This is a genomic window from Bradyrhizobium sp. USDA 4449 (assembly GCF_054056275.1).
In genome coordinates, this window is the sequence record NZ_JBSRYD010000001.1 from 737172 (window position 1) to 793323 (window position 56152).

52 protein-coding genes, 1 tRNA gene and 2 pseudogenes (2 of these 55 only partly in view) are annotated in these 56152 nt (G+C 64.7%); 30 read left to right on the forward strand and 25 right to left on the reverse strand.

Features of this window, described 5'->3' with window-relative positions; genetic code table 11:
• The 5 genes from ACVIIW_RS03450 to chpT form a co-directional block, all read right to left on the reverse strand.
• Positions 1-20, reverse strand: partial view of a protein-glutamate methylesterase/protein-glutamine glutaminase gene (locus ACVIIW_RS03450; RefSeq protein ID WP_456699456.1) — the start only. 1189 nt of this gene lie to the left of the window's left edge; 20 of the gene's 1209 nt are visible here — the first part of the coding sequence; it begins with the start codon at positions 18-20; the stop codon falls past the left edge of the window.
• 74 nt (positions 21-94) lie between these two features.
• On the reverse strand, positions 95-460 hold the full coding sequence (locus ACVIIW_RS03455; RefSeq protein WP_007600538.1) for a response regulator: 366 nt from the start codon (positions 458-460) through the stop codon (positions 95-97).
• 67 nt (positions 461-527) lie between these two features.
• Positions 528-998 (reverse strand): chemotaxis protein CheW, encoded by a 471-nt coding sequence (locus ACVIIW_RS03460; RefSeq protein WP_456699457.1) that lies wholly within the window; start codon positions 996-998, stop codon positions 528-530.
• Between the two features lie 84 nt (positions 999-1082).
• The gene (locus ACVIIW_RS03465) at positions 1083-3929 is read right to left on the reverse strand and encodes a hybrid sensor histidine kinase/response regulator (RefSeq protein ID WP_456699458.1); all 2847 of its coding nucleotides are present in this window, start codon (positions 3927-3929) and stop codon (positions 1083-1085) included.
• A gap of 195 nt (positions 3930-4124) precedes the next feature.
• Positions 4125-4778 (reverse strand): histidine phosphotransferase ChpT, encoded by a 654-nt coding sequence (chpT, locus tag ACVIIW_RS03470; RefSeq protein WP_456699459.1) that lies wholly within the window; start codon positions 4776-4778, stop codon positions 4125-4127.
• Positions 4779-4952: 174 nt separating this feature from the next.
• Here chpT and ACVIIW_RS03475 point away from each other — a divergent pair, with 174 nt between their 5' ends.
• Entirely contained in the window at positions 4953-5780 is an 828-nt protein-coding gene (locus ACVIIW_RS03475; protein WP_456699460.1) for a 3'(2'),5'-bisphosphate nucleotidase CysQ family protein, read from the forward strand.
• Here ACVIIW_RS03475 and ACVIIW_RS03480 read toward each other — a convergent pair.
• The gene (locus ACVIIW_RS03480) at positions 5774-6259 is read right to left on the reverse strand and encodes a YHS domain-containing (seleno)protein (RefSeq protein WP_456699461.1); all 486 of its coding nucleotides are present in this window, start codon (positions 6257-6259) and stop codon (positions 5774-5776) included. The two genes, ACVIIW_RS03475 and ACVIIW_RS03480, sit on opposite strands and share 7 nt — an antisense overlap.
• Positions 6260-6400: 141 nt before the next feature.
• On the opposite strand from ACVIIW_RS03480, the gene ACVIIW_RS03485 reads away from it, so the two are divergent.
• The 5 genes from ACVIIW_RS03485 (at position 6401) to ACVIIW_RS03505 (ending at position 10353) form a co-directional block, all read left to right on the forward strand.
• Positions 6401-7009 carry a DUF1134 domain-containing protein gene (locus ACVIIW_RS03485; RefSeq protein WP_092231860.1) on the forward strand — a complete coding sequence of 203 codons (609 nt, stop codon included), beginning with the start codon at positions 6401-6403 and terminating at the stop codon, positions 7007-7009.
• A gap of 119 nt (positions 7010-7128) precedes the next feature.
• Positions 7129-8427, forward strand: a complete 1299-nt coding sequence (locus ACVIIW_RS03490) for a hypothetical protein (RefSeq protein ID WP_456699462.1) — start codon at positions 7129-7131, stop codon at positions 8425-8427.
• Between the two features lie 160 nt (positions 8428-8587).
• A tRNA-Val gene (locus ACVIIW_RS03495) sits at positions 8588-8662 on the forward strand.
• 48 nt (positions 8663-8710) lie between these two features.
• Positions 8711-9211, forward strand: a complete 501-nt coding sequence (locus tag ACVIIW_RS03500; protein WP_456699463.1) for a hypothetical protein — start codon at positions 8711-8713, stop codon at positions 9209-9211.
• Between the two features lie 431 nt (positions 9212-9642).
• Positions 9643-10353 (forward strand): TetR family transcriptional regulator C-terminal domain-containing protein, encoded by a 711-nt coding sequence (locus tag ACVIIW_RS03505; RefSeq protein WP_456699464.1) that lies wholly within the window; start codon positions 9643-9645, stop codon positions 10351-10353.
• A gap of 563 nt (positions 10354-10916) precedes the next feature.
• Here the strand turns inward: ACVIIW_RS03505 and greA are convergent.
• The 5 genes from greA to ACVIIW_RS03530 all read right to left on the reverse strand — a co-directional run bounded on the left by greA (position 10917) and on the right by ACVIIW_RS03530 (position 15193).
• Positions 10917-11399: a transcription elongation factor GreA gene (gene greA / locus ACVIIW_RS03510; RefSeq protein WP_456699465.1), complete on the reverse strand. Its 483-nt coding sequence runs from the start codon at positions 11397-11399 to the stop codon at positions 10917-10919.
• Positions 11400-11474: 75 nt separating this feature from the next.
• Positions 11475-11957, reverse strand: a complete 483-nt coding sequence (locus ACVIIW_RS03515; RefSeq protein WP_456699466.1) for a hypothetical protein — start codon at positions 11955-11957, stop codon at positions 11475-11477.
• A gap of 152 nt (positions 11958-12109) precedes the next feature.
• Complete coding sequence (locus ACVIIW_RS03520; RefSeq protein WP_456699467.1) at positions 12110-12442, reverse strand: hypothetical protein; 333 nt, start codon at positions 12440-12442, stop codon at positions 12110-12112.
• Between the two features lie 645 nt (positions 12443-13087).
• On the reverse strand, positions 13088-13606 hold the full coding sequence (locus tag ACVIIW_RS03525; RefSeq protein WP_456699468.1) for a hypothetical protein: 519 nt from the start codon (positions 13604-13606) through the stop codon (positions 13088-13090).
• Positions 13607-13645: 39 nt separating this feature from the next.
• Positions 13646-15193, reverse strand: a complete 1548-nt coding sequence (locus tag ACVIIW_RS03530; protein ID WP_456699469.1) for an acetolactate synthase large subunit — start codon at positions 15191-15193, stop codon at positions 13646-13648.
• 345 nt (positions 15194-15538) lie between these two features.
• On the opposite strand from ACVIIW_RS03530, the gene ACVIIW_RS03535 reads away from it, so the two are divergent.
• Together ACVIIW_RS03535 and ACVIIW_RS03540 are read left to right on the forward strand one after the other, a co-directional pair.
• A complete protein-coding gene (locus ACVIIW_RS03535) occupies positions 15539-16114 on the forward strand; it encodes a L,D-transpeptidase (RefSeq protein ID WP_456699470.1) in 576 nt (191 codons plus the stop codon).
• A gap of 83 nt (positions 16115-16197) precedes the next feature.
• Entirely contained in the window at positions 16198-17013 is an 816-nt protein-coding gene (locus ACVIIW_RS03540) for a DUF2927 domain-containing protein (RefSeq protein WP_456705077.1), read from the forward strand.
• A gap of 135 nt (positions 17014-17148) precedes the next feature.
• Here ACVIIW_RS03540 and ACVIIW_RS03545 read toward each other — a convergent pair whose 3' ends face one another.
• Positions 17149-18282: a threonine synthase gene (locus ACVIIW_RS03545; RefSeq protein WP_456699471.1), complete on the reverse strand. Its 1134-nt coding sequence runs from the start codon at positions 18280-18282 to the stop codon at positions 17149-17151.
• A 295-nt stretch (positions 18283-18577) separates the two neighbouring features.
• Here ACVIIW_RS03545 and ACVIIW_RS03550 point away from each other — a divergent pair, with 295 nt between their 5' ends.
• The 3 genes from ACVIIW_RS03550 (at position 18578) to upp (ending at position 21878) form a co-directional block, all read left to right on the forward strand.
• Positions 18578-19834 carry a GTP cyclohydrolase II gene (locus ACVIIW_RS03550; RefSeq protein ID WP_456699472.1) on the forward strand — a complete coding sequence of 419 codons (1257 nt, stop codon included), beginning with the start codon at positions 18578-18580 and terminating at the stop codon, positions 19832-19834.
• Positions 19835-19841: 7 nt separating this feature from the next.
• Positions 19842-21080 (forward strand): URC4/urg3 family protein, encoded by a 1239-nt coding sequence (locus ACVIIW_RS03555; protein WP_456699473.1) that lies wholly within the window; start codon positions 19842-19844, stop codon positions 21078-21080.
• Between the two features lie 168 nt (positions 21081-21248).
• On the forward strand, positions 21249-21878 hold the full coding sequence (upp, locus tag ACVIIW_RS03560; protein ID WP_027533710.1) for a uracil phosphoribosyltransferase: 630 nt from the start codon (positions 21249-21251) through the stop codon (positions 21876-21878).
• Between the two features lie 123 nt (positions 21879-22001).
• On the opposite strand, the pseudogene ACVIIW_RS03565 reads toward upp, so the two are convergent.
• Together ACVIIW_RS03565 and ACVIIW_RS03570 are read right to left on the reverse strand one after the other, a co-directional pair.
• Positions 22002-22685, reverse strand: a pseudogene (locus ACVIIW_RS03565) (M48 family metallopeptidase); the annotation flags it as partial.
• Positions 22643-23764: a DUF898 family protein gene (locus ACVIIW_RS03570; RefSeq protein ID WP_456699474.1), complete on the reverse strand. Its 1122-nt coding sequence runs from the start codon at positions 23762-23764 to the stop codon at positions 22643-22645. The gene ACVIIW_RS03570 and the pseudogene ACVIIW_RS03565, both read right to left, overlap by 43 nt.
• A 289-nt stretch (positions 23765-24053) precedes the next feature.
• Between ACVIIW_RS03570 and ACVIIW_RS03575 the strand changes: the two genes are divergently transcribed.
• Both ACVIIW_RS03575 and ACVIIW_RS03580 read left to right on the forward strand, forming a co-directional pair.
• Complete coding sequence (locus tag ACVIIW_RS03575; protein ID WP_456699475.1) at positions 24054-25319, forward strand: cytochrome P450; 1266 nt, start codon at positions 24054-24056, stop codon at positions 25317-25319.
• Positions 25320-25413: 94 nt separating this feature from the next.
• A complete protein-coding gene (locus tag ACVIIW_RS03580; RefSeq protein ID WP_456699476.1) occupies positions 25414-26688 on the forward strand; it encodes a cytochrome P450 in 1275 nt (424 codons plus the stop codon).
• A gap of 170 nt (positions 26689-26858) precedes the next feature.
• On the opposite strand, the gene ACVIIW_RS03585 is transcribed toward ACVIIW_RS03580, so the two are convergent.
• Positions 26859-27779 (reverse strand): LysR substrate-binding domain-containing protein, encoded by a 921-nt coding sequence (locus tag ACVIIW_RS03585; RefSeq protein WP_456699477.1) that lies wholly within the window; start codon positions 27777-27779, stop codon positions 26859-26861.
• A 125-nt stretch (positions 27780-27904) separates the two neighbouring features.
• Here ACVIIW_RS03585 and ACVIIW_RS03590 point away from each other — a divergent pair, with 125 nt between their 5' ends.
• The 4 genes from ACVIIW_RS03590 (at position 27905) to mdlC (ending at position 32808) form a co-directional block, all read left to right on the forward strand.
• On the forward strand, positions 27905-29086 hold the full coding sequence (locus tag ACVIIW_RS03590) for an acyl-CoA dehydrogenase family protein (RefSeq protein ID WP_456699478.1): 1182 nt from the start codon (positions 27905-27907) through the stop codon (positions 29084-29086).
• Between the two features lie 8 nt (positions 29087-29094).
• Positions 29095-30192, forward strand: coding sequence for a CaiB/BaiF CoA transferase family protein (locus ACVIIW_RS03595; protein ID WP_456699479.1), 1098 nt, complete (start codon positions 29095-29097; stop codon positions 30190-30192).
• A gap of 15 nt (positions 30193-30207) precedes the next feature.
• Positions 30208-31053 carry an FAS1-like dehydratase domain-containing protein gene (locus ACVIIW_RS03600; protein WP_456699480.1) on the forward strand — a complete coding sequence of 282 codons (846 nt, stop codon included), beginning with the start codon at positions 30208-30210 and terminating at the stop codon, positions 31051-31053.
• Positions 31054-31185: 132 nt separating this feature from the next.
• Complete coding sequence (gene mdlC, locus ACVIIW_RS03605; protein WP_456699481.1) at positions 31186-32808, forward strand: benzoylformate decarboxylase; 1623 nt, start codon at positions 31186-31188, stop codon at positions 32806-32808.
• An 81-nt stretch (positions 32809-32889) separates the two neighbouring features.
• Here the strand turns inward: mdlC and ACVIIW_RS03610 are convergent.
• Positions 32890-33683, reverse strand: a pseudogene (locus ACVIIW_RS03610) (SDR family oxidoreductase).
• A 51-nt stretch (positions 33684-33734) separates the two neighbouring features.
• Positions 33735-34430 carry a PAQR family membrane homeostasis protein TrhA gene (gene trhA / locus ACVIIW_RS03615; RefSeq protein ID WP_456699482.1) on the reverse strand — a complete coding sequence of 232 codons (696 nt, stop codon included), beginning with the start codon at positions 34428-34430 and terminating at the stop codon, positions 33735-33737.
• 181 nt (positions 34431-34611) lie between these two features.
• Between trhA and ACVIIW_RS03620 the strand changes: the two genes are divergently transcribed.
• Both ACVIIW_RS03620 and ACVIIW_RS03625 read left to right on the forward strand, forming a co-directional pair.
• Entirely contained in the window at positions 34612-36081 is a 1470-nt protein-coding gene (locus ACVIIW_RS03620) for a YcjX family protein (protein WP_456699483.1), read from the forward strand.
• On the forward strand, positions 36078-37106 hold the full coding sequence (locus tag ACVIIW_RS03625; protein WP_456699484.1) for a YcjF family protein: 1029 nt from the start codon (positions 36078-36080) through the stop codon (positions 37104-37106). The genes ACVIIW_RS03620 and ACVIIW_RS03625 overlap by 4 nt, the downstream gene beginning before the upstream one ends.
• Positions 37107-37108: 2 nt before the next feature.
• On the opposite strand, the gene ACVIIW_RS03630 is transcribed toward ACVIIW_RS03625, so the two are convergent.
• Positions 37109-38674 carry a glycosyltransferase family 39 protein gene (locus ACVIIW_RS03630; protein WP_456705078.1) on the reverse strand — a complete coding sequence of 522 codons (1566 nt, stop codon included), beginning with the start codon at positions 38672-38674 and terminating at the stop codon, positions 37109-37111.
• Positions 38675-38900: 226 nt separating this feature from the next.
• Here ACVIIW_RS03630 and ACVIIW_RS03635 point away from each other — a divergent pair, with 226 nt between their 5' ends.
• From ACVIIW_RS03635 to ACVIIW_RS03650, 4 genes are all read left to right on the forward strand, one after another.
• Complete coding sequence (locus ACVIIW_RS03635; protein ID WP_456699485.1) at positions 38901-40637, forward strand: adenylate/guanylate cyclase domain-containing protein; 1737 nt, start codon at positions 38901-38903, stop codon at positions 40635-40637.
• A gap of 136 nt (positions 40638-40773) precedes the next feature.
• Positions 40774-41973 (forward strand): SorA family sulfite dehydrogenase catalytic subunit, encoded by a 1200-nt coding sequence (gene sorA / locus ACVIIW_RS03640; protein WP_456699486.1) that lies wholly within the window; start codon positions 40774-40776, stop codon positions 41971-41973.
• An 11-nt stretch (positions 41974-41984) separates the two neighbouring features.
• A complete protein-coding gene (gene sorB / locus ACVIIW_RS03645; RefSeq protein WP_456699487.1) occupies positions 41985-42293 on the forward strand; it encodes a SorB family sulfite dehydrogenase c-type cytochrome subunit in 309 nt (102 codons plus the stop codon).
• Positions 42294-42489: 196 nt separating this feature from the next.
• Positions 42490-42690: a cold-shock protein gene (locus ACVIIW_RS03650; RefSeq protein WP_008134691.1), complete on the forward strand. Its 201-nt coding sequence runs from the start codon at positions 42490-42492 to the stop codon at positions 42688-42690.
• Between the two features lie 168 nt (positions 42691-42858).
• Here the strand turns inward: ACVIIW_RS03650 and ACVIIW_RS03655 are convergent, their stop codons facing one another.
• A complete protein-coding gene (locus ACVIIW_RS03655; RefSeq protein ID WP_018643717.1) occupies positions 42859-43320 on the reverse strand; it encodes an Lrp/AsnC ligand binding domain-containing protein in 462 nt (153 codons plus the stop codon).
• 114 nt (positions 43321-43434) lie between these two features.
• Between ACVIIW_RS03655 and putA the strand changes: the two genes are divergently transcribed.
• The 3 genes from putA to ACVIIW_RS03670 all read left to right on the forward strand — a co-directional run bounded on the left by putA (position 43435) and on the right by ACVIIW_RS03670 (position 48556).
• Positions 43435-46434 carry a bifunctional proline dehydrogenase/L-glutamate gamma-semialdehyde dehydrogenase PutA gene (gene putA, locus ACVIIW_RS03660; protein ID WP_456699488.1) on the forward strand — a complete coding sequence of 1000 codons (3000 nt, stop codon included), beginning with the start codon at positions 43435-43437 and terminating at the stop codon, positions 46432-46434.
• A 113-nt stretch (positions 46435-46547) separates the two neighbouring features.
• Positions 46548-47753: a CaiB/BaiF CoA transferase family protein gene (locus ACVIIW_RS03665; protein WP_456699489.1), complete on the forward strand. Its 1206-nt coding sequence runs from the start codon at positions 46548-46550 to the stop codon at positions 47751-47753.
• Positions 47754-47908: 155 nt separating this feature from the next.
• On the forward strand, positions 47909-48556 hold the full coding sequence (locus ACVIIW_RS03670; protein WP_456699490.1) for a glutathione S-transferase family protein: 648 nt from the start codon (positions 47909-47911) through the stop codon (positions 48554-48556).
• A 9-nt stretch (positions 48557-48565) separates the two neighbouring features.
• On the opposite strand, the gene ACVIIW_RS03675 is transcribed toward ACVIIW_RS03670, so the two are convergent.
• The 3 genes from ACVIIW_RS03675 to ACVIIW_RS03685 all read right to left on the reverse strand — a co-directional run bounded on the left by ACVIIW_RS03675 (position 48566) and on the right by ACVIIW_RS03685 (position 51416).
• Positions 48566-48730 carry a hypothetical protein gene (locus ACVIIW_RS03675; protein WP_456699491.1) on the reverse strand — a complete coding sequence of 55 codons (165 nt, stop codon included), beginning with the start codon at positions 48728-48730 and terminating at the stop codon, positions 48566-48568.
• Positions 48731-48758: 28 nt separating this feature from the next.
• Entirely contained in the window at positions 48759-50306 is a 1548-nt protein-coding gene (locus tag ACVIIW_RS03680; RefSeq protein ID WP_456699492.1) for a hypothetical protein, read from the reverse strand.
• 93 nt (positions 50307-50399) lie between these two features.
• Complete coding sequence (locus tag ACVIIW_RS03685) at positions 50400-51416, reverse strand: hypothetical protein (protein ID WP_456705079.1); 1017 nt, start codon at positions 51414-51416, stop codon at positions 50400-50402.
• A gap of 280 nt (positions 51417-51696) precedes the next feature.
• Between ACVIIW_RS03685 and ACVIIW_RS03690 the strand changes: the two genes are divergently transcribed.
• Positions 51697-52068, forward strand: a complete 372-nt coding sequence (locus ACVIIW_RS03690; RefSeq protein WP_456699493.1) for a cyclic nucleotide-binding domain-containing protein — start codon at positions 51697-51699, stop codon at positions 52066-52068.
• Complete coding sequence (locus ACVIIW_RS03695) at positions 52065-52877, forward strand: MBL fold metallo-hydrolase (protein ID WP_456699494.1); 813 nt, start codon at positions 52065-52067, stop codon at positions 52875-52877. The genes ACVIIW_RS03690 and ACVIIW_RS03695 overlap by 4 nt, the downstream gene beginning before the upstream one ends.
• A 63-nt stretch (positions 52878-52940) precedes the next feature.
• Here ACVIIW_RS03695 and ACVIIW_RS03700 read toward each other — a convergent pair whose 3' ends face one another.
• The 3 genes from ACVIIW_RS03700 to ACVIIW_RS03710 all read right to left on the reverse strand — a co-directional run bounded on the left by ACVIIW_RS03700 (position 52941) and on the right by ACVIIW_RS03710 (position 55069).
• The gene (locus tag ACVIIW_RS03700) at positions 52941-53438 is read right to left on the reverse strand and encodes a TPM domain-containing protein (protein WP_456699495.1); all 498 of its coding nucleotides are present in this window, start codon (positions 53436-53438) and stop codon (positions 52941-52943) included.
• Positions 53439-53440: 2 nt separating this feature from the next.
• A complete protein-coding gene (locus ACVIIW_RS03705) occupies positions 53441-54328 on the reverse strand; it encodes a TPM domain-containing protein (RefSeq protein WP_456699496.1) in 888 nt (295 codons plus the stop codon).
• 132 nt (positions 54329-54460) lie between these two features.
• Positions 54461-55069, reverse strand: coding sequence for a LemA family protein (locus ACVIIW_RS03710; RefSeq protein WP_456699497.1), 609 nt, complete (start codon positions 55067-55069; stop codon positions 54461-54463).
• 169 nt (positions 55070-55238) lie between these two features.
• On the opposite strand from ACVIIW_RS03710, the gene ACVIIW_RS03715 reads away from it, so the two are divergent.
• A complete protein-coding gene (locus ACVIIW_RS03715; RefSeq protein ID WP_456699498.1) occupies positions 55239-56090 on the forward strand; it encodes an enoyl-CoA hydratase in 852 nt (283 codons plus the stop codon).
• A gap of 4 nt (positions 56091-56094) precedes the next feature.
• Positions 56095-56152: the beginning of an acyl-CoA dehydrogenase family protein gene (locus ACVIIW_RS03720; RefSeq protein ID WP_456699499.1), read on the forward strand. 1091 nt of this gene lie beyond the right edge of the window; 58 of the gene's 1149 nt are visible here — the first part of the coding sequence; the start codon lies at positions 56095-56097; the stop codon falls past the right edge of the window.

Consider the following 56152-nt stretch of genomic DNA (forward strand, 5'->3'; position numbering starts at 1 on the left):
CCTGCGAACGCAACACTCATTACTCACCAACTCAGACTGAAACGGTTCAGTTGAAGACAATCGCCGAAGGAGCCGTCCAGCCTCCGGCGTTCGCTCAGATAAGGCCGACTTCCTGGAACTTCGCCGTGACGATGTCCTTGTCGAACGGTTTCATGATGTACTCGTTGGCACCCGCATGCAGCGCGCGCGCGATATGCGCGACGTCGTTTTCGGTGGTGCAGAACACCACCTTGGGCTGGTCGCCGCCGGGCATCCGACGCAGATGGCCGAGGAACTCATAGCCGTCCATGACCGGCATGTTCCAGTCGAGCAGTACGGCATCGGGCAACCCGCGCTTGCAGGCCTCCAGCGCCTTCTCACCATCCTCGGCTTCGAGAATCTGGAAGTCGAGGCCTTCCAGGATCCGGCGCGCAACCTTGCGGATGACGCTGGAATCATCAACGACGAGACACGTTCGCATGTGAACCTCCTGTCCCCTTGGCGGGGGCATTTCCAATTGCTTGGCGGTCGGCGGCAACGCCGCCGTATCAGGCCGCCATCATCTCGGGCGCGAGCTCGAGCACGCGATCGACGTCGAGGACGACCATGAGCTGTCCGTCGAGCCGGTGAACGCCGCCGGCGAGCTTGGCCATGCGGGGGTCGAGGTTGACCGGGTTCTCTTCCTTGCCATCCTCGGGCAGGCGCAGCACCTCGCCGATCTGATCGATCAGGAGGCCATAGGATTCGCCGCGCAGGTCGACACCGACCGCCATCGGCGTCTTGCCGTCCTCGTCCCTGGGCAGGCCGAGACGGGCGCGCATGTCGATGACGGTGACGATGCGGCCGCGCAGGTTCAGAACCCCTGCGATCTCGTGCGAGGACAGGGGAACGCGGGTGACGCGCTCCGGCATGAACACGTCCTGGACGCGCGAGATCGGCAGGCCGAACAGCTGGCCGCCGATCATCGCGGTGACGTATTCGACCATGGCGCCTTCGCCGATCTGGGTCTTCTTGCTCATACCGTCTCCCCTGGTCCCTCGCCGCTCTCTGGTTTGAGCATGATCTCTTCGGAAAACCGCTTCACGCTTGTCCGGATCATGCTGTTACGCCGCGGCCCGGCTCAGCTCGGAGGCACCGGCGGCGCCCGCGGTCTGCTCCTTCAGCGCCGCGATCAGACCGGGACGGTCGAACTTGGCGACATAGTCGTGGAAGCCGGCCTGACGGCCGCGCTCGATCGCCGCCGGCGACACCAGGGCGGACAGGCCGATGATCGGCATCGCACCCAGATTGCTGTCGGAGCGGATCGTTTCCGCGAACTCGAACCCGTTCATGTCGGGCATCTCGATGTCGGTCAGCACCACGTCGAAGCTCTGCGCACGCAGGGCGGCCAGGCCCTCCTGCGCGGTCGGCGCGGTGCGGACACGGTAGCCGGCGGCCTTGAGCACCGGCGCCAGCATGTTGCGGAAGAAGGCGCTGTCGTCGACCAGCAGCACCGACTGCGAATGCATCGACGGCTTCATCTCCTTGCGGGTGAACCAGTCGGCGAACGCCATGGGCAGGAAGTGGCCGACATCGATCACCTCGGTGGCCTGGCCCTTGATCACGGCCGAGCCGAGGATGCCGCTGGCCGAGCCGCCGACCTCGATGTTGAGGCGTTCCTCGACGATGTCGATGATCTCGTCGACGACGAGGCCCATGGAGCGGCCGTCATCGGCGAACACCAGGATCGGCTGGGCGCCCTGGCTCGCGATGGTGACGCCGTCCATGGAGACGAGCGGCATCAGCTGCTCGCGGTACTGCACCATGTAGCGGCCGTTGCTGAACTCGATCTTGTCGGCGGGGAGCTCTTCGAGGCGGGTGACGAGCCCGAGCGGGACCGCCTTGGGCTGGTTGGAGCCGGCGCGGAACACCAGCAGCGAAGTGGTCTGCTCGCCCGAGCCGATATGGTGCGCGCCATTGTCATCGCCCATGTCGTGGGCCGAGGAACCGGCGGCGCCGAGCGCTTTGGCAATGCCGTTGGGGTCGATGATCATGATGACCGCGCCATCGCCCAGGATGGTGTTGCCCGAGAACATGTCGATGTGACGCAGCTTCGTCGACATCGGCTTGACCACGATTTCCTCGGTGTGGAACACGCCGTCGACGACGATGCCGAAGGTCTGGCTGCCGACCTGGGTGACCACGATGAAGCCGTTCTCGGGATCGGACGCCGCGCCGTCGTCGATCTTCAAGAGCTTCTTCAGGTGGATCAGCGGCAACAGCTTGTTGCGCAGCCGCAGCACCGCGGTGTCCTTGATGCGCTCGATGCGGTGCTCGCTGTTGGCGCGGGCGCGCACCAGCTCGACCACCGAGAGCTGCGGGATCGCAAAGCGGTCACCGGCGGCCTCCACGATCAGGGCCGAGACGATCGCCAGCGTCAGCGGGATCTTGATGGTGACGGACGAGCCCTCGCCGGCGACCGACTTGATGTCGATGGTGCCGCCGATCTGGTCGATGTTGGTGCGGACCACGTCCATGCCGACGCCGCGCCCCGATACCGAGGTGATGGCGGCCGCGGTGGAGAAGCCGGGCGCGAAGATGAACTTGTGGATCTGGGCTTCCGACATCTTCTCGAGCTCGGCCTCGGTGGCCAGACCGGAGGAGATCGCCTTGGCCTTGATCTTCTCGGTGTTGAGGCCGCGGCCGTTGTCGGCGATGCAGATGATGATGTGGCCGCCTTCGTGATAGGCGGAGAGGCGGATGGTGCCCTGCTCGCCCTTGCCGTTGGCGGTGCGCTCGGCGGGGGTCTCCAGGCCGTGATCGGCGGAGTTGCGCACCATGTGGGTGAGCGGGTCCTTGATCAGGTCGAGCACCTGGCGGTCGAGCTCGGTGTCGGCGCCGTGCATCTCCAGCTCGATCTGCTTGCCGAGTTCGGATGAGAGATCGCGCACGATGCGGGGCAGCTTCTGCCAGGCATTGCCGATCGGCTGCATGCGCGTCTTCATGACGCCTTCCTGCAGCTCGGCGGTGACGTTGGAGAGGCGCTGCAACGGCACCTTGAACTCGGTGTCCTCGTTGCGCCTCGAGATCTCCAGCAGCTGGTTGCGGGTCAAGACCAGCTCGGAGACCATGGTCATCAGATGCTCCAGCGTATCCACGTTGACGCGGATCGACTGGTTGGCGATGCGCTCGCCTTCGGAAGCCACCTCGTCGGCCATCGACTTCTTCGGCGCGGCCTTCTCCCTGACCGGCTTTGCAATTTCCCTGCTGGTTTCCTTTTCCCTGGCAGCCGGGGCTGCAGCAGCGGGCTCGGCCTTCGCTTCAGCCCCGGCAACCGGCGCAGGCGCTTCGATCGCAGTCTCGCGGAAGGCGCGCTCGAGCTCGTCGAGCGAGACTTCGCCCGGACGCAAGGGGCGCTCCAGCGTCTGCTCGATCAGCGTGCCCGTGGTCATCTCCTTGGCCGGCGCAGCGCTTGGTGCTTCCGGCACCAGCGGCGGCGCGTCGGCAACGGCAACGGAAGCCGCGGCGCCCGCGGCCGGCATCGGCTGCGCCGAGCCTGACGCGATCGGCGAAGCCGACGCCGACATGGCGGCCATGCCCTGCTCCACCATCGCTTCCAGCTTGTCGATGAGATCGCGGTCGTTGCCTTCGGGCTCGGCTTCGGTGGCCTCGAGACCTGCGAGGATCTCCTTGATGCGATCGATCGAGGACAGGATCAGCGTCACCGCCGTACCCGTCACCGGCATGCCGTCGCGGAATTTGCTCATCAGGGTCTCGCCGGCATGCGCCAGCGCTTCAAGCCGCGGCAGACCCAAGAAGCCGCACGTACCCTTGATGGTGTGGACCAGGCGGAAGATGTTATCCAGGATCTTGGCGTTGTTCGGCTCCTGCTCGAACTTCACCAGCTGATTGTCGACGGTGTCCAGGCTCTCGCTGGTCTCCGTCAGAAACTCCCGCAACAGATCATCCATGAAAACAGGCCTTCATACAGGGAGGGCGCGCACGAGGCGTGATGCGCCATTCAGAATGGGGCCAGCTTCACCGCAAAGCGTTTAATATTGGTTGAGTATGTGCAAAAGAACGGAACCAACAAGGAGATAAGGCGCTCCGGACAAGCCGAAGCGCCTTGTAAAGATTCGATTAAGGCTTGGAAGCGGTGCGCGCGTTTACGAAGCGGTAACGATGATGGCTTCGCCCTCCAGCCTGAGCGTCACGGTGAGTCCGCAGGCCTGCGCCAGCAGCCGCGTGTAATAAGGCTGGATCGCGTGCGCGTCCGCCGCCGGTCCGCGTTCACCACTCAGAAGCTCGGAGATGTTCTGCGGCAGGCGTGCGTTGTGTCCGGTTGCGGTGATGCGGAAGCTCATCGTCTCGCCTTCGCCGATCGGATCGACCGTCAGCATGCCACCGCGCGGGATCGTGTGCTGCGACACGACCAGCATATTGAGCAGCAGCTTGACGCGGTTCTTCGGCATCAACAGCCGCGGCAGATTCCATGTGATCGTGCACTTGCCGTCCTCGATGTGGCCGCGCGCCATGGTCTGGGCGTCGCCGAGGTCGATCTGCGCGCCGGAGGAGCCGGCGGCGCCGAAGGCAAGGCGGCAGAACTGCAGACGGGCGGAAGCCGTCTTGGCACTCTTGCGGATCAGCTCGAGCGCGAATTCCCGGTCTTCGGGCTTGGGGTCGTCATCGAGCACCTCGAGCCCATTGACGATGGCGCCGACCGGGCTGATGAGATCATGACAGACCCGCGAGCACAGCAGCGCCGCGAGTTCGAGCATATCGGGAGTGGAAGCGGTACCTGAAGACGGAGCGTCAGACATAAAGGGTTCCTGGAATTGCACGGCGCGGACGCGGCGAATCACGCATGCTTGACGGATGTTGCGGGTTCTATCATTCGCCAGCCCGTGCCAGCTAGCTTGCGATAGGCTGGAAGCGGCCGTAAGGAGCACGGACGAACCACGTGACGGGAGGCGAGACTTGCCAATCAATGGGGCATGCCGGTGAGGATCATCGACGGCGAGGCTGCATCCCCGCTCATGGAGCCCCTGAGCGCACTTGTGGTCCAGGCCGGCGAGGCGATCCTGGCCGTCAACCGCGCGGCGATGCGGGTCGACGGCAAGCAGGACGGCTCGCCCGTGACCGAGGCCGACCTCGCCGCCGACCGCATCATTGCCGAGGGCCTGGCCAGGCTTGCGGGCGACGTGCCGACGCTGTCGGAAGAGCGGTGCCAGCTCGCCTCGCCGCCATTTCGCGGCAGCTTCTTCCTGATCGATCCGCTCGACGGAACCAAGGAGTTTGTCGCCGGCCGTGACGAATTCACCGTCAACCTGGCCCTCGTGACCCAGGGCGTGCCATTGCTCGGCATCGTCAGCGCGCCCGCGCTCGGACTGCTCTGGCGCGGCATCGTCGGCCGCGGTGCCGAGCGCGTGCCGTTCGACGGAACGACTATCGGCGCTGCCGAGCCGATCCAGACCCGCAAGCTGCCCCGGCATGGCGAGCCCTGGGTTGCGGCGGTGAGCCGCTCGCACGGCGACCCCACCAGCGAAGCGTTCATCGATAGCAGGCCCAACGCCGTCAGAAAGACCTGCGGCTCGGCCGTCAAGTTCGGCCGGATCGCGGAGGGCAGCGCCGACATCTACCCCCGCTTCGGGCCGACCTGCGAATGGGACGTCGGGGCGGGCTGTGCGGTCGTGACCGCGGCCGGCGGCAAGGTGACCGACGGCAAGGGGGGCGCGCTCCGGTTCGGCGAGCGCGGCGATACCGGCTTCATCATCCCGGCGTTCATCGCCTGGGGCGATGCCGGCGCGGACATGCGTTACTGACTGAGCTTGTCCTGGAGCGCCGGCCAGCGCTTGCCGACTTCATACAGGAAGCGCTCCGGATCCTTGGCGAACGCATCGCGGTTGTCTTCGCGGCTGAACAGATAGAGCCGCTGCGCCGAAATCACGAAGAAGCGGGGATTGCCGGCAATGGTCACGCCCCGCGCGATATCGGCCGGATCATAGCCTCCGAACTGCGGCCCATAGATTTCGGGGTGGGCCAGGAATTCCGCCCGGTCGCCGTCGTTCCGGAAGCGCCAGACAGCGCCCCATAGGTTGGCCTCGAACTCCGCCGTTCCCAACTCGGCCGCGCCATCGACGAAATAGGCCACGGGATCGAAGCCTTCGATGGCAACGCCCGAGTAGCGATTGACGACAATCCGCTCGGTGGTGGCCGCGTGGGCCGGCGATCCGGCGCAGATCAGCCAAACGACCGCCAGCAGGCAGACCAGACGGCCGATCAAGGCGATTCCGGGGCGCAAAGGGCTATCTTCCTGCCGTTGTGCCGTCATAGTTGCTGCGGATAACATCCCAGTCGAGGGGACATCCGGCGCAACCTAGAGCCGTGCCTGTTGGCATCAGGTTAAGGGAAGCGGACCGGAATCGATACCAGGGGTTCTTTTATGACTTTCGCATCACGCCTTGCCGCAGTGGCGCTCGTCGCGCTGGCCGGCTGGATCGTGCCGGCCTCCGCCCAGACAGCCGCGCCGCCGCCCGACCTGCCGCCGCCACAGCGGACCCCGTCGCCCAATACGTATGGGCCGGACGAACTCGTCACCGCCGGCCACCACTTCTTCGGCAACGTCTCCCGCGGGCTTGCCTCGATCATCGAGAAGGCGGTCAGCCAATGGGGCCTGCCCAACGGCTACATCCTCGGCGAGGAAGGCTCCGGCGCGTTCGTCGCCGGCCTGCGCTATGGCGAAGGCACGCTCTACACCAAGAACGCCGGCGATCTGCGCGTCTATTGGCAAGGTCCATCGCTCGGCTTCGATTGGGGCGGCGACGGCGCGCGCACCATGACGCTGGTCTATAATTTGCCCGCCACCAACGCGATCTACCAGCGCTTCGCCGGCATCGACGGCTCGGCCTACATCATCGGCGGCTTCGGCATGACGGCGCTCACCGCCAACAACATCGTGCTGGTGCCGATCCGCTCCGGCCTCGGCTTACGCCTCGGCGCCAATATCGGCTACCTGAAATACACGCCGCGCGCGACCTGGAACCCGTTCTAGGGTTCTCTCCTCCGATCCAGTTGAGGATTCACGTTAACAACAGGGCGGGGCTGGCTTTTTGCCGGCACGCCATGCATTGTCTTTGGTAAATTTTTCCTTAGCTCGCGGAGTTCTGCCCCATGGTCGAACCGATCATGTACCTGGCGATCGGTTTTCTGCTGTCGATGCTGTGCGGGCTGGCCATCGTGCCGCTGGTGCATAACCGCGCGGTCCGCCTGACCACGCGCCGGCTCGAGGCCGCAACGCCGCTGTCGATGGCGGAGATTCAGGCCGACAAGGACCAGCTCCGCGCCGAATTCGCCATGTCGGCGCGCCGGCTGGAGATGAGCGTCGACCAGCTCAAGAACAAGACCACGAGCCAGCTTGCCGAGCTCGGCAAGAAGAGCGACGCCATCAACCGCATGAAGATCGAGCTCGGCGAGAAGAACGCCACGATCTTCGCGCTCGAGGCCCGCGAGAAGGCGGTCAAGGAGCAGCTCCGCGCCACCGAAGAGGAATTCAACACCAAGACAGAAGCGCTGCGCGCCGCCGAGATCGCGCTGGCCGACAAGCAGGCCGAGCTCGCAAAAATCAATTCCGAACTGTCCGACCGCTCGATGATGGCGGAGAGCCGTCAGGTCGAGCTGGTCGCGGTGCGCGCCCAGATCGAGGAGCTGAAGAATCGCGTCGGCGATGCCGAGAAAGAGTTCACCGCGACGCAGGCCCGCCTGACGCAGGAGCGCACCGAATCCGAGACCGCTTCGCGCGAGCTCGGCGATGCCCGCGGCCGCGTCGAGAATCTGAGCCAACGCGTCACCGAGCTCGATCGCCAGCTGATCGTGCAGGTCAAGGAAGCCGAGATGCTCTCGGGGCGCGTCGCCGACCTCGAAGGGCGTCTTGCCACGCAAGGCAAGCTGCTCGCCGAGCGCGACTATGAGAACAACCAGCTCCGCCAGAGCAACGAAGGCTCCGAGCGCATCATCAAGGAGCTGCGCGTCGAGATCGCGGCCTTGAGCGGCGGCAAGTCGTCGGCCGCAATGGAAACGCTGCGCACCGAGAAGGCCGCGCTGGAAGAGCAGCTTCGCACCGCGCGCGACGAGCGCGCCAAGCTTCAGCGCGACATCAACGCGATCCAGCAGCAGGCCGAGAGCTCCTGGGCAACCGAGCGCATGGAGAACGCGTTGCTGCGCGAGCGCATCAACGACATCGCCGCCGAGGTGGCAAAGCTCGCGATGCAGCTCGAGGGCCCGAACTCGCCGATCGAGGCGATGCTGGCGGCCGAAGCCGGCCAGCCGCCGAAGCAGGGCCCGCGGCCGGCCAACGGCGTTGCCACCAATGGCGCCGCCGCAGCCGCCCTGCCCGAAGGCGGCGGAACGCTGGCCGAGCGCATCCGCGCCCTCCAAGCCCACGCCTCCCGCGCCCGCCAGCAGGGCGCGTAAGCGGGCCGAAATCAGGCCTCGCCGCGAATTCGATGGATTGAAGCAAGGTTTTCAGCGCCTCAACCCACCTGAAAACTTGACACCTCGGGCTCCCACTTCTAAATCGCGGGCTCTGATGCGCCGGCCGGCCGAACAGTCCGGCCGTCTGCATGATGGTCCCGGGCGCATAGCTCAGCGGGAGAGCGTTCCCTTCACACGGGAGAGGTCCAAGGTTCGATCCCTTGTGCGCCCACCATCAATGTTCCTGTAAGTCCAGCGTCCGCATCTGTTCGAGACTATATCGGTGCTGGGCGTTGAGCTCTTTGTTGTGCCGAGTGGCTTCGTGCTCGCGCCACAGATTTGCACGGTGATCGGTCGAGGGCGGTCCACGCGCAACATTGCCATATTCTGGGTCAGGCGCTGGATGCGCTCCGTGCCGGCCTACGTCATCGCCATGCTCGCGGTTTCAATCACGGCTCACGAGTGTGGTCAGGTGACTTTTTTCGATACCCGTTCTGTCGATTCCATCGCCTACGGGTTTTTGTTGCATCTAGCGATGCAGCGCGCCGATATCTTTCGTCACGACTTTCGCTGGCTTATTCAGGGGGGCCTCCTACTTACGGAGGCGATCACGCCGTCCTGGTATTCGCTCCCCGCACATTTATTCCCGTTCTATCAAGCATTCGTCGGGGCAGCAGCGATATTGCTGGCGTTGCGGCTCGACACGATGGTTGCGAAGTCGCGCGCTTTGACCGCCCTCGGGCTGTTCTCGGGCCGCCTCTCATATTCCACCTGGTCTTGTTGAATGCGCTGGTGTCGGCATTTCCACATGCGTCGATTTTGATATCGCTGCCGGCGTACGTGCTCATCCTGATCGCGTTGGCGGCATTGATGTACCACGCGGTCGAAAAGCCCATCTTGGCGCAGCGGCCGGACTTCGAACGGCCGCCGCAAATCGCGTTGGAAATTCATGGGCCGTCCCTACCCCTCGGGGCCCCCACAGCGATCCGGAGCGAAACGGCAATCCCAAGCCCCCCTCCGACGGGATAGGTTGGCTGGTGTGGCAACGGCTATGACATCGACGTACATGGTCTCGTCTTCACGCGGGAAAGGTCCAAGGTTTGATTCCTTGTGCGCCAACTATCCATCTTGCGGCCAATTGCATGCCGTGGATCACTGATGTACCTGAGGTGAGCATCAGTCTGCCGCTCACGCGGCCATATTCCCGGAACTTGCATGGCGGCGGAAGCAACCAACAAACCGCACTTTCGCATCCGCCGCGCGGCGAAGGGGGGCCGCAGGGCCGCCGCGGCTGCGCCTGATATCGAGGAGAAGATTCTCGATGCGGCCGAGTTCGTGTTCGGGCATTTCGGCTTCCGCGGAGCAACGACCGCGCTGATCGCCAAGAAGGCGTCGGTGGCGAAGGCCCACATCTACTATTATTTCGAGGACAAGGAGGATCTGTATCGCGCGATCCTCGAACGCGCGATGAACAAATGGGCGAGAGACATGGAGTCCCTCGACGCCACGGCCGACATCGAGACCGTTCTCGTGCGGTACATCCACAAGAAGGTCGATTTCTCCCGCGAACATCCGCACCTGTCGCGCATCTACGCGAACGAGATCATCAGCGGTGCACCTTTCATCGGCAGCTTCATCGAGAAGGTCTCGACGCCGAAGCTGCATGAGAAGACCAAGGCCATCGAGGCATTGGCCGCGCGCGGAGCCATTCGGCCGATCAGCGCGGCCGATCTGTTCTTCTGTATCTGGGCAATGACGCAGGCCTATGCTGATTTTTCCAGCCAGATGACCATCATGAAGCGCAAGCGTCAGCTGGAGCAGGCTGACTACGAAGCCGCCAAATCCACGATCGTACAGCTCGTGCTCGGCGGGCTTGGTTGTTCGACGTCCGATCCCAAGGCGGCGCCGAGCACCAGGGGCGGCTGATCGCCGCCACGTTCGGCGGCAATTGTCGGCGTCTCAAAGCATTTGCGCCTGACCGGGTATCGCGAAGCGGCGCCTTGCGGGTCGCCTGCCTATTAATTGAGCAATCGTCCGGGTGCCTGCGCCGGCGCACGTATGCGCCGACGCCAATCTCCTTTCGCCCTTTCACGGCCGCGCTTTCCACCCTTGACCGATCGTTATAGATTCTTGAACGATCGTTATGTACCTAAGCCAGCCTGAGATGTTGCTGACCCGCCGGGCCGGGAGCGAGACATTGCAGCTGTCGACGAGGACATGAAGAGTATGAGACGCCTACTCCCCTATCTCGCCGCCCCCGTCATCCTCGGAGCTCTGGCTTTCGCCGCGCATCTATTCTGGAGCAGCGACCATCGGCGCTCTACCCTGGACGCCGATCTACTCGGTTTCAGGCGCGTCCATGGCGTACGGCTGGTCATGAGCAAGATCTCCGCCGAACGAGGACCTGCCAACAGCGCGACGACCGAGACGGCAAGGGAGGAACCCTTGACTGCGGACGTCGCGAACCGACGGCGATGAGGCCGTGACCCCTATGCGATCTCGAGGAGCTCGAGCTCCTGCGCACCGGAACCGACGACGTCGCCGGCGGCCTTGCCCATCAGCGACTTTGCGACCGGCGAGACGAACGAGATCGAGCCGGCCTTCGGGTCTGCTTCATCCTCGCCGACGATGCGGTAGGTCTGCACACGGCCGTCGGCGCGACTGAACGTCACTGTGCTGCCAAAGGCGACGATCGCGGTCGAAGCCGGATTGGGAACCAGTTGCGCCGTGCGCAGCCGTTCGGCGAAGTAGCGCATGTCGCGCAATGGTACCGCGGATTGCCGGCGCTTCTCGTTGACGTCATCGACGGTTTGCGCGGCTTCATAGGCCTCGCGCGCTTGCTGGAGCTGTGCCTGCAAGGCTTGCAAGCCCGTCTCCGTCACGAGGTTTGGATGCGGCGAGATCGGCCGATCCGGCAACAGCGTCTCGGACGCGGTCTCCGCGCTTTCTTCCTTGGTAAAGGCAACGCTCAATTCGTAGATCCTGTCGAACGGTTCCGGAGTGACCGCCGCGCCATCACACCGCGAGCCTGCGGCGATGATCCCTGACTATATCTCAAGTTCGACGAAACGGCGCAGCTTGAAGACGAGGTCGGGCAGCGCCTGGCGGAACCGGGTCGCATTCTGGAAACTGGTCGAGAACGGCTCGAAGGTGATCATCGCATTCCAGTGCCTGTAACCGTAGACCGTGACCGAGACGCCGGACGCCGGAAAACTCTCGATCTTGCGCAACTCGCCGAGCACGAGATCGGCAATGGCCTCCGCCGGGAGGAGCCGCTTGCCATCCGGGGTCAGGGGTTGACTAGGAGGCGCGACCGGCTTCGCCGCAGCCAACGTTTCATCGGGAGCATCCTGAAGCTTCGGTGACTCGGCTTGCGGGAGCTCAGGCACCACAGCGACCGGGTCGGCGACCGGCGCGACTGGGAGGAACTCGGCGAGCGCCGGCGGGCTGGCCGCCTCTGCGCGCTTGTTACCGCCCAGGATGCTGCTGATCATGGCGACCAGGCCAGCATCCTTCGCATCGTCACTCATCTGAACGTTCCCCGGTGCCCTGGCCTAATGTAACACCGGCACAGGAGAGCGCCACAAGGGCTGCCGATCAGACCACGGCGTCACTCCTGCATGGCTCCAACCGTTTCCACCACCGCGCAACGCGGGTGGATCTCGCGCCGCGGCAGGATCCGTCACTGCTTCTCGAACGGAATATATCGCTGGTACTCCTTCGGCACCGAGCTGCGATAGCGCCCCGGAACGGTGCCGTTGTCGATCGAATGATCGATCTCCTGCTGCCGCGTCATCTTCTTCGCCGGCTTCTTCGCGGCGCTCTTCTTCGACCTGGCCGGTGGGGTCGAATCATCGGTGGTCGCAGCCGGCGGCGTGGTCGCAGCAGGCGCCGGGCCGGATGCGGCGGCCGGCAGCGTGGCACCGTTGGCCGGCGCGCCCTGCGCCAGCGCGAGCGGTGATTGCGTGATGAGCGCCAGTGCGGCGGCTGCAGCCAGCCAATATGATTTTTGCATCAGGACCTCCAAACTGTCTGATCCTCAATAGGCGCAGCGTAGTTGGATCGACGTGTGCACGTCCGCCAAGGATAGGCGGGAGGGCGGTTGCGCCGCTGCACCGAGCGGGTGACGAGAGATGATGCGAGGCCGTCCGCGCCATGCGGGCGGCCCTTGTCGCTCAAAGCCTGATGAGACCAAAGTGTTGGGCTATCCCTCACCCCGACGGAAAAGGTGCCTCAATAGCAGGGCGGATGGGGGTAGTAGCCACAGGCCCTGCGATAGCCATATGCTCCATAAGCGGCGGCTCCCGCCGCTGCCGCGCCATAGTAAGCTCGCCGATGCACCCGGCGATTGACGCCAGCTACGCTCATCGGTGTGAGCGGTCGCCCAACTCTCGCTTCGGCACGGTCAACGGATACCGATAGCACCGTCAACGGCGAGTAACGAGGCGACAACGGAACGACCGCAAGCACCGCAGCCGTCGCAATCAATCCAAGAAGCCTGGCATTTCCCGTCATGTTGCTCTCCCTATGAGGCGATGATCAAACACGACGTGACACGACACATTGCGTCTCACCGTTGATATGAATCAATGGGAACCCATAACAGGCCGAGGCAGTCTCCCGGCTCCACGCCCGGCGCTAACGCTCGTGAGTGCACGCCCTAATGGGCGGCCCCGAGGCCGCTCTCCCTTAGCCGCTCCGCGAACCAGAGCGAGACCGGTTGATCGAGGGTGCCGCTGACATAGACCTCCGACGTCGTCACGTTGTTCTTGTCCAGCACCAGCAGCACGCCGATCCAATAGGCGAACCAGACATGCGGGTCTGTCAGCGCCTTCAGCTTGTGCCGGTCGTGCTCCAGCGGCGTGTGATTGCTGGCCTTGCGGATCTCGACGGTGAGCAGATTGTTGGGAATCTCGCGCTGGTGCACGACGACGTCGGGATAGATCGACTTGCCGAGATGATCGTCGGTCGAGATGATGGTGCCGTGCGGCAAATGCAGCGTACGCTCGCCGAGCCGGTCGTAATTGCAATCGATCGACCAGCCCGAAAACTGCCGCTCGAGATAGACGGCGAAGCGGTGCGTGATCGCACGTTCGCCGATATCCTTCTCGAACAGGAAGACCTCGTGGGCATAGAAGTCCCGGAGCGCCGTGACCACCTTGTTCAGCTCGGTCTGCATTCTGGCTCCGGGCTTTTGGCACTCCGTGTCGCGCGCCCCTTACATCTGCACTTCGATCAGCCGCGGTCCCGGCTCGGCGACGGCCTCGGCCAGCGCCTTGTTGAACTCGTCGGCATTGGTGACGGCGCGGCCCGGCACGCCCATGCCCTTGGCGAGAGCGACGAAATCGAGCGTCGGGCGATCGAGCCTGAGCATGTCGTTGGCGCGCTGGCCGGGCTCGCCGGCGCCGACATTGTCGAACTCGCCGCGCAGGATCTGGTAGATGCGGTTGGCGAACACGATGGTGACGATGTTGAGATTCTCGCGCGCCTGCGTCCATAGCGACTGGATCGTGTACATCGCGCTGCCGTCGCCGACCATGGTGATGACCTTGCGGTCCGGGCAGGCGATCGCGGCGCCGATCGACAGTGGGGTGGAGAAGCCGATCGAGCCGCCCATGTTCTGGAGCCAGTCATGCGGCGCTGCCGCCGCCGTCGGCGGGAAGAAGCCGCGGCCGGTGGTGAGGGATTCATCGACCATGATCGCGTTCTCGGGGATCGCGCACGCGATCGCCTGCGCGATCGAGGCGAAGGTGAGCGCGCCGGTCGGCTTGACGAGTTCCTGCACCGCCTGCGGCTTGACGTCCCTGGCGCTGGCCTTGACGGCGCCCGCGAGCGCTTCCAGCGCCGCCACCGAATTCTCGCCCCAGGAGGTCATGCGATGGACATCGCAGCCCTCGGGCTTGAGCATGCTCGGCTTGTTCGGATAGGCGAAAAAGGCGACGGGATCGTCGGACTCGACCAGCACGATGTGACGGAACTTGGCCAGCATCGGCAGCGCGTTCTCGATCACGTAATGGATGCGGTCGATCGAGAAGCGGCCGCGGCCGCGCGCCATCCGGGGACGGAAGGTCGGGCCCATCACGGTGCAGCCGGTCTTGGCGGCGATGCGCTCGGCCAGCGCCAGGCCCTGCTCGCTCAGCGCGCTGCCCGTCATCAGCAGCAGCGTGCCCTCGCCGTCGCCGTGCAGGATCTTTGCGGCCTGCTCGACCGCCTGCGGGGAGTAGCTGGCGCGCTGCTGCTCCGCCGGAACCTCGGCGATGCCGTCGGCCTCGTTCCAGGCGGTGTCGGCAGGCAGGATGAGGGTCGCGATCTGCGGCGGGGCGCTCTTGGCGGCGGCGATCGCGGCGGCGCCGTCAGCGGCGACCGATCTGGAATTCGGCGAGGTGCGGACCCAGGACGACATCGGCCGGGCCAGGCCCTCGATGTCGGATGTCAGCGGCGCGTTGTAATCGATGTGGTAGACGGCGTGCTGGCCGACGATGTTGACGATACCGGAATTGGCTTTCTTGGCGTTGTGCAGGTTGGCGAGGCCGTTGGCGAGGCCCGGGCCGAGATGCAGCAGGGTCGAGGCAGGCGTGCCCTTCATGCGGAAATAGCCGTCGGCAGCGCCGGTGACCACGCCTTCGAACAGGCCGAGCACGCAGCGCATGCCCGGCACACGGTCGAGCGCCGCGACAAAATGCATCTCGGAGGTGCCCGGGTTGGTGAAGCAGACGTCCACCCCGCCCTTGACCATCGTCCGCACCAGGCTTTCCGCACCGTTCATTCTGTCTGCTCCCGCAACCGGCCATTTCCAGTGGTCTTGCGATCAATCATTGTTCGCTCGGCCCGTCAAAGCAAGTGCCGGCATCGCTACCCTGCCCCGCACCGCGATGCGCCCGCTTGGCCGTGCCCCTCGTTCCGCGGCGCATTAGATTCTTGTTTTGACGCGTTTTGTTAATGCGACCGGTATCCACTTTGCTTGAATACGCTCTAATGTTTTCCAACCAATTGGTGCGGTTAGGCAACGCCATCCATTAACGTTGGCCTGCCTCACGGGGCCGTGGCTTGCGGAATGCCCGCAAATATGGCCTGTGGCTTTCGTTGAAACTATTTTTTGCTGGGGGAAACAATGATCCGGTTTTTTGCCGCGCACCTTACCGCAATCGCGCTCCTGCTGGCCGGCGCCGCCGACGCATCCGCCGCGGGAATGTACGACTTCACCGGCACCAGCACCTCCAGCTATCTCGGTGGCGGCGTGAGCCCGATTCCCCGCGCCACCGTCATGTACAACGGCAACTATGCCCCCGGCACGATCGTGGTGAACACCGCCGAGCGCCGGCTCTACCTCGTGCTCGGGAACGGCCAGGCCCTGCGCTACGGCATCGGCGTGGGCCGCGACGGCTTCCGCTGGGGCGGGGTGCACAAGATCACCGCCAAGAAGGAATGGCCGGAGTGGACGCCGCCGGCGCAGATGATCGCCCGCCGGCCCGATTTGCCGCGCCACATGAAGGGCGGCATCGAGAACCCGCTCGGCGCCCGCGCGATGTATCTGGGCTCGACGCTCTACCGCATCCACGGCTCCAACGAGCCGGAGACGATCGGCCAGGCGGTGTCTTCCGGCTGCTTCCGCATGACCAATGACGACGTCACCGACCTCTACGGCCGCGTCGGGGTCGGCACCACCGTGGTGGTGCTGAACAACTGACCGGCGAAAACGGCAGGAACCTGCTTCGGGCGTGAAATTGCGGACTTGTGCGCTGCCGGCGAATACGGCAGCGTTGCATGACGATGCGCGCTTTCCACCCGCCCTCGGCTGCCCTTCGCGTCGCGCTGCTGGCGCTTGCGGCGCTCACATGCGTGGCTGACACCGCCCGCATGGCGAGCGCCGGTGAGCTGCCCGCGATCGTCTCGCGCCAGCGCGCCGAGAAGAAGAGCTTTACCGACGCGGAAATCGCCGACGGCTTTTTCAAGACTGCGTTCGGCGCCGAATACCACCTCGCCGGCCGCGTCGATCGCATCCGCAAGTTCGACGGACCGGTGCGCGTGTTCGCCGAGACCGACCGAGCCGACCGCAAGGCGCAGCTGGCAAAGGTGGTCGCCGATATCGGCAAGCGCGTGCAGCATCTCGACCTCGCCATGACCGACACCGCCGAGGCGGCCAATGTGCGGGTGAAGCTCGTGCGCGACCGCGACCTCTATCGCACCATCACGAGCTTCTACGGCGCCGAGAAGGCGCGCGAGATCCGAACCTCGCTCGATCCGCAATGCCTGTCCGGCTTCCGCAAGAACGACAATTTCGAGATCGAGCATTCCGACGTCATCCTCACCGTCGACGTCGGCGACTTCACCTTTCTCGACTGCGCCTACGAGGAGGTGCTGCAATCGCTCGGGCCCATCAACGACACCGCGAGCGTGCCGTGGACCATGTTCAACGACGATGTGTCGATGGGCTATTTCGACGTCTACGACCAGTACATCCTCAACCTGCTCTACGATCCCCGCATCAAGGCCGGCATGACCGTGCTCGAGGTCAGAGCGGTGCTGCCCGACGTGCTCGCAGACGTCAGAGCGTGGGTGAGGCGGGTGAATGATTTGAAGGAGTAAGGCGCCTCCGTCATTGCGAGAACGCGTAGGGTGGGGTCAGCGCCAGCGTAACCCACCTCTTCGGCTTCCGCGTCGACGGAGTTGGTGGGTTACGCCATGCGACTGCGCTTCGCGCATCCGCATGGCTAACCCACCCTACGATGACTGCACCAGATCAGCCACCGTGGTCGCCGCCTTCAGCCCCGTGCCGGTGAGGACTACTGCCGTGGTCTCGTTCGCCTTGATGGCGCCGGTGGCGGCGAGCTTGTCCAGCGCCGCGGCCGCACTGGCGCTGGTGGGCTCGGCGAACAGGCCCTGCCGCGCCAGACGACGCAGCGCAGCGACGATCTCGTCCTCGGTGAGCGCAACGGTAGCGCCGCCACTCTCGCGGAGCGCGCTGATGATTTCGCGCAGCCGCAGCGGTGACTTGATCGCGGTGCCCTCGGCGATGGTCTTGCTCACCTCGCGCGCGACAGGCGTATCGACGCCGGCCTTGAAACTCGCATCGATCGGGGAGCAGTTGAGCGGCTGTGCCGCGAACAGGCGCGGCAGTTTCGCGATCTGCCCTGCCTTCTTGAGCTCGCGGAAACCAAAGGCGCAGCCGAGCAGGCTGCTGCCCGCCCCGACGGGAACGATGATGTTGTCAGGCGCGCGAAAGCCGAGATCTTCCCAGATTTCATAGGCGAACGATTTTGTACCTTCGAGAAAGAACGGCTGCCAATTGTGGCTGGCATAGAAGGTCTGGCTCGACTGCCTGATGGCCTCAGCCTCCGACTCCTCGCGCGGGCCTTCGACGAGTTGCACCTCGGCGCCGTAAGCGCGCACCTGCGCGATCTTGGCCGGCGAGGTCGAGGCGGGCGCCAAAATCTTCACGCGCATGCCGCCGGCGGCGCCCAAGCCTGCCATCGACGAGCCGCCATTGCCGGAGGAATCCTCGAGGATGGCGTCGACACCGATTTGGCGCAGGAAGGACAGCATGACGACGGAGCCGCGGTCCTTAAAGCTGCCGGTCGGATTGAACCATTCGAGCTTGAAGAACGGCCGCAAATCGCCCCAGCCCTGCTGCACCAGCGGCGTGCAGCCCGCGCCGAGCGAGATTGGATCCTTGATCTCCACGGGCAAGGCAGCCCGGTAGCGCCAGAGCGAGCGCGTGCCGCTGTCGATATCTGCGCGCGAGATCCCCGCGCCCGGCGTCACCAGCAGCGGCGTGCGCTCATCCGAACACCAGCGCGGCTCGTTGAGCGGATAGCGCTTTCCATTGCGGGGATCGATGTAGCTGGCGGCAAACATGGTGCACTCCTGAGGCAGAGCCGGTCCGGTCGATATGTCCGAATATGCCGGGTTTATCCAGCCGCCTGACGCCCTCTTCAAAAACTCGAGCGATTACATATATATAGCGAAGTTTCAGGCGCCTTCGTTGCTCCGGACGACGAGGAAGGCCCCGCAGGCGGCACACCACGATTAACTTGTCTGTCGTGCCTGGCCGCTACAATATGTTGGATTGCGTCGCCGGGCTCCGGTTCGGCGACGCTGATAAGCCAGGCCCGTCCGAGCGGCGGGCCATTGGTTTTTTGGGAGTTTGGCCATGAGCCGCGCGAACCGTACCGACCATATCCGCCTCACCTCGCATCCCGAGCCGGGCCGCAAGGCAGCATTTCCGATTCACTGGGGCGCCGCTGATGCGCGCGCCCGCGGACCGATCATCGGCACGGTGTCCCGCGCCGGGGATCGCAACGTGATCGGCAGCCATGGCGGCTCCTATGCGATGTACCGCGCCCTCGCCGTCTCCGCCGGCGCGTTGGATCCGATTCGCAGGCCCGACCTCACCAACACCTTCCCGGCCGCGACCATCGGTCCGTTCGAGCAATGGCGCGATCCCGCAAAGATCGTCGCGCTCGATCCCTGGGGTCATCTGGTTGCCGAAAATTTCGGCAAGGACATCGCGGAGGGCGTTGACATCCGCCCGAGCATCGCGATCACGCGCGCACGGCTCGACCTGCCCGAAATCCGCGAGGCGCTGACGGCCAAGCGCCTGCGCGCCGACTGCGAGGTCGTGCACGCCAATGGCAGCGTCTCCGTGGTGAAGATTGCAATCGATCCGGTCTGGTATCTGCCGGGCCTTGCCGAGCGCTTCGGTACGAACGAGACCGAGCTGCGCCGCACGCTGTTCGAGCAGACCGCCGGCATGTTCCCCGAACTCGTGACCCGGCCGGACCTGAAAGTGTTTCTGCCGCCGATCGGCGGCACCACCGTCTACATGTTCGGCGATGTGACCAAGCTGCCTGATCATCGCACCAAGATCACCTGCCGGGTGCATGACGAATGCAACGGGTCCGACGTGTTCGGCTCCGACATCTGCACCTGCCGGCCCTATCTGATCCACGGCATCGAGGAATCCGCCCGTGGCGCGCAGGAAGGCGGGCTCGGCCTCGTGGTCTACAACCGCAAGGAAGGCCGCGCGCTCGGCGAGGTCACCAAATTCCTGGTCTACAATGCGCGCAAGCGCCAGGAGGACGGCGATGCGGCAGCCGCCTATTTCGAGCGCACCGAATGCGTCGCCGGCGTGCAGGATGCGCGCTTCCAGCAATTGATGCCTGACACCATCCACTGGCTCGGCCTCAAGCGCATCGACCGTTTCCTGTCGATGAGCGACATGAAGTACGACGCGCTGACTTCGCAGGGCATCGACATCGTCGAGCGCGTGCCGATTCCGCCGGAGCTGATCCCGGCCGACGCCTATGTCGAGATCGCCGCGAAGAAGGCTGCCGGTTATTACTCGACCGACATCGCGCCGGAGAAGGACGTCGACGGCGTGGTCGGGCGTTCGCTGGAAAAATACTGATCCGGCGATGGCGGACGTTTTGGAACGAGAGGCACGCGCCCTGCTCACCGCAAAGGCGGTTCGCGCGCGCGCCGGACGAATGCTCGACATCGGCCTCCAGGGCGGGCTCACGCATTTCACCATCGATCTCGATCGCATGGACGGCGTTGCTGACGCCGTGCTTGATGTCACGCGAAGGGCTTATCCGACGCTCGACATTCCCTTCCACGCGCGGTGGCGACATTTTGTGTTCGACGGCGTCGACCGTTGGGCGCAATTGGCCGACACGGCATCATGGCCCGATCGCGCGGCACGGGCGCGCGCGGAGTTCGACCTCGCCATCGTCAGCGTGCTGCTCGATGCCGGCGCGGGTGCGACCTGGCGATATCGCGATGCGGTGACGGGACAGGGCATTGGTCGCTCCGAGGGACTGGCGCTCGCGAGCCTCGACATGTTTGCCGGCGGCCTCTTTTCCGCCGATGCGCGCGCGCCGTTCCGGGTCGATGCGGAGGTGCTCGCCAAGCTGCCGCTCCCGGCGCTGACGTCGGCCTTCCAGGCGAGCGAGGCCAATCCGCTGCTGGGCCTCGAAGGACGCACGGATCTGCTGCAACGTCTGGGCAGACTGGTGGCTGCGCGCGCCGACGTCTTCGGCATGCAGGACATGCCGCGACCGGGCGGCCTGTTCGACCACATCGCCGCGCAGGCTATTGACCGCGCCATCCCCGCCCCCGCGATACTTTCGGCGGTGCTGAACCAGCTCGGACCGATCTGGCCGTCACGGCTTGAGCTCGCGGGCGTTCCACTGGGCGATTGCTGGCGTCATCCGGCGATCAGGGCCGACGATGCGACCGCCGGCCTCGTGCCGCTGCACAAGCTGTCGCAATGGTTGAGCTATTCGCTGATCGAGCCGCTCCAGCGCGCCGGATTTGACGTCACCGATATCGACGGGCTCACCGGACTGGCCGAATATCGCAATGGCGGCCTGTTTGTCGATCACGAGGTGCTGCGTCTGCGCGATGCCGCCGACGCGGAGCGTGCGCATGCGGTCGACTCCCTGCTCGTCGTCGAGTGGCGCGCGCTGACTGTCGCGCTGCTGGACCGCGTTGCCGAACGTGTTCGCGCCAAGCTCGGCCGAACGCCGCAATCGCTGCCGCTCGCCAGCATCCTGGAAGGCGGCACCTGGGCCGCCGGCCGCGTCATCGCGTTTGCGCGCCGCCCCGACGGGTCACCGCCACTCAAGGTGATCAGCGACGGCACGGTTTTCTGAGTCCTCTCCCCTTGTGGGAGAGGGTGCCTCGCGAAAGCGAGGCGGGTGAGGGGTATGTCTCCGCGGGCATATCTCTCAGTGAAGTTCGCGGAGAGAACCCCTCATCCGGCGCGCTCTGCGCGCCACCTTCTCCCACAGGGGGAGAAGGGAAGAAGCAAGAGCACTATCATGGAAGGCGTCACGATCGTCGATCATCCGCTGGTGCAGCACAAGCTCACGCTGGTGCGGGACAAGTCAATCTCGACAAAGTCGTTCCGCGAACTGATCAAGGAGATCGGCATGCTCTTGTGCTACGAGGTGACGCGCGATTTGCCGCTCACCGATACCGTGATCGATACGCCGCTGGCGACGATGCACTCAGCCAAGATCGCCGGCAAGAAGCTGGTGTTCGTGCCGATGCTGCGCGCCGGCACCACCTTCGTCGATGGCATGATGGACCTGGTGCCGACCGCCCGCGTCGCCCATATCGGCCTCTACCGCGAGCCCCAGAGTTTTGCCGCGGTCGAGTACTTCTTCAAATCGCCGTCGGATCTCAGCGAGCGCCTGGCGATCGTGGTGACGCCGGTCGTCGCGACCGCCAACACGGCCGTGGCCGCAGTCGACCGGCTGAAGGAGCGCGGCGCCAAGGACATCCGCCTCGCCTGCCTGATCGCCGCGCCGGAAGGACTGGAGCGCCTGCGCGGCCTGCATCCGGACGTGCACATCTGGACCGCTGCGGTGGATGAAGGTCTCGACGAGAACGGCTTTATCCTGCCCGGTCTCGGCGACGCCGGCGACCGCGCTTACGGGACAAGATAGTTTAGAGCGGGATGTCGTTGAATCAAGTTGGGCCAAGAGCACTACTCTCTCCGCTCCCTCGCCCCTTGCGGGGAAGAGGACGCACCTTCGTCGAGGCGCTCATCGAGTCTCACCTCATCGCGCTCAAATCTTCCCGCTGCCACAAATGCCCTTCAGCGCTTGCCACTCCTTGTCCGTCAGCAGCGGGGGACCGCTGACGGGGCGATCTTCCTTGGTCATGCGCGCGAGGCGGTCCTCTGTGAGCGGATGGCTCGCCAGGATCGTTGCCAGGCCCGAGCCGCCCTCCTTGCCGGTGATGCGAAACATCAACTCGGCTGCCGGCTTCGGCGAGCGGCCGAGCTTATGCATCGTCTCGATTGCGAACGTATCGGCATTGGTCTCGGCCTCGCGCGAATAGGACGCCTCGACCACGCTGCGCGAGGCGAAGATCACGGCGGACGAGCCGGTGACGTCGCCGAACAACAGGCCGATCAGGAACGAGGTGCCGCCATTGTAGATCAGGCCGCGCATGTTGTCGTGATGGCCGAGCTCGTGAGCAAGGATGCCGGCGAGCTCATCAGGGCTTTCAGCCTTGTCGAGCAGGCCGCTGAGCACGAAGACCTTGCCGCCGGGCAGCGCGAACGCATTCGGCACTGCGGTTCGCAGCACGCCTGATGTCATGGAATCGTCGTCGAGACCGGCGGCGTCGCGCAGGCGGTTGACGAGCTTGCCGAACGCCGCCTGACCGGCCGGGTCGCTGCAGGAGGTGCCGCGGAAGAACGCTTTCACCTGGACCTCTGACGCATCGCCAATCCGCCGCTCGCGCGGACATCGGCCGCCGCGCCGATGTCATGCACTGCGACGGTTTCCAGCACCTTGGCCCAGAGATGGCGCTGAAGATAGACGCGCATGATGACGTTGGCAGCGAGCGCGAGGGCCAAATAGCCGATCACCATCACCAGCAGCAGCGGGATGTTCGCGGCAGGCCCGGCGGCCGGCGCGTGCGGCGCGCCCTCCATCTTGGTGGTGATTGCGATGGCAACACCGAGATAGGCGCTGTAGATGGTCGACAGCAACAGCCACCAGCCGATCACTTTCCAGTAGAGGCCGTAGAAGGCGTTGTGAGGCAAATCCGAGGACAGGCTGACGCCGCCGATCCGGATGCCGTCGAGCCACCAGCGCCATTCGCGCGCCCTGAACTCGGCATAGAGGAACGGCGCAGCCGGGAAAAACAGCAGCGCAAGCGGCGTGAGAAGCCACAGCCACCAGCCGCGCTTGAAGAACTCCCAGCCGTCACCCTCGAAATCGCCTTGCAGATCACCGAAATGCGTGTGCTGCATCTTGTAACGCTCCAGCGAGGCCTCGCGCCACGGCAACGCCAGGCCGAGCGTCAGGAACATCAGAGCGCCCCACAGCATCGCGCGGAACGAATAGGCCCAGCCCGAGCCATCCATCCAGAACCGCACGCCGCGCCAGACCGTACGCGTCAGGCGGTAACGTCGCGCGCGATAAATCGCGAATTGGCCGAAGGCGTAGAAGCTGATGAACAGCCGCGTCGACGCAAAGCCCTTCCAGCGCTCGGCTTCGATCGTGATCAGGAAATAGAGCACGTAGATCGGCACCAGAATCGCTAGCGCGACGAGGAATCCGATCAGCAGCTCCCTGGCCCGTCCGGTGTATTCGGCGGCATCGCCATCGATCGACGTATTCGACCACAGGTGACGGCGGATGTCGGTGACGAGCCAGAACCGGTAGAAGCCAAAAGTGACCAGCTCCAGCATGGCCCCTCTGGTGACGATCGTCCTGAACTCGGCGCGATCACCGCTGAAGTCGATCCGAGTGGGGGGGGGCAGCGGCGGCGGGACCGGTTCGGGGGAGCCCAGAGGGGCCCATTGCCTATCGTTCACGGCGGCAACCCCGGGATGCGGATTTAATCAGATCAAACTATAGATCAGAGATTGGTCGATCCCCCACATCGGCGGGTTCGATTTACCTCGGTTTCGCGCGGTTTCCGACGGGATTTCGGGACGAACGGCGTGCGGCAGGTCACATTCGTCGCGTGGCAAAGCCCGGATGACATCCCGTGCGGCAAAACTGCCGCTTGCTCCGACGCACGTAACGCGTTGTAATTGTGCCTCAAATACCGCAGCGCAGAATTCACAAAAATCGCGCGGTTCACGCCAGGGAGAGCGGCTCATGCACGGGACCATCGAGAGCGCGGCCAAGCTCGACGCATTGCGCGAGCGCGCTTCGTCATTGTCGCTGGAGCAATTCGATCCCGGCGACCCCGAATTGTTCAGGACCGATACGTTCTGGCCGTACTTCGATCGCCTGCGCCGGGAAGATCCCGTGCACTATTGCAAGGACTCGATGTTCGGACCGTATTGGTCGGTGACGCGCTACAACGACATCATGGAGATCGAGACCAACCATGCGGTGTTCTCCTCGGCCTCCGCTCTCGGCGGCATCACCATCCGCGACATCGATCCCGATCTGCGCCGCGAGAGCTTCATCTCGATGGACCCGCCGCGGCATGCCGCGCAGCGCAAGACCGTAGCGCCGATGTTCACTCCGACGCATCTGGACAATCTCGCGCTCAACATCCGCAAGCGCTCGGCCGAGTGCCTGGACAGTCTGCCGCGTCGAGAGGTGTTCGATTGGGTCGACCAGGTTTCGATCGAGCTCACCACGCAGATGCTGGCGGTGCTGTTCGACTTCCCCTGGGAAGACCGCCGCAAGCTGACGCGCTGGTCCGATATCGCCACCACCATTCCCGGCCCTGACGGCCTGGTCGCGACCGAGGATGAGCGGCAGGTCGAGCTGACGGTATGCGCGCAATATTTCGCGCGGCTGTGGAAGGAGCGCATCGAGCAGCCGCCGAAAAGCGATCTGCTCTCGATGATGGCGCATGGCGCCGCGACCCGCGACATGGATGCCAGGAACTTCCTCGGCAATCTCATTCTTTTGATCGTTGGCGGCAACGACACCACCCGCAACACCATGTCGGGCTCGCTGCTCGCGCTGAGCCAGCATCCGGAGCAATATCGCAAGCTGCGCGAAAACCCCGCGCTGCTCGACAGTTTCGTGCCGGAGGTGATCCGCTGGCAGACGCCGCTCGCGCATATGCGCCGCACCGCGCTCGCCGATTTCGAGTTCCGCGGCAAGCAGATCAAGAAAGGTGACAAGGTCGTGATGTGGTACGTCTCGGGCAACCGCGACGAGGAGGCGATCGAGAAGCCTTACGACTTCATCATAGACCGCGCCCGCCCGCGCACGCATCTCTCCTTCGGTTTCGGCATCCACCGCTGCGTCGGATTGCGCCTTGCCGAACTCCAGCTCAAGATTATTTGGGAGGAGATCCTCAGCCGTTTCGACCATATTGACGTGGTCGGCGAACCCAAGCGGGTCTATTCAAGCTTCGTGAAGGGTTTGGAAACTTTGCCGGTCAAGATTGCGGCATGAGTGAAGTCCCTCGCCCCACTTTCCGCCTTTGCCACGGCTTCGGCTGGACATGGCGGGAAGAGGCGAAGAAGGCGCGAACCTGGAGCGACTGCCCATGAACATTCAGACCCCGGTCAAGGCCGACAAGGCCGAACGCATGCGGCGCGCGCGCGAGGAAGCCTACGCGACTCCGCTGAAGAATTTTCATCCGGGTGCCCCCAGGCTGTTCCAGGACGACACGCTGTGGCCGTGGTTCGAGCGGCTGCGCAAGGAAGAGCCGGTGCACTACTGCACCAACGCGCCGATCGAGCCGTACTGGTCGGTGGTGAAATACAACGACATCATGCATGTCGACACCAACCATGGCATCTTCTCCTCGGATTCGAGGCTCGGCGGCATTTCGATCCGTGACGTGCCTGACGGCTATGACTGGCCGAGCTTCATCGCGATGGACCAGCCCAAGCACTCGTCGCAGCGCAAGACGGTGTCGCCGATGTTCACGCCGACGCATCTGGACGAGCTCGCCAAGCTGATCCGGCAGCGCTCTCAGACCGTGCTCGACAATCTGCCCCGCAACGAGACCTTCAATTTCGTCGAGCGGGTCTCGATAGAGCTGACGACGCAGATGCTGGCGACCCTGTTCGACTTTCCCTGGGAGGAGCGGCGCAAGCTGACGCGCTGGTCGGACGTCTCGACCGCGCTGCCCAAGAGCGGCATTGTCGCCTCGGCCGAGGAGCGCCGCCGCGAAATGGACGAGTGTTACGCCTACATGTCCAAGCTGTGGAACGAGCGCGTCAACTCCGCGCCGCGCAACGATCTGCTGTCGCTGATGGCGCACAACGACGCCACCCGCTTCATGGATCCCGACAACCTCATGGGCAACATCATCCTGCTCATCGTCGGCGGCAACGACACCACCCGCAACACCATGACCGGCTCGGTGCTGGCGCTGAACGAGAATCCCGACCAGTACGACAAGCTGCGGGCCAATCCTGCATTGATCGACACGATGGTGCCCGAAGTGATCCGCTGGCAGACGCCGCTGGCGCATATGCGCCGCACCGCACTTGCCGACACAGAGATCGGCGGCAAGCACATCAAGAAGGGCGACCGCGTCGTGATGTGGTACGTCTCCGGCAACCGCGATGAGGAGATGATCGAGCGGCCAAACGACTTCATCATCGACCGGCCGCGCCCGCGCACCCATCTCTCCTTCGGCTTCGGCATCCACCGCTGCGTCGGCATGCGGCTCGCGGAATTGCAGCTGCGCATCGTCTGGGAGGAAATGTTGAAGCGCTTCGACCGCATCGAGGTGGTCGGCGAGCCCCGGCGGATCTATTCCAGCTTCATCAAGGGATATGAATCGCTGCCGGTGCGGATTCCGGCCTGAGCTCTATGCTCCGTCATTGCGAGCTCGCAACGACGGGCTCTCGGATCCGTATGCGTGTTGCGGCCACGCGTCGATCGCTGCGGTCCCTTCAGCTATAAAATTCCGGCATGACAGGTCGCGCCAGATGCGAAGGCACGATGGGGCGTGGCTGGTCTACGACACGGCTGCATCTAACTCAATTTGATGTCCCACACGCCGTCCCTGCGGCAGGCGGCGACCTCGTCGCGCAGCAGCGCGGTGACGGCCAGCGAGGCCGTCGAGGCCGGGCGGTCGATCGGAGAGGCGAAAATGAGCTCGCGCGACATCGGCTTGGAGACGACGGCGGTTTCCAGCCGTCCGTCCGTCACCTCGCCGCGGACCGACGAGGGCGGCAGCAGTGCGAAGCCGAGGCCCTCCTCGACGAGGCTCGTCAACACGCGGAATGAATCCGCCTCCAACTGGACGTTGAGCTTGAGCTTGCGCTGGGCGGCCGCGTGCTCGATCAGCGCGCGCAGGCCGTGCGAATGACTGGGCAGCACCAGCCGCTGCCGCAGCAGCCAACCGATGTCGACAGTCTTTCTGCGCGCCAGGCCACAGCCGCGCGGACCGACCGCGACGATGTTGTCGCGCCCCAGGCTCTGCACATTGAGATGCAGATCAGCCGAACGGCCGTAGAGGATGGCGAGATCCATCTCGCCGCGATGCAGCCATTCGACGATATGGCCGCTGTAGCTCTCGACGATGCGCAGCGAGATGGCGGGATATTTTTCCACGCAGCGCCGCGCAAACCGCGCCGACAGCACGCAGCTCACGGTCGGAACCAGGCCGAGCACGACCTGGCCGGACGGCGGCCCCTTGGCCGACTGGATGTCGTCGCGGATCTGGTCGATCTGCCGCACGATGCCGGAGGTGCGCGCCAGCAGCAGGCGTCCGGCTTCGGTCAGCACCATGCCACGGCCATTGCGGGTGAACAGTTCCGTGCGCAGCTCGTGCTCCAAGAGCTTGATCTGCCTGGAGAGCGCCGGCTGCGCCACGCGCAACGTGTCGGACGCCTTGGAGAGGCTGCCGAGCTCCGCGACGCAACTGAATGTCCTGAGCTGCCGGAAATCCATGCTTGCCAATCCTGGAAGGCTACTCCATACGCTATAGCAAATGAGCATAGGGGGCTGGCGATGTTTTCACAACGCCAGAGGATTGGCCGGCGTTATCTTGACTGCCGCTAGATACGGAAAACGCCATGAGCCAAGACAAGCAGGACGAACACACAAGCGAAGATTACGCCGACATCCGCGATGCCGTCGCCAAGCTCTGCGCGCAGTTCCCGGGCGAATACTGGCGCAAGCTCGACCGCGAGATGGCCTATCCCAAGGCCTTCGTCGACGCGCTGACTGAGGCCGGCTATCTCTCGGTGCTGATCCCCGAGGAATATGGCGGCGCCGGCCTGAAGCTCTCGGCCGCGGCTGCGATCCTCGAAGAGATCCAGCGGGCGGGCTGCAACGGCGGCGGCTGCCACGCCCAGATGTACACGATGGGCACCGTGCTGCGGCACGGCAACGCCGAGCAGAAGGCAAAGTACCTGCCGAAGATCGCGAGCGGCGAATTGCGGCTGCAGGCGTTCGGCGTCACCGAGCCGACCAGCGGCACCGACACGACCTCGCTGAAGACCTTCGCGCGCAAGGACGGCAACGCCGGCTACATCGTCAACGGCCAGAAGATCTGGACCAGCCGCGCCGAGCATTCCGATCTGATGGTGCTGCTGGCGCGCACCACGCCGAAGGAGCAGGCGAAAAAGCGCACCGATGGCCTTTCCGTGTTCATCGTCGATATGCGCGAGGCCAAAAACAACGGGCTGGAGATCCGCCCGATCCGCACCATGATGAACCACGCCACGACGGAAGTGTTCTTTACCGACATGAAGGTGCCGGCGGAGAACCTGATCGGCGAAGAAGGCAAGGGTTTTCGCTACATCCTCTCCGGCATGAACGCCGAGCGCATCCTGATCGCGGCGGAATGCGTCGGCGATGCGAAGTGGTTCATCACGAAGGCGACGAACTACGCCAAGGAGCGCAGCGTTTTCGGTCGGCCGATCGGCCAAAATCAAGGCATTCAATTCCCGATCGCGAAGGCCTATGCCTCGATGCGCGCGGCTGAGTTGATGGTGAAGGAAGCCACGCGCAAATACGAGGCCGGGCTTGACTGCGGCGCGGAGGCCAACATGGCCAAGATGCTGGCGGCCGATGCGTCCTGGGAAGCGGCCAATGCTTGCATCCAGACCCACGGCGGCTTCGGCTTCGCCGAGGAATACGACGTCGAACGCAAATTTCGCGAGACGCGGCTGTATCAGGTCGCGCCGATCTCGACCAACCTGGTGCTGTCCTTTGTCGCCGAGCACGTGCTCGGCATGCCCCGCTCGTACTGAGGCGAATCATGGGAGCACTTGACGGGATCAGGGTGATTGCGGTCGAGCAGGCGGTAGCGGCGCCGTTCTGCTCCTCGCGTCTGGCAGATGCCGGCGCGGAGGTGATCAAGATCGAGCGGCCCGAGGGCGATTTTGCCCGCGGCTATGACGCGGCTGCCAAGGGGCAGAGCAGCTATTTCGTCTGGCTCAACCGCGGCAAGCAATCCGCCGTGGTCGATCTCGCCACCAAGGACGGGCGCGCCGAACTGGAGAAGCTGATCGCGAGCGCCGACGTGCTGGTGCAGAACCTCAAGCCCGGCTCGATGGACAAGCTGGGCTTTTCGCGCGAGCGGCTGTTGCAGGATTACCCAAAGCTGATCTCCTGCACGATCACCGGCTATGGCGACGACGGCCCCTACGCGCATCGCAAGGCCTACGATCTGCTCATCCAGGCCGAGAGCGGCCTCGCCTCGATCACCGGCAACCCCGATGGCGCCTCGCGCGTCGGGATGTCGATCGTCGACGTAGCGACCGGCGCCACCGCCCATGCGGCGATTTTGGAGGCGCTGATCGCGCGCGGGCGCACCGGCAAGGGTGCCGACATCCGCATTTCCATGTTCGACGTGATGGCGGACTGGTGCACCGTGCCGTTGCTCAACGCCGAGGCCGGCAATCCGCCGAAGCGCATGGGGCTGCGTCATCCCTCGATCGCACCCTATGGCGTGTTCACCTCGAAGGACGGCAAGGACATCCTGATCTCGATCCAGAGCGAGCGCGAGTGGAAGACGCTGTGCGCCGAGGTACTGGACCAGCCTGATCTTCCCGCCGATCCCCGCGTCGCCAACATGGTGGAGCGCGTACGCAACCGCGATTTCACCGACACCACGGTCGCGGATATCTTCGGCCAGATGACACGCGACGAGCTGTTGAAGCGGCTGTCGGATGCCGACATCGCCTTTGCCGAGGTCAACACCATGAGCGACCTCACCAACCATCCGCATCTGCGCCGCATCGAGGTGGATACACCAAATGGCCGCGTCAGCTATCCCGCGCCGGCGCCGATCATCGTCGGCGAGATCCGCAGCTATGGCGCGGTGCCGGCGATCGGCGAGAAACCGACGAAGTAGGAAGAGCGAGGCGTCATGACCGGGAAGCTCGACATCGATCATCTCAGGCAATGGATCGGCCGCAGCGAGCAAGCGACCGACATCGTCACGGCGCAGCTGGTCAAGGGCCTGCGCGCCACGCTGTTCCAGGATGTAGGCGAGCCGAAGGCGGGCGACGCGGCGCCATTCACGGTGCACTGGTGCCTGGCGCAGCCGGTGTTTCCGATGTCGATGCTCGGCCCCGACGGCCACCCGACCCGCGGCGGCTTCCTGCCGCCGGTGCCGTTGCCACGCCGGATGTGGGCCGGCGGCGAGATCGAATTCCTGCAGCCCTTGCGCGTCGGCGATGAATCGACGCGGACCTCGCGCATTGCCGACGTGCAGGTGAAACCAGGCTCGACCGGCACGCTGTGCTTCGTCTCGGTCGAGCACAGCATCTCCTCGCCGCGCGGCGTTGCCATCCGCGAGCGTCAAGACATCGTTTATCGCGAGATGACGAGCACCGCGACCGCCAAAGCCCCGTCTCCGCCGCCGAAGGCAAAGCATCGCGAGACCCATGTCTCCGACCCCGTGCTGCTGTTTCGCTACTCCGCGCTGACCTTCAACGGCCACCGCATCCACTACGATCGCGACTATGTCACGGAGGTCGAAGGCTATCCGGGCCTGATCTTCCACGGGCCACTGCAGGCGGCGCTCATAGTGGAGATGGCGGCGAAGCTGCGCGGCGGCAAGGCGCCGAAGAAGTTTTCATATCGCGGTTTGCAGCCGTTGTTCGAGGGTTCTGAATTTTCGATCAACGCCAATGAGACTGACGCTGGCATGGAGCTGTGGACCGCCAATGCGGAGGGGCAGCCGACGATGAAGGGCACGGCGGTGTGGTAGGCCACAGCTCCCTCTTCCTCATTGCGAGCGCCGCGAAGCAATCCGGAATCCCTCCGCGGTGATAAGGATTGGTTCGCTGCGCTCGCAATGACGGGGGCTGATGGCGCGATATGAATAGCAGGGACGGAAGCGATGACAAAAAACGGCAAGACCGGCAGCAAGTCCGTCACCGTCAAGCAGGCGACGCTCGATCTGCTGCGCGCCTTCGGCATCGACAAGGTGTTCGGCAACCCTGGTTCGACCGAGCTGCCGTTCCTGAGCGATTGGCCTGACGACATCGACTACGTGCTGGCGCTGCAGGAGGCCTCCGCCGTCGGCATGGCCGATGGCTACGCGCAGGCGACGCGCAATGCCGGCTTCGTCAATCTGCATTCCGCCGCCGGTGTCGGCAATGCGCTCGGCAACATCTACACCGCGCATCGCAACCAGACGCCGCTCGTCATCACCGCGGGCCAGCAGGCCCGCTCGATCCTGCCATTGCAGGCGTTTCTCTATGCGGAGCGCGCGTCCGAATTCCCGCGACCCTATGTGAAATACAGCGTCGAGCCGGCCCGGCCCGAAGACGTGCCGGCCGCGATCGCCCGGGCCTATTACGTCGCGATGCAGCCGCCGTGCGGACCGACCTTCGTCTCGATCCCGATCGACGATTGGGCACATGCTTGCGCGCCGGTCGAAGCACGCAAGGTCAGCCGCGAGATCGGCCCCGAGCCTGACACGATGAAAGTTCTGGTTGCCGCCCTCGATGCCGCAAAGCACCCTGCTCTCGTCGTCGGCCCCGGCGTCGACCGCGCCGGCGCGGTCGATTTGATGGTGCGCGTGGCCGAGAAGGCGAAAGCGAGCGTCTGGGTCAGCCCGTTCTCGGCGCGCTGCTCGTTCCCCGAGCGGCATCCGCAATTCGCGGGCTTCCTGCATGCTTCACCTGCGCAGCTGTCCGACGCGCTGCGCGAGCACGATCTCGTTGTGGTCATCGGTGCGCCGGTGTTCACCTTCCATGTCGAGGGCCATGCCGCGATCTTCGACGGCGGCGCGGCGATCTTCCAGATCACAGACGATCCGGACGCTGCGGCGGTCACGCCTGTGGGCACCAGCATCATCGCGACCATGAAGCCGGCGCTGAGCCTGCTGCTCGAGCTGTTGCCGGAGAGCAAGCGCGCGATGCCAAAAGGCCGCACGCTGCCGCCGACGCCACAGGCCGCCGATCCGCTGCCGGTCGAATTCCTGCTGCATTCGCTGTCGCAAGCGATGCCGGACGGCGCATCGCTGGTCGAGGAAGTGCCCTCGCACCGGCCCGCGATGCAGACGTTCTTGCCGATGCGCGGCCAGGACAGTTTCTACACCATGGCGAGCGGCGGCCTCGGCTATTCCCTGCCCGCCGCGGTCGGCATGGCACTCGGCAAGCCCACCAGCCGCACGGTGTGCCTGATCGGCGACGGCTCCGCGATGTACTCGATCCAGGCGCTATGGACCGCCGCGCAGCGCAAGCTGCCGCTGACCATCGTCGTCATCAACAATTCCGGCTACGGCGCGATGCGCTCGTTCAGCCAGGTGATGCAGGTGCGCAACGTGCCAGGGCTGGAGCTGCCGGGGATCGATTTCGTTCGGCTCGCCGAGGGCATGGGCTGCCACGCGGTGCGGGTGAGCAAGGCGGCAGAGCTCGGCGGCGCGCTCAAGCGCGGAATGGCGTTCGAGGGCGCGAGCCTCGTGGAGGTCATCGTGGATTCGGCGGTGCCGGTGCTGTACGGGCAGAAGCATTGAGGCGTGCCGTCTATCCACCGCGGCGGGCAGACTGGATTGCTTCGCTTCGCCCGCAATGACGGAAGAGAGTAGCGGCCTCCCCTACTTCCCGAACTCCTCGCGCATCTTGGCCTGAATCTTGGCCATGCCACCGATCCAGCGGTCGTAATTCTCGGTCTTCTTGCGCATGTAGCCGAGCACCTGGGGGTGCGGCAGGATCAGGAAGGTCTCCTGCTCGAGGCCGGCGAGCACGTCCTTTGCCACCTGCTCCGGCGTGAGGTCGCCGTCGCCGGATTGCGGGCCCTTGGGGATCGAGCGCAACATGTTGGTGTCGACGCCTTGCGGGCAGAGGATCGAGACCTTGATGTTGTCGGCCTTGTGCGAGATCGCGAGGTTCTCGGCAAAGCCCACCGCGGCGTGCTTCGTCGTCGAGTAAGCCGGGCTGCCGACCTGCGACAGCAGGCCCGCAGCCGAGATGGTGTTGAGGAATAGCCGCCGCCGCGCGCCTTCATGCGGGGAATGAGATGTCGCGCCGCATAGACATGCGCCATGACGTGGATCGCCCAGCTGCGCTGCCACGGCTCGTCCGAGGCGCCGCCGGCGTTGACCGACATCGGATCGAAGCCGCCGCCGATGCCGGCATTGGAGCAGAACAATGCGATCGGGCCGAACTGCCGCTCGGTTTCGTCGATGACGTGCGAGATATCCTTTTCCTGCGCGACGTCGCATTTGAAAGCCGCGCCATCGACCGTCGCTGCGACGATCCTCGCATTGGCGGCGTCCATATCCGCGACCACGACCTTGGCGGCGCCCGCCTTGTGAAAGGCCTCGCAAAGCGCCTTGCCGATGCCGTTTGCGCCGCCCGTGACGACCACAACCTTGCCGGTCACCTGCATGCAACGTCTCCTGTTTTCTCAGATGGTCTCATCCCGCGTCGCGGGACGTGCTCAGTTCAACACGAGGTCGAGCACCGCGGTATAATGGCATGCCGCACCGGCCAAGACAAAGCCGTGCCAGATCGCGTTCTGGAAGCGCAGCCGCCGCCAGGCGTGGAAGATCACGCCCAAACTGTAGAGCAGTCCGCCGGCCACGATGAAACCCAGCGCCAGCGCCGGCAACGCTCTGACCACGGCGTCATAGAGCATCACACCGCTCCAGCCCATGGCGAGATAGATCCCGACCGAGAGGCGATCGAACCGGCCGGGCCAGCAGAGTTTCAGCACGATGCCTGATATGGCCACGCACCAGACGCCGGCGAGCAGCACCAGAGCGAACACGCTGTCCCTCACCTCGAGAATGAACGGCGTATAGGTCGCCGCGATCAGGAGATAAATCGCGGAATGATCGAAGCGGCGCAGCAGCCATTTGGCCGGCGAGACCGGCCAGAGATTATAGGTCGCCGACAGCACCAGCATCGACAACAGGCCGGCGACATAGACCGAGACGCCGACGACATTGGTCGCGTCAGCATAGACCGCTGCCAACACCACCAGCACGGTCGCCGCGATGATGCCGGCGAGCACGCCGATCGCATGGATGACGCCGTCTGCGATCAGCTCGGCGCGATCGTAGTTCCAGCGAATTGCATCGGCTGCTGCGTGGACCGAGGTGGATGCAAGTTGTTTCAATCTGAAGATGGTCATGGCAATCCGCTGAGCGGGGCAATGCCCTCTTGTGTGGGTGGTTTGGGACCGGCGCGTCGTTCGATCGGCTGATTTGCCGACAAAGGCGGTGGAAGTATGAAGCTTGATTTTCCCCGCGCAATTGCCACTTTTGTGAACGGCTTCACCGTTCCGCCCGCGCCCCGAGACCAATCACGTTCATATGGCATTCAGTTTCCAGGATATGGTCGAGGAGGCGCGCCTGTCGGCCCGGGCGCTGATCGACTATGGCGAGCACTTCTTCAATCCCACGGTACGGCTTGGTGTCACGGGCCTGTCGCGGGCCGGTAAGACCGTATTCATCACCGCGCTGATCCACGGCCTGACCCGCGGCGGCCGGCTTCCGGTGTTTGAGGCCTATGCCTCCGGCCGGATCGCGCGGGCCCATCTGGCGCCACAGCCTGATGACGCCGTGCCGCGCTTTTCCTATGAGAACCACCTGCGTGCGCTGATCGAGGAGCGGCGCTGGCCGAGCTCGACCGTCGACATCAGCGAGCTGCGTCTCGTCATCGACTATCAGCGTCCAAACGGCGCCGACCGCACACTCACGCTCGACATCGTCGACTATCCCGGCGAATGGCTGCTCGACCTGCCGCTGCTGCAGAAAAGTTTTGAGCAGTGGTCCGCCGAAAGCCTGGCGTTGTCGCGCGAAGCGCCGCGCGCGCATCTGGCCGCGGACTGGCACGCGCATCTCTCAACGCTCAAGCCCGAGGCGCGCGAGGACGAGCAGGCGACGCTCGCGGCTGCAAAGCTCTTCACCAGCTATTTGCGCGCCTGCCGCGACGAACGCTTTGCGATGAGCCTGTTGCCACCCGGCCGCTTCCTGATGCCCGGCAATCTTGCGGAAACGCCCGCGCTGACCTTCGCTCCGCTCGACGTCCCCACAGGCGGACAGGCGCCGGAGGGATCGCTGTGGGCGATGATGGTGCGCCGCTACGAGGCCTACAAGGACGTCGTGGTGCGACCCTTCTTCAGGGATCATTTCGCAAGGCTCGATCGACAGATCGTGCTCGCCGATGCGCTCGCCGCATTCAACGCGGGACCTGAAGCACTGCACGATCTCGAAGCGGCGCTGTCAGGTATTCTCGATTGCTTCCGCATCGGCCGCAGCACGTTCCTGTCCAGCCTGTTCAGGCCGCGTATCGACCGCATCCTGTTCGCGGCGACCAAAGCGGATCATCTGCATCATTCCAGCCACGACCGGCTCGAAGCCGTGCTGCGCCGCGCGGTGACCCGCGCCGTGGCGCGCGCGGAAGATACCGGCGCGCAGATCGATGTCGTGGCGCTTGCCGCCGTCCGCGCCACCCGCGAAGCTCAGGTCAGCAACGGCCGCGACAAATTGCCCTCGATCCTGGGCACGCCGGCGGCGGGCGAAAGTGCCGGCGGCGAGTTCTTCGACGGCAACACGGAGGTTGCGACTTTTCCGGGCGACCTCCCACTGGATCCCGAACCGCTGTTCAATGGCACGGATGCATTCCGCGGATCGTCGACGCAGGCCGGCGAGACGAGCGATTTTCGCTTTCTGCGCTTCCGCCCGCCAATGCTCGAACGTGAAGGCACTGAAGAGCCCGCGCTGCCCCACATTCGCCTGGACCGTGCCCTGCAGTTCCTGATCGGAGACAAGCTGGCATGAGCGACCCATCGAAGCCACGGCGGCCGGCGACGTTCCGGCTTGACGATCCCGGCGTCGTCGTGACCGAGGCCGACGAGATCAGCCGGCTCAGCCGCGCCAGCATCCAGATCACGCCGGAGCCCGATCCATCATTGCTGCCGGTACCGGTCCAAACCGCGCTGCCGGCGCGGCGCGGCTTTCCCTGGGGCGCGCTGTTCTGGTCCGGCCTCGCCGGCCTGACGCTGCTCGGCACCGGGCTCGGCGTCGTCAATCTGATCGAGAGCCTGTTTGCGCGCAGCGAGAGCCTCGGCTTTGTCGGGCTCGCGCTCGCCTTCATCGTGACGCTTGCGCTCGCCGTGGTGATCGGGCGCGAGGCGCTCGGGCTCGCGCGGCTTGCGACGATCGAGAAGCTGCACCGGCGTGCCGCCGAAGTGCTCTTGAGCGACGATCGCAAGGAGAGCCGCGCCATCGTGCGGGATCTGATCGCCATCGCGCACCAGAACCCGCAGCTTGCCCGCGCGCGCGCGACGCTGGAGAGCCATACCGGGGAGATCATCGACGGGGCCGACATGATCCGGCTCGCCGAACGCGAATTGATGTCGCCGCTGGATACAGAGGCGCGGCGGCTGGTGTCGTCGGCCGCCCAGCGGGTCTCGATCGTCACGGCGGTGTCGCCGCGCGCGCTGTTCGACGTGCTCTTCGTGCTCGTCGCCTCGCTGCGCCTGATCCGCCAGCTCGCCCGGCTCTATGGCGGCCGACCCGGCGCGCTCGGCATGATCCGCCTGCTCCGCCACGTCATCGCCCATCTCGCCATCACCGGCGGCCTCGCCGCGAGCGACAGCCTGGTGCAGCAGATGCTCGGGCACGGGATCGCGGCAAAACTGTCGCAGCGGCTGGGTGAAGGCATGCTCAACGGATTGTTGACGGCGCGGCTGGGGTTGGCCGCGATAGACGTCACAAGGCCGCTGCCATTCGCCGCCCTGCCGCCGCCAAAACTGTCGGATCTGGCGACGGATTTGCTGCGGAGGAAAGAGGACGAGGCGTAGCGCTAGGAGAGCGAGCGCTCCGCGAATTCCCACGCCAGCACCCTCCACGGGAACAGCGGCGAATCCTTTGGCGGCGAAAGCTCCGGGGTCCAGCCGGTGAGCTTGTCGAGCGTGTAGGTATCGATCAGGACACCGCGCCAGCGCCGCTCGACTTGCGCCAATGGCGCGCGCCTTGCCGGGATCTGCTGCCACACCGGCGAGTCATCGTCGGGCCGGCGACCGATATAGAGTCCCGCATGCCCCCTGATCCGGTCCATACCGGGATCGCGAAAGTCCTGGAAGCGGCCACGCTCGTTGATCTCGATCACGGGGACCCGGCCGCGGAACAGCCAGCGCATCATGGCGTAGGTGCGATAGTCGGTGGTTGCGATCCAGGTCGCGCCTGTCTCATCCAGCGCGGCCTGTGCGCGTGCGGCCACCTGATCGAAGCCGGCTTCGGCACCGATCGGATCGATCTTGCCGAGGAAATTCCAGGGCGCCGCGACATAATAGAGGAACACGACCACGACGAAGGCGATCCCCGAAACCAGGGCCGTGTTGACCCAGAACAGGCTCGACCGGATCGTCTGCGCGGACCGGCCTTCCTTCGACAGCATCGCGAGGTTCACGGCGGCGGCCGCGAAACCAACCGGCCACATGAACATCGGCCAGGTATCGCCGACCCTGAGCGTCATCGACTTCAGGAGGAAATAGGCGAAGGGCACCAGCACCGCCGTCGACAGCAGGATCGCCACCGGCTCACGGGAGCGATAGCCACGCCATGCCGTCATCGCGAGGCCGGACAGCACCACCGGCAACATGACGAATCCGACAAGACCGAATTGCAGGCCGATGTAGTCGCCGATGGTGCGCAGCGAGATGCCGTAATTGGCCGTGGCGCGCACGCCCTGGAAACGGAAGGAGGCCCAGTCGTGCTGGGCATTCCAGATCAGCACCGGCGAGAACACACCGATCGCGATCAGCAGCGCCAGATAGGGATAGGGGCTGCGCAGCCAGCGCCAGCGCCAATCCGGCACCAGCAGAAAAGCGGCGACCGCCGGCGCGAACATGATCGCGGTGAATTTCGACAGCAGCGACAGGCCCGCGAACAGGCCGGCTGCGAGCCACCACCGCCCGTCGCCGCTCTGCGCGAGCCGCACCAGCGACCACATCATCGCCACCGCGAACGGGATCATGGCGACATCGGGCGCAACCTTGGCCATCAGCAGGCCGTAATAGAGCGCGGCCTCGGGCATCAGCACCACAACAACGACCGCGCGCACATCATGGGTGAGGCGACGGACGATATCGGCGAGCAACAACTGCGTGACCAGCATTGCGACGATGCCGCCGAAGCGAACGCCGAGCACGGTGTCACCGAAGATCGCGGTTCCGAATCGGATCAGCCAGGCGATGCCGGGCGGATGATCGAGGAAGCTGAGCGCTCCCTCCTTCGACCAGGTCCAGTAATAGGCCTCGTCGGTGCGCAGCTCGATCGCGGAGGCATAGACGATGCGCAGCACCGTCATCGCGGCGATCACCAACGCGGCAATGACCAGAGGCCGGCGCAACGCGCCGCTGGGCTTCATGGTGATGTCGGTAGCGATCGTCACGGCCGCGCTTTTCCCTGACTTGTGAGGGGGAGTCAATGTGGTGGGTGTTGCGGTCTTGTCGGCCGTCCCGGGCCGGGACCGTTGGGGTGAACGATGCTTACCGTCAGGTAACCTTGCCGCGCATGTGATCGGAAGGGCCGTCTATCAGCGGAATTTAACTCTCTACTGGCTGTTCTCCTCAGTGAACTGGTACAAGCGAATCATGGCCGCCACCACGCTTTCACGATTGCCCGAACTCGTCCGCTCGACCAGCGCGCGGCAGGTGCGGCTGGCCTGCGGCGTCATCCTGTTTGCATACGTGATCAGCCATTTCCTCAACCACGCGCTGGGCAACATCTCGGTCGACGCCATGCAGGTCGGCGTCTACTACCACATCGCGTTCTGGCAGTTCCTGCCCGTCGCGATGGTGTTCTATAGCGCGGCCCTCACCCATATGGGTCTCGGCGTCTATGCGCTGTACCAGCGCCGCGAGTTCCGCTGGCGGGCGATCGAGCCGCTGCAGCTCGTGCTGGGGCTGAGCATTCCGGCGCTGGTCATGGCGCATGTCATCGGCATCCGGCTCGGCCAGACGCTGTACGGGCACGAGAAGCTCTATCCGCAGGAGCTCTATCTGTTTTTCGTCGTGGCGCCCGGCCGGCTCTGGACGATGACGATCCTGCTGATCGTCGCCTGGGTGCACGGCTGCATCGGCATCTATTTCTGGCTCCGGCTGAAACCGTTCTTCATGCGCGCCGCACCGTATCTGCTGGCGGCCGCCGTGCTGATCCCGACGCTGGCGCTGCTCGGCATCTACCAGGGTGGCCGCAGTGTCGCCGCCGACAGCGAGGACAGCGACTGGCGCCGGCAGAATTACACGCAGCGCGAGGTCGGCACGTTCGCACAGGCCGACACGCTCGACCGCATCAGCGCTGGACTGACGATCAGTTACTTCGGGCTGCTCGGGCTGGCGCTGCTCGCGCGCGGCGTGCGCGGCTGGCGCGAGCGGCGTGGCGGCATGATCGCGCTGTCCTACGGCAACGGCAAGACCGTGCGCGTGCCCAAAGGCCTGTCCGTGCTGGAAGCGAGCCTGCGCCACAACGTGCCGCATGCCAGCGTCTGCGGTGGCCGCGCCCGCTGCTCGACCTGCCGGATCCGCATCATCGGCGACCACGACACATTGCCAGAGCCGTCGCAGCGCGAGGCCTTCGTGCTGGCTCGCGTCGGCACCGCCGATCCCTCGATCCGCCTCGCCTGCCAGCTGCGGCCAAACTGCGATCTCTCCTTCTTCCAGCTGTTCACGCCACAGATGCTGTCGGGCAACGCGCAAGCGTCCTCGCCGGCACGAATCGGTCAGGAGCGCTATCTCGTCAGCCTGTTCGTCGACATGCGCGGCTCGACCCAGCTCGCCGAGAAGCGGCTGCCATTCGACACCGTCTTCATCGTCAATCGTTTCCTTGGCGCGGTGTCGCAGGCGGTGATCGAGAACGGGGGCCAGCCGAACCAGTTCGTCGGCGACGGCATGCTGGCGCTGTTTGGCCTCACAACCGATCCGCACACCGCGAGCCGGCAGGCGCTGAAGGCGGTGGCCGCCATCGCAACCCATGTCGACGAGCTCAACGAGCTGCTGAGCCACGACCTGCGCCAGCCGATCCGCTTCGGCATCGGCGTCCATGGCGGCGAGGTCATTATCGGCGACATCGGCTATCGCGACCACATCGTCTTTACCGCGCTCGGCGATGCCGTGAACGTCGCCGCCCGCCTTCAGGACATGACCAAGACGCTCGCCTGCGAGGCTGTGGTCTCCGAGGAAGTCCGCCGCACCGCCGGCCTTGACGAGGAGGCACTGCCCAAGCAGGAGGTCGCGATCCGCGGCCGCGACGAGCCGATGGTCGTGCGCGTCGTCGCCGACACCAGGACATTGTCCCCCCTCATCGCCGGCGACGCGCGCGTCGCGGCGTAGCACCGGTGTGTTGCGGCGCAGCGGCATGGGCTTGCTGCGAAAGCACGAATTGACTTCAACGTGATGGTTGAGACAGATGAACGTGGGTGTTGCGGTGATGACCGCGGGCCAACGAAAAGCTCCGGGAGGAGACGACATGTTCGACCGACGCGACCTGCTGAAAGGAGCGGGTTTTGCCGCACTGACGGCCACACTGAATTCAACCAGGGCACTGGCTCTCGACTCGGTCACCCTGCCGTTTGCCAATGGCGAGCGGCCGCTGGTGAAATATCCCCAGAAGCGGCCGATGATCGGGCTCACCAGCCGGCCGCCGCAGCTCGAGACGCCATTCGCGGTGTTCAACGACGGCCCTATCACGCCGAATAACGCGTTCTTCGTGCGCTACCACCTCGCCGGCCTGCCCTACGATCTCGACCCTGACAAGTTCACGCTCGAGGTCAAGGGCAAGGTCGACAAGCCGCTGAAGCTGTCGCTGAAGGACATCAGGAAGATGAAGGCGACCGAGATCGTCGCCGTCAACCAGTGCTCCGGTAACAGCCGCGGCTTCTTTGAGCCGCGCGTCGCCGGCGGCCAGCTCGCCAATGGCGCGATGGGCAATGCGCGCTGGCGCGGCGTGCCGCTGAAGACCGTGCTGGAAATGGCGGGCGTGCAGACCGGCGCCAAGCAGGTCGTGTTCGGCGGCGTGGACGGGCCGGTCAGCGACAAGACGCCCGACTTCGCCAAGGCGCTCGACCTGGATCACGCCACCGACGGTGAGGTGATGCTGGCCTATGGCATGAATGGCGAGGACCTGCCGTTCCTCAACGGCTTTCCGCTGCGCCTGATCGTGCCGGGCTATTACGGCACCTACTGGGTCAAGCACCTCAACGAGATCACCGTCCTCGATTCCGTCTATGACGGATTCTGGATGAAGTCGGCCTACCGCATTCCGGATACGCCGGACAATTCGGTCCCGCCCGGCACGGCACCCAAGGCGACGATCCCGATCAACCGCTTCACCATCCGCTCCTTCATCACCAATGTGCCCGATGGCGCCAAGCTGAAGGCCGGCCGCACGACGTTGCGCGGCATCGCCTTCGATGGTGGCAAAGGCATCAAGGACGTGTCCGTCTCCACCGATGGCGGCAAGACGTGGGCCTCCGCCAAGCTCGGCAAGGATCTCGGCAAATACTCCTTCCGCGAATGGAAGCTGCCGGTGAAGCTTGCCGCGGGCCAGGTCGAGTTCAAGGTGCGCGCGACCAGCAATTCCGGTGAGACGCAGCCCGACACGCCGCGCTGGAACCCGGCGGGTTATCTGCGCAATGTCGTCGAAACCGTCCGCGCCAGCGTGGCCTGAGGAGAATGATCATGCAGCGCACCGTTCTCGGCGCCGTTACGCTCGCCGTCACCGCCATGCTGGGTTCGGCCCTTGCAGCACCGATCGACTACAAGACGCCGGACGAGGTCGCGGCCTTCAAGGCTGGGCCCAATCTCGAAGTGGTTCAAGGCAATTGCACCGCCTGCCACTCGTCCGACTACATCGCGACGCAGCCGCCGATGAACGACAAGAAAGCCTTCTGGCAGGCCGAGGTCACCAAGATGATCAAGGTCTATGGCGCACCGATCGACGATGCCGACGTCGGCAAGATCGTGGACTATCTGGCCGCGACTTATTGACGGTGTCAGGGTCAATTGACCGCGAAACGGGCAAAACAGGCAAAAACGCTGCGAAGTTGAGCGAATTTCGGCGAAATGCTGATGTGGTTTGATCTACCAAGCCCGCCTCATTCCGCGTATCCTGTAGGACCGAACCGGCCGGTTGGCGGGGACTGGCGGTTCGTGATCTCGGAGGAAGACCCGCGGAGAAGTCGTTATGGCTAAAGGTACGGTCAAGTGGTTCAACCCGACCAAGGGTTATGGATTTATCCAGCCTGCGTCGGGTGGCAAGGATGTGTTCGTGCATATCTCGGCAGTGCAGAAAGCCGGTCTGTCGTCCCTGAACGAAGGACAGACGGTGGAATACGAAGAGATCGCAAACCGGGGCAAGACCTCCGCAGAGAACCTCAAAGTATAAGCCGCCAGCTCTTGCTGCCTCCCGGGTCAGTCCGGGAGTGAGGCCAAGAAAATTTCAGAAGACGATCCGTGCATTCGACGACAGGCGTTGCGACTGCACACGAAAGGCTATTTGCCTGGAGAAATCGTAGATCAACGCCGCAGCAGTGACAATCGCGACCGCATTTCGTCAGCCCACCGGCAGCGGTGCGTCGCGCTTGATCTCCTCCATCACCGCATAGGTGCGCGTCTCCCGCACGCCCGGCATCGACAGCAGGGTCTCGCCGAGGAAGCGCCGATACGCGGTCATGTCGGCCAGCCGCGCCTTCACCAGATAGTCGAAGCCGCCTGCAACCATGTGACACTCCAGCACTTCCGGCGCGAGTTTCACCGCGCGTGCAAAGCGCTCGAAATTGTCAGGCGTGGTCTTGTCGAGCAGCACCTCGACGAACACGAGCAAGCCCAGGCCCAGCCGGTGCGGATTGAGCCGCGCGCCATAGCCTTCGACGAACCCCTCGCGCTGCAGGCGCTTCAGCCGCTCGCCGATCGAGGTCGGCGACAGTCCGATGCGCTCGGCGAGTTCGACATTGGCGATTCGCCCATCTTCCTGCAAAATCGAGAGGATTTTCCGGTCGATCCGATCGAGTTCCATATTTCACACGACCAATGAGCTGTTGACCTTCATTTTCTAAGGTAGAATGGCTATTTTGTCTATCGAACTACGGTTACGTGGGCCTTATCCTGGTTTTCAGCCACAGGACACGCCATGCCGACCATCCCGCCGCCCTTCTCCGCTCCGTACGCCCCTGACGATGCCGACATCGCTGCACGGCTGTTTCCATCGGCGCATCTCAGCCCCCCGCAGGAAGCGCGGATCGACCGCACCGCGACGCGCCTGATCGAGGCGATCCGCAAGCGCGACGACCGGCTCGGAGGGGTCGAGGACATGCTGCGGGAGTTTGCGCTCTCCACCAAGGAAGGCCTCGCGCTGATGGTATTGGCGGAGGCGCTGCTGCGCGTGCCTGACGCGCGCACCGCCGACCAGTTCATCGAGGACAAGCTCGGCGAGGGCGACTTCATCCATCACGAGACCAAGTCCACCGCATTCCTGGTCAACGCCTCGGCCTGGGCGCTCGGTCTCTCGGCGCGGGTGATCCAGCCCGGCGAGACACCTGACGGCACCATCGGCCGGCTGGTGAAGCGGCTCGGCGCGCCCGCCGTGCGCACCGCCACACGCCAGGCGATGCGGCTGATGGGCAATCATTTCGTGCTGGGCGAGACCATCGAGCAGGCGCTGGAGCGAGGCAAGCCGCGCTCCGGTGAGAGGCCGCGCTACTCCTTCGACATGCTCGGCGAAGGCGCGCGCACCGCTGCGGATGCCAAGCGCTATTTCGATGCCTATGCGAGCGCGATTCTGACGATCGGCAAGGCCGCGGGCAACCATCCCCTGCCCGACCGGCCGGGCATCTCCGTGAAACTCTCGGCGCTGCATCCGCGCTTCGAGGCGATCAGCCGCGACCGCGTGATGGCCGAGCTCGTGCCGCAGCTGCTGGACCTCGCGCAGCGCGCCAAGGCCCACGACCTCAACTTCACCGTCGACGCCGAGGAGGCCGACCGGCTGGAGCTGTCGCTCGACGTGATCGCGGCCACGCTGGCCGATCCCTCGCTTGGGGGATGGGACGGCTTCGGGCTTGCGATCCAGGCTTATCAGAAGCGCGCCAGCGCGGTGATCGATTACATCCACGAACTCGCGCGCGCCCATGATCGCAAGCTGATGGTGCGCCTGGTCAAGGGTGCCTATTGGGACACCGAGATCAAGCGCGCGCAGGAGCGTGGGCTCGACGGTTATCCGGTATTCACCCGCAAGGCGATGACTGACATGAACTATGTCGCCTGCGCCTCCAAACTTTTGAATCTGCGGCCGCGCATCTTCCCGCAATTTGCGACCCACAACGCGCTCACCGTCGCAACCGTGCTCGAGCTTGCCGGCGACAGCTCCGGCTTCGAATTCCAGCGCCTGCACGGCATGGGCGAAGCACTTTATGAGCAGCTCGCCAAGGACCATCCTGAGATCGCCTACCGCACCTACGCGCCGGTCGGCAGCCATCGCGACCTGCTCGCCTACCTGGTGCGGCGGCTCCTGGAGAACGGCGCCAACTCGTCCTTCGTGGCGCAGGCGGCCGATTATCGCGTGCCGGTACCGGCGCTGTTGAAGCGTCCGGTCGATCTCATCGTCCGTCCCGATCACGCGCACCACGCCAGGATTCCGCTGCCGGGCGATCTGTTCGCGCCGGAGCGGCATAATTCAGCCGGCATCGAGTTCGGCGAGCGCGCAGCGCTCGATAGGCTGCTGGCTGACGTCAAGGCCGCGGCGCCCGATCTCAAGCCGGTCACAGATATGACCCTCGAGCAGGCGAGCGCGGCGATCACGGCGGCCGGTGCGGGCTTTGCTGGATGGAGCCGGACGCCTGCGGCGGTACGCGCGGCGGCGTTGGAGCAGGCCGCACATCTGTTGGAAAGCCGCGGCGCGCATTTCCTCGCATTGCTGCAAACCGAAGGCGGCAAGACGCTCGACGACGCGCTCTCCGAGCTGCGCGAAGCCACCGATTTCTGCCGCTATTATGCCGCGCAGGGCCGGAAGCTGTTCGGCAGCGAGACCGCGATGCCGGGCCCGACCGGCGAAAGCAACGCGCTTGCCATGCGCGGCCGCGGCGTGTTCGTCGCGATCTCGCCATGGAATTTTCCCCTGGCGATTTTCCTCGGCCAGGTCACCGCGGCCTTGATGGCCGGCAACAGCGTCGTTGCGAAGCCCGCCGAGCAGACGCCGCGCATCGCGCGCGAGGCTGTCGCCCTGCTGCACGAGGCCGGCATCCCCGCAAGCGCGCTGCATCTCGTCACCGGCGACGGCCGCATCGGCGCAGCGTTGACCGCGCACGCCGATATTGCCGGAATCGTCTTCACCGGCTCGACCGAGGTCGCGCGCCACATCAACCGGACGCTCGCCGCCAAGGACGGACCGATCGTGCCGCTGATCGCGGAGACCGGCGGCATCAACGCCATGATCGCCGATGCCACCGCACTGCCCGAGCAGGTCGCCGACGACGTCGTCACCTCGGCGTTCCGTTCCGCCGGCCAGCGCTGCTCGGCGCTGCGGCTGCTGTTCGTGCAGGAGGACGTCGCCGACCGCATGATCGAGATGATCGCGGGCGCGGCGCGCGAGTTGAAGATCGGCGATCCCTCTGAGGTCGCGACCCATGTCGGCCCGGTGATCGACACTGATGCCAAGCAGCGGCTCGATGCGCATATCGCGCGGATGAAGTCGGAGGCGCGGCTGCACTTTGCCGGCATCGCGCCGGGGGGCTGCTTCGTCGCGCCGCATATCTTCGAGCTGCGCGATGCTGGCCAGCTCACCAAGGAGGTCTTTGGCCCGATCCTGCATGTGGTGCGCTACCGCGCCGAGACGCTCGAACATGTGCTGCAGTCGATCGAGCATGCCGGCTACGGACTCACGCTCGGAATCCATTCGCGCATCGACGACACGATCGAGGCCATTATCGACCGCGTCCAGGTCGGCAACATCTACGTCAATCGCAACATGATCGGCGCGGTGGTGGGCGTACAGCCGTTCGGCGGCAACGGCCTGTCCGGAACCGGCCCCAAGGCCGGCGGCCCGCACTATCTCCCGCGTTTCGCCACCGAGCAGACCGTGACCATCAACACCGCCGCAGCCGGCGGCAACGCAGCGCTGCTCGCCGGAGAGGAGTGAGGCCCGCGAGGGCCGTTGCATCGCGCTGAAACATCGGTCTAATGCGCCTCCACGAGCGACCCGCGGAAATTCCAGCCGGCGGGAAACAACAAGAGCGAGGGAGCAACGCCGCGATGGAAAAAGGAATTTTTGCAGGGCTCAGGGTTCTCGACTGCGCGAGCTTCATCGCGGCGCCCGCGGCTGCGACCGTGCTGTCCGATTTCGGCGCCGACGTCATCAAGATCGAGCCGCCCGGCACTGGGGATCCCTACCGCAATCTGCCCAACCTGCCCGGCTATCCCACCGGCGAGCACAATTATGCGTGGCTGTTGGAGGCTCGCAACAAGAAGAGCCTCGCGCTCGACCTTTCCAAGCCCGAGGCGCAGGCCGTGCTCTACAGACTGGTCGAGGAGGCCGATGTCTTCATCACCAACATGCCGCCGCCGGTACGCGGCCGGCTCGGCATCAGTTATGACCACCTCGCCCACCTCAACGACCGGCTGATCTACGCCTCCTTCACCGGCTATGGCGAGAAGGGCGAGGAAGCCAACAAGCCCGGCTTCGACAGCAACGCCTATTGGGCGCGCTCCGGCCTGATGGACCTCGTCCGCGCCGACACCGACACGACGCCGGCGCGCTCGATCGCCGGCATGGGCGACCATCCCTGCGCCATGGCGCTGTACAGCGCGATCGTCACCGCACTGTATCAGCGCGAGAAGACCGGCAAGGGCTCTCATGTCGCCTCCAATCTGATGGCGAACGGGGTGTGGGCGGCGAGCGTGCTGGCCCAGGCAAAGCTGTGCGGCGCCAAGTTCAGCGAGCGGCGGCCGCGCGAGCGCGCGCTCAACGCTGTTGCCAACCACTACCAATGCAAGGATGGTCGCTGGCTGATACTGTCGCTGCTCAACGAGGAGAAGCAGTGGCCGACACTGGCCACATGCCTGGGGCGGGAGGACCTGATCAACGATCCGCGTTTCGCCACCAAGCCCGACCGTCACGCCCGCTCGATCGAGTTGATCAAGATCTTTGACGAGACCTTTGCGACGAAGGACCTCGCCGAATGGCGCAAGATCCTGGATGGCAACGGGCTGGTGTTCGGCATTGTGGGCATTTTGGACGACATCCCTGACGACAAGCAGATGCTCGACAACGAGGTGCTGGTGCCGTTCGAGAACGACGGCATGCTCACCATCAACTCGCCGATCTGGATCGACGGCACCAAGAAGGTGCAGCCGCGCAAGCCGCCCGACGTCGGCGAGCACAGTGACGAGATTTTGCGCGGCGCGGGATATGACGAGGCCGCGATCAAGCAGCTGCGGTCGAAGGGAGCTGTGGGGTAAGGGGGCGCATCGCGCTCACCCCGTCATTGCGAGCGCAGCGAAGCAATCCAGAAGCCCACCGCGAATGCATTGCTGGATTGCTTCGCTGCGCTCGCAACGACGATGCCGCACTATCGCGATATAGTCTCACGGCAAATTCGTCTCCGTGAGGTCCCATGCCCGCCTATCGCCTGCACTACTTCCCCGAATCCGGCAACAGCTACAAGCTGGCGCTGATGCTGACGCTTTGCGGCGAGACGTTCGAGCCTGTGTGGACCGATTTCGCCGGCGGGGTCACGCGCACCGCGGAATGGCGCAAGGCCGTCAACGAGATGGGCGAGATTCCCGTGCTCGAAGTCGACGGCGTGAAGATGACGCAGACGGCGCCTCTTCTCCTCAAGCTTGCCGAACAATATGGCCGCTTCGGCGCCGCGACGGAAAGCGAAAAATACGAGCTGCTGCGCTGGCTGTTCTGGGACAACCACAAACTCACCGGCTACATGGCGACTTACCGCTTCATGCGAGCCTTCACCCAGAAGAACGATCCGCAGGTGCTGAAGCATTTTCGCCGGCGGCTCGATGACTTCCTCGGCATTCTCGACGGACATCTCCAGAACAACGCGTTCGCGATCGGCAGCAAGCCGACTGTGGCAGATATCTCGATGATGGCCTATCTGCACTACCCGAGCGACGAGCACCGCTTTGATTTCGCCGCAAGCCATCCTGCCGTCCACGGCTGGCTCGGCCGCATGGCCGCGCTGCCCGGTTGGAAGCCAGCCTATGAGCTGCTTCCGGGGAAGCGGATGACGAATTATGCGAAGTGAAGGCGCCTCTTACCTCAGCGCCAGCCAGCCGAGCGTGAACAGGATGCCGCCAATGATGACGACGACCGCGACCGCCCAGGCGCTGACGCGGATGCTGCCGGTGACCTGTTTAGCTTCCTCGTTGCGCGCGATCTCGCGATTGCGCTCCTTGTTAGCGTCGCGGGTGTCCGTCATGGGTCATCCGAACCGGTTGGGGGCGGGCCTAACGCGTCTTGATGAAGCACATGCCAATGCGGCTCGAGGCCGCCGCAGGCTGACAGGTGAGACCTTTAGCACAGGTCCATGACGTAAAACTCTGATCCGGCGTTCCCGATCCCTCGTTTTGCAGGGAACAATGGGCGCCCCAGCCGTCCAAATATTCGGTGCCGGCGAGTTCCTGGGCGCCGCGGGTCTGCGGCCGGCCGGCAAATCCGCGCGAAAAATCAGGGCGTTTGCCGGCTGCGAACGCTGCCAGGATGTCGCGGCGGCGGAGCTGGTCGCCGAAGAAATGCGGCGAGGCCGGCACGATGGTCGAATTTGAAGCCCCCTCCGTCAGCCAGTCCACACCAGGAAAATGGAAGCCGCCGATGCCGCGGGTCTGGTGGCAGCCCGAGCAGGTAACGTCATTGAGACGGCGCTGGAAGCCTGCGACCGAGCGGATGTTTTCCATGGTGATGCCGCGCGCCGCCGCCTGCTTCAGCGCACCGACGACGTCATCGTCCGCGAAGATGGGATCGTTGCCCTCGCCTTTTTCTTCCCCCTGCATCATGCCGAACTCCGGCTGCAACGGGGAGGCGTCGAGGCCCGCAGGAGTTGGTGCCACGGCAGCTTTGGCGAGATATTTCTCCGGGATCAGCACGGTGCCCCGATCGAACTCGCGAAGATTCGCCGATGACAGCAGCCAGGCCTTGAAGTCGCGCCGGAGCGCGTCATCCGCGAGGATGCGGTCGCGATCGATCTGGTTCTCCAGCGTCGATTCCTCGAAGATCTTGGTCGCGCCGTCGTATTTGAACACCTTGAGCAGATAGTCGGAGCGGAAATCGTGCAGTGCCGATTTGGGTGAGATCGAGATCTGGATGTTGGTCTCGACGCGGTCGAGCATGGCATCGTAAGGCGCGGCGCGGCTGCCGATCAGCCCCTGCCAGTCGCCATTGCCGAGCCAGCGCCGCGCGACTTCGACACAGGTGACAGGCTTGCCGCTCTGATCAAGCTGGCGCGCATCGCGTGCCTTCATCACCAGATTGAACGTCATCGGCAGGCGCGTCGCGGTGTTACCGCCATCCGGTTTGGTGTCGAACCGCACCAGACGATAGATCAGGCGGATCTCGCCGCAGGACTCTTCCGACACATAGGCGCGGTCCATGCGGTTGACGATGCCCGCCAGCACGAAGCGGGTATTGGCCGACTTCAGCGCCGCCCGATCGAACAGCTGGACGTCGAAACCCTCGCCGACGCCGATGGTCTCGCTCGGCGAAGCCCGCTTGTGCCGGGCGATGTAACGATCGAACTCCGCATCGATCGCCGGCGGAATCTCCTCGAGCTGTGACAGTGATGTGAACAGCAGGTCGCTCGTCAGCGGAGCATTCGCGTTGCGCTCGGGCTGCAACAGGCGGGAGATCGACAGCGCACCGCTCCGGTCGAGCCTGCGCAGGAGATCGGGATCAGTCATCGCGGTGCCGCGTGCGAGCGGCGCGTTCTCTGCTGCCGAGAGCGACATGATGCTGCCGGACCACATGGCGGCAGCCAGGAGAATTCGCAGCGCGCGGCTCATGCCTCCACTAACACCGCGGACGACAGCCTATTCAAGTGAAAAGGCGCTTCACGCGGTGGTGAAGCGCCTCGTCGAAATTGAGATATCGGACGCTTAGCGGCCGACGATCAGGCCCTTGCTGGTGACGACCACCCAGCGCCCATCCTGACGGCGGATCGCGTCGACGCGGCCGATTCCGGGGATGGGATCCCCGGCATAGACCTCGTACAGGCCACTCCGGCCTTCGATCAGCGCGCCGCCGTTGGCGACGTCGCGCAGCCTCCAACCCTCGATCGTCGGCAGGCGGCCGACTTCGGTCTTGGGCGCAGCAGGCACGGGAGCCGCCGCAGGAGCAGCCGTCGCAACCTGGGTCGGGGCCGGTGCTGCTATCGTGCCGGTGGTTTCCTTGGCGGGCGCCACGGCGGCAGCCTGCGCAGGGGCGGACGGCGGCGTGGCACGGAGCTTGTCGACGGCCTCGGACAGCTTGGCGAGCCTGGCCATCGGCTCCGCCTGCGCCTTCTCGAGCTTGTCGAGACGATCATTGGCCCGGTTGATCTGGCTGAGGCCATTCTTCGAGCTGTGCTCGACATTGGCCTTGAGCGCGACGATGTCGGCGTCGATCCGGGAGATGGACGCATCCAGCGCGCTGGTATCGGCGACCTGCGCCGGTGCCGGACCGGCGAAATGCATCATGCCGGCGGTCGCGAGCGCGCCGCTGACGGCGCCGACGCAAGCCGCGATCGCGACGACCGCGGCCATCGCCGAAAGGCGACGCTTGCCGGCAGTATCCCGCACCTCGTCAGCCTTCACATGCGGGGCGAACTCTTCGCGCTCCCACGACTGCTCCGGGGGCGCCATGACGATGAGCTTGCCGGGCTTTGGCTCCGCCTTGGGCGCGACCTTGGGCTCCGCCTTGGGCTCGGGCTCGAGTTCAGCCTTGGGTTCAGCCTTACCCTCGAACTTCGGGACCACGATCCGGGGCGGCTCGACGGCCGGGGCATCTGCTTTGGGCGGCGTCTCATGGTCGGGGGCGATCGAAGGGGCATCGATGCCGGCGGCAGCCTCGACGGCCGGCGGCACGGCTGCTCCGGCGGCATCTGCGGCGCTGTCCTGGCCAGCCAGTTCGGGCATGGGTTCGCTCACGGCTCAAATACTCCAGTCTCGGTTGACCTTTTGGTAACTTTCATTGCTTGCGAATTCCTTACCTCGGGACCCGCTTACCGAAATTTTAGGAACTCGTCCGGGGCCGAATTGGGTCGGGAAAGTGGAACCCGCGTGGCCGGCATGAAACAATTTGTAACCGGATGAAGATGAACGGCGGAGCAATGGCCGGAACGGCCGGTGTTTGCCCGTGACCGTTCCCCGGTTAACATGGGCCGTCCCGTCAGCCAGAAGGCGTTTGGGGGGTGCCATGACAATCGAGAAATGCATCAACGCGTTCGGTGTCGATGACGTCATCTTCGAGGAGGGCTCGACCGGCCGCGAATTGTTCGTCGTGCTCGACGGCGAGGTCGAGATCGCCAAACTCGACGGCGCCCGCAAAACCAGCATCATCAAGCTCGGCAAGGGCGAGTTCTTCGGCGAGATGGCCGTGATCGACGGCTCGGCCCGCTCGGCGACCGCGATCGCATCGGCGCCTGATACGAAGGTGATGCGGATCAACCACGCGCGCTTCGTCTATCTCGTCAGCCAGCAACCGGCGTTTGCGCTGATGGTGATGGACGCATTATCGAAACGCCTGCGCGCTTCCAACGCCGTCACCTACCGGGCGGCGCAATCATGAGTGAGCGCAAGCCGACCGCATTCCCGATCCTGATGAAGAACGACGTCTGCTCGCTGATCCAGGCGGCCGATGACGTCTACCAGATCCGCTTTTTCAACCGCGCTGCCAACGCTTATCTGGTGCGCGGCTCGGCACGCACCATCCTGATCGATGTCGGCCTGTCCTCCAACTATCCGGCGATGGCCGAGTGCCTGAGCTTCGCCGGATGCCCGCCCGAGAAGATCGACATGGTGGTGCTAAGCCACGAGCATCTCGACCATATCGGCGCGGCCTGGCACTTCAACGAGCGCCGCACCTATGTGGCTGCCCATCGTCTGGCCGCCAACAAGATCATGCTGCGCGACGATTTCTCGATGCTGCGCAAGATGTTCAACGAGCCGAACGTGCCTATCAATATCGACATCTGGCTCGAGGAGGGCAACCTGATCGACCTCGGCAATTTCCGCCTCAATGTGATGTACACGCCGGGCCATACCTCGGCCTGCATCACGCTGTTCGAGCAGGATAAGGGCTTGTTGTTTGCCGCTGATACCTTGATGCCCGGCGGCGTGATGGGCGGCGTGTTCGGCTCCGGCAGCATCTCCGACTACATCCAGTCGCTGGAGCGCATCAAGGGGCTGAACACCAAGATCCTGCTGTCCGGGCACGGAAGGCTGTCCGACACACCGCAGGAAGACGTGCGCATCGCGATTGCGCGATCACACGGCCTCTTGGAAGACACCACGCAATTGTTCGAAGCGCTCGATGCACGATCGAACTTCGAGCCGATCATGCAGTCGGTGCGGGATTTGAACAAGCTGGATGATTGAACACGCAGGCGCATCTGCCAATGCGTCATTGCGAGCGCCGCGAAGCAATCCAGACTGCCGCGATCACATCACCACCGGCGCATCCGGCAGCTCGTTCGGATGTGGCCCCGCGGGCGGATAGTACTTCGCAAGCTCCCGCGACACCGCCTCGATGCCGGAGACCACGCCGCGCTCGAATCGGCCCGCGCCGAACTCGGCCTCCATCGCACGGCAGATCGCCTCCCAGCCCGCGGCACCAACCTTCGCATCGATGCCGCGATCGGCGATGATCTCGACATCGCGGTCGGCGAGCAGCAGATAGATCAGCACGCCATTGTTGTGCGCGGTGTCCCAGATCCGCAGATGCGAGAACAAATCGAGCGCGCGTTCGCGAGCGTGCTGATTGCGGAACAGCGGCCGGCCGTCGAGCGCACCTTCCACGACGAACCGGACCTGACCGGAATGCGTCCTCTCGCTTTGCTTGATCGCCCGCTCGATGCGCTCGAGCACACTTTTCGGGAACACTTGCCTCGCACGCCAGTGGTGCTGGAGGAGATGCCTGGTGATACGTCCGATGCTCATGACTACCAGCTCCCCGAGGCGCCGCCGCCACCAAAGCTGCCGCCGCCCCCGCTGAAGCTGCCGCTGTCACTGGACGACGATCCGCTGCTCCAGCCGCCCGACGAGGAGCCGCTCGACCAGGAACCACCGCGCGACGACCCCGTCGATGCCGGAAACAGATCGGCGATGAAGGACAACACGAAGGCGATGATTCCGGCGAGCAAGGCCAGCACGCCGGATCCGAGGATGAGCAGCGCAAGAAGGCCAATCATGCTGCCCGTCGCGACCGAGCCCAGCAGCCGCCCCAGCAGTGCGCGCAAGAATCCGCCGACGACGAGCGAGGCAAACAGGACAAACGGAACAGCCGGCCCGATATCATCCAGATTGGCGAAATTCACGCTGCGCGAAGGAGCCGGCAATGGCTCGCCGTCGACGACGCGCATCATCCGCTCCGCGCCGGCCGAGATGCCGCCGGCGAAATCACCGTCCCTGAATTTCGGCGTGATGACCTCATCGATGATCCGCCGCGAGGTCACGTCGGTGAGCGCCCCTTCGAGGCCGTAGCCGACCTCGATGCGCAAGTGCCGGTCGTTCTTGGCGACGACGAGAATCGCGCCGTCGTCGACCTTCTTGCGGCCGATCTTCCAGGCTTCAGCGACACGGATCGAGAACTGCTCGATCGTCTCCGGCTCCGTCGTCGGCACGATCAGCACGGCGATCTGGCTGCCCTTGCGCGCCTCGAAATCGCTGAGCTTCTGCGACAATGCGGCGATGTCGCCGCTCGACAACGTGCCGGTCCGGTCGACCACGCGGCCGGTCAGTTGCGGGATGGCGACGTCGGCCGCGGCGGGGAGGACGAAGGCAAGGAAAAGCGTCGCCACAATCGTTGCGCGCCACACACTCAGTGTCATCGCCCCCCTTGACCGGGCGAACCAGTATTCCAGAGACGCCAGCGCGGTCCGGAAAGGCCGCGGCGTACTGGATTCCCCGCTTTCTCGGGGAATGACAGCAATGGGTGGGGCGCGCATCGGGGACGAACGCGCTTACTTCGAGGGCGCAGGCGTGGGATTGAAATCGACCTTCGGCGCGGTCGAGATTTCCTTCTCGTTCTCAACCGAGAAGTTCGGCTTTTCCTTATAGCTGAACATCATCGCCGTGAGATTGGTCGGGAACGAGCGGATGGTGACGTTATAGTCCTGGACCGACTTGATGTAGCGGTTACGCGCGACCGTGATGCGGTTTTCGGTGCCCTCGAGCTGCGACATCAAATCCCTGAACAGCGCGTCCGACTTGAGCTGCGGATAGTTCTCCGTGACCACGAGGAGCCGCGACAACGCGCTTGAGAGCTCGCCCTGGGCGGCCTGGAATTTCTGGAAGGCAGCGGGGTCGTTGAGCACCTCCGGCGTCGCCTGGATACTGCCGACCTTGGCGCGGGCGTTGGTGACGCCGAGCAGCACGTCCTTTTCCTGCTGCGCAAATCCTTTCACCGAATTGACCAGATTGGGCACGAGATCGGCACGACGTTGATACTGGTTCACCACCTCGGACCAGTTGGCCTTGATCTGCTCGTCCTGGCTCTGAATGGCGTTGTAGCCGCAATTGGTGAGGCTGAGCGAGGCCAGCGCCGCCAGCACGGTCAGGATCTTGCGCATCAAATTTCTCCCGGTGGAATCGGGCGCAAGCTACCAGATCGAGTGCATCCGACGCCAGATATCCCGCGCCGGCGGCGCGAAAAGCAGCCGGCTGACGCAAGCCCCTTGCCTGCCAGCACGCGACATAGTCAACTCGCGGCCAACGAGACGAAAATGCAGGGAGCGCGCCATGTCCTCGTTCGAGACCATCCTCGTGGAGCGGCCGGAGCCGGCGATCGCCCGGATCGTGATGAACCGGCCCGACGCGCGCAACGCGCAGAACCTGCAAATGACCTACGACCTCAACGCCGCCTTCGACACGGCGGTGCAGGACGATGCGATCAAGGTGATCATCCTGGCTGGCAACGGGCCGCATTTCTCCTCCGGCCACGATCTGCGCCCGGGGCCCAGAAATGCCGCAGGCACAGATTTTCCGCCGGTAGGAAATTGGGGCGGCTTTGCGGAAGCCAACGCCCACGGCCGCTTCGCGCGCGAACAGGAGATATATCTCCAGATCACGCGGCGCTGGCGCAACCTGGCCAAGCCCACCATCGCCGAGGTGCACGGCAAGTGCATCGCCGGTGGCTTGATGCTGGCCTGGGCCTGCGACCTCATCGTCGCCAGCGACGATGCGCAGTTCTGCGACCCCGTCGTCACCATGGGCGTCTGCGGCGTCGAATGGTTCGTGCATCCCTGGGAGCTCGGGCCTCGAAAGGCCAAGGAATTTCTGTTCACCGCCGACTCGTGGAGTGCGCAGGAGGCTCACCAGCTCGGCATGGTGAACCAGGTCGTGCCGCGCGCGGAGCTGTCATCGCGCGTGCTGGAGCTCGCGCGCCGGATCGCGGCAAAGCCGTCCTTTGCGCTGAAGCTGACCAAGGAGGCGGTGAACCGCTCGGTCGACGTGATGGGGCAGCCCGCCGCGATCGATCAGGCCTTCGCTCTGCATCAGCTCTGTCACGCCCACAACCTTCAGGAGTTCGGCATGGTGGTCGATCCATCCGGACTGCATCCCTCCGTGCGCAAGCCGGCGGCCGCGGAGTAAAGACATGGATCTCAATCTCAGCGACGAGCAACGACTGCTGCGCGAGAGCGCGGAACGCTTCG

Bases quoted from the DNA above. Each gene is read 5' to 3' on its own strand.
- ACVIIW_RS03575 (WP_456699475.1), top strand. From the start codon at position 24,054: ATGCACGGGACCATCGAGAGCGCGGCCAAGCTCGACGCATTGCGCGAG.
- ACVIIW_RS03635 (WP_456699485.1), top strand. From the start codon at position 38,901: ATGGCCGCCACCACGCTTTCACGATTGCCCGAACTCGTCCGCTCGACC.
- ACVIIW_RS03505 (WP_456699464.1), top strand. From the start codon at position 9,643: ATGGCGGCGGAAGCAACCAACAAACCGCACTTTCGCATCCGCCGCGCG.
- ACVIIW_RS03555 (WP_456699473.1), top strand. From the start codon at position 19,842: ATGGCGGACGTTTTGGAACGAGAGGCACGCGCCCTGCTCACCGCAAAG.
- ACVIIW_RS03625 (WP_456699484.1), top strand. From the start codon at position 36,078: ATGAGCGACCCATCGAAGCCACGGCGGCCGGCGACGTTCCGGCTTGAC.
- ACVIIW_RS03550 (WP_456699472.1), top strand. From the start codon at position 18,578: ATGAGCCGCGCGAACCGTACCGACCATATCCGCCTCACCTCGCATCCC.
- trhA (WP_456699482.1), bottom strand. From the start codon at position 34,430: ATGACCATCTTCAGATTGAAACAACTTGCATCCACCTCGGTCCACGCA.
- ACVIIW_RS03585 (WP_456699477.1), bottom strand. From the start codon at position 27,779: ATGGATTTCCGGCAGCTCAGGACATTCAGTTGCGTCGCGGAGCTCGGC.
- putA (WP_456699488.1), top strand. From the start codon at position 43,435: ATGCCGACCATCCCGCCGCCCTTCTCCGCTCCGTACGCCCCTGACGAT.
- ACVIIW_RS03655 (WP_018643717.1), bottom strand. From the start codon at position 43,320: ATGGAACTCGATCGGATCGACCGGAAAATCCTCTCGATTTTGCAGGAA.
- ACVIIW_RS03600 (WP_456699480.1), top strand. From the start codon at position 30,208: ATGACCGGGAAGCTCGACATCGATCATCTCAGGCAATGGATCGGCCGC.
- ACVIIW_RS03680 (WP_456699492.1), bottom strand. From the start codon at position 50,306: ATGAGCCGCGCGCTGCGAATTCTCCTGGCTGCCGCCATGTGGTCCGGC.
- ACVIIW_RS03690 (WP_456699493.1), top strand. From the start codon at position 51,697: ATGACAATCGAGAAATGCATCAACGCGTTCGGTGTCGATGACGTCATC.
- ACVIIW_RS03515 (WP_456699466.1), bottom strand. From the start codon at position 11,957: ATGAGTGACGATGCGAAGGATGCTGGCCTGGTCGCCATGATCAGCAGC.
- ACVIIW_RS03705 (WP_456699496.1), bottom strand. From the start codon at position 54,328: ATGACACTGAGTGTGTGGCGCGCAACGATTGTGGCGACGCTTTTCCTT.
- mdlC (WP_456699481.1), top strand. From the start codon at position 31,186: ATGACAAAAAACGGCAAGACCGGCAGCAAGTCCGTCACCGTCAAGCAG.
- ACVIIW_RS03460 (WP_456699457.1), bottom strand. From the start codon at position 998: ATGAGCAAGAAGACCCAGATCGGCGAAGGCGCCATGGTCGAATACGTC.
- ACVIIW_RS03540 (WP_456705077.1), top strand. From the start codon at position 16,198: ATGCGCGCTTTCCACCCGCCCTCGGCTGCCCTTCGCGTCGCGCTGCTG.
- ACVIIW_RS03710 (WP_456699497.1), bottom strand. From the start codon at position 55,069: ATGCGCAAGATCCTGACCGTGCTGGCGGCGCTGGCCTCGCTCAGCCTC.
- ACVIIW_RS03695 (WP_456699494.1), top strand. From the start codon at position 52,065: ATGAGTGAGCGCAAGCCGACCGCATTCCCGATCCTGATGAAGAACGAC.
- ACVIIW_RS03595 (WP_456699479.1), top strand. From the start codon at position 29,095: ATGGGAGCACTTGACGGGATCAGGGTGATTGCGGTCGAGCAGGCGGTA.
- ACVIIW_RS03715 (WP_456699498.1), top strand. From the start codon at position 55,239: ATGTCCTCGTTCGAGACCATCCTCGTGGAGCGGCCGGAGCCGGCGATC.
- ACVIIW_RS03530 (WP_456699469.1), bottom strand. From the start codon at position 15,193: ATGAACGGTGCGGAAAGCCTGGTGCGGACGATGGTCAAGGGCGGGGTG.
- ACVIIW_RS03490 (WP_456699462.1), top strand. From the start codon at position 7,129: ATGGTCGAACCGATCATGTACCTGGCGATCGGTTTTCTGCTGTCGATG.
- ACVIIW_RS03580 (WP_456699476.1), top strand. From the start codon at position 25,414: ATGAACATTCAGACCCCGGTCAAGGCCGACAAGGCCGAACGCATGCGG.
- ACVIIW_RS03520 (WP_456699467.1), bottom strand. From the start codon at position 12,442: ATGCAAAAATCATATTGGCTGGCTGCAGCCGCCGCACTGGCGCTCATC.
- ACVIIW_RS03455 (WP_007600538.1), bottom strand. From the start codon at position 460: ATGCGAACGTGTCTCGTCGTTGATGATTCCAGCGTCATCCGCAAGGTT.
- ACVIIW_RS03535 (WP_456699470.1), top strand. From the start codon at position 15,539: ATGATCCGGTTTTTTGCCGCGCACCTTACCGCAATCGCGCTCCTGCTG.
- ACVIIW_RS03630 (WP_456705078.1), bottom strand. From the start codon at position 38,674: ATGAAGCCCAGCGGCGCGTTGCGCCGGCCTCTGGTCATTGCCGCGTTG.
- ACVIIW_RS03665 (WP_456699489.1), top strand. From the start codon at position 46,548: ATGGAAAAAGGAATTTTTGCAGGGCTCAGGGTTCTCGACTGCGCGAGC.
- sorB (WP_456699487.1), top strand. From the start codon at position 41,985: ATGCAGCGCACCGTTCTCGGCGCCGTTACGCTCGCCGTCACCGCCATG.
- ACVIIW_RS03670 (WP_456699490.1), top strand. From the start codon at position 47,909: ATGCCCGCCTATCGCCTGCACTACTTCCCCGAATCCGGCAACAGCTAC.
- ACVIIW_RS03675 (WP_456699491.1), bottom strand. From the start codon at position 48,730: ATGACGGACACCCGCGACGCTAACAAGGAGCGCAATCGCGAGATCGCG.
- upp (WP_027533710.1), top strand. From the start codon at position 21,249: ATGGAAGGCGTCACGATCGTCGATCATCCGCTGGTGCAGCACAAGCTC.
- ACVIIW_RS03485 (WP_092231860.1), top strand. From the start codon at position 6,401: ATGACTTTCGCATCACGCCTTGCCGCAGTGGCGCTCGTCGCGCTGGCC.
- ACVIIW_RS03620 (WP_456699483.1), top strand. From the start codon at position 34,612: ATGGCATTCAGTTTCCAGGATATGGTCGAGGAGGCGCGCCTGTCGGCC.
- ACVIIW_RS03545 (WP_456699471.1), bottom strand. From the start codon at position 18,282: ATGTTTGCCGCCAGCTACATCGATCCCCGCAATGGAAAGCGCTATCCG.
- ACVIIW_RS03650 (WP_008134691.1), top strand. From the start codon at position 42,490: ATGGCTAAAGGTACGGTCAAGTGGTTCAACCCGACCAAGGGTTATGGA.
- ACVIIW_RS03465 (WP_456699458.1), bottom strand. From the start codon at position 3,929: ATGGATGATCTGTTGCGGGAGTTTCTGACGGAGACCAGCGAGAGCCTG.
- ACVIIW_RS03475 (WP_456699460.1), top strand. From the start codon at position 4,953: ATGCCGGTGAGGATCATCGACGGCGAGGCTGCATCCCCGCTCATGGAG.
- ACVIIW_RS03525 (WP_456699468.1), bottom strand. From the start codon at position 13,606: ATGCAGACCGAGCTGAACAAGGTGGTCACGGCGCTCCGGGACTTCTAT.
- ACVIIW_RS03590 (WP_456699478.1), top strand. From the start codon at position 27,905: ATGAGCCAAGACAAGCAGGACGAACACACAAGCGAAGATTACGCCGAC.
- chpT (WP_456699459.1), bottom strand. From the start codon at position 4,778: ATGTCTGACGCTCCGTCTTCAGGTACCGCTTCCACTCCCGATATGCTC.
- sorA (WP_456699486.1), top strand. From the start codon at position 40,774: ATGTTCGACCGACGCGACCTGCTGAAAGGAGCGGGTTTTGCCGCACTG.
- ACVIIW_RS03700 (WP_456699495.1), bottom strand. From the start codon at position 53,438: ATGAGCATCGGACGTATCACCAGGCATCTCCTCCAGCACCACTGGCGT.
- ACVIIW_RS03685 (WP_456705079.1), bottom strand. From the start codon at position 51,416: ATGCCCGAACTGGCTGGCCAGGACAGCGCCGCAGATGCCGCCGGAGCA.